We start from the raw sequence: 42603 nt of genomic DNA on the forward strand, positions 1-42603 counted from the left end.
GCTGCTACCGCTACAAGGCAAAGCTGGACGCGGAAAACGCCATCATTGCTGATTGGCTGGTTCGGCTAACGAACAACCAGCGCAACTGGGGCTGCTACGCGTGAGCGTGTGCGCCCACTGGGCGCGAAACGCAGGCCATTGAATGTTAGAGCTTTCTCAGTATCTCTTCGAGCTTGCCAACCGTAGTCTTGATATTGAAGTAATTTTGATAGGCAGCCTTAGCCGATTCAATCAAGCCCTTGTACGTCAGGACCTTAATATTGTACGCATTTAGGGCCTCCTGCTGCTTTTCCGAGATAGAAGGGGCAGTGGAAATCAACAGGAAGACCTGAATCCCTGGAACTCGGCCGCCCAGCTTTGTCAGGTAATCTGGATGCTCGCGATAGTACTGCTCCACCGCCTCAACGTACTTTCTCGCTTGAAGCTCGAGGTCAGTCATCTTTACCGTCAGTCCAGGGCGCTTGAGCTCGATGATGATGTGCGCACCGGCGGTCGTGCGATAGGCGATATCCAGGCGAGCGCCTACTTCAGCCTCCGGGCAGGCGCGCTTTAGCTCAGCGGTCATTGTCACCTCCATTGCCTCGGTGCCTTTGACGCGGTCCCACGATGGGTCGAGCAGCCACAAGTGATCGAACAAGTACTTTTGAGCTACCTTCTCCAGCTTCTTCGCGTCGACGATCTCCTCGTCGAACTTTCGAATGATCTCCAGTCGCTGCTTTGTAATGTCGAGATAGTAACTTTCTTCGATATCGTCGAGCGTCGAAAAGATCGCCTGAAACTCTGGGCTCAGGACGTCAGTTATTTTGTCCAGCTCTGCAAGACGGCTTCGCGCCCGCAGTTTCTCGAAGCCTACGATCGCACTGCGATACAGCAAGCGTTGCGCTTCGTCATTCATGATTGGATCGTTGGAGATCGAGACGTTACCGATTGACGTCATAATTCGATCCGCAGCCTTGCGGTCGCGCGAATCTTTAAAGCTATCGAGCCACTCAACGATGTGTGGATTGGGCGTAGCGGTTTTTGTGTAGCCAAGCTCTCGACGCCATTCGTCCCATTCGTCTCGGATCTGACGCATCACGGTAACTAGGTGCGCGCGCAACGCCTGGAAGTGAGCATCGTCATGCTTAATAGCTTCGCGGCTGGCTGTGGCACGATCCGTGTCGTCCGAATCCAAAAAATCCGCTTGAATCTCGCCGAAGATGTAGTTGTTGAAATAGCGGGCATCGCCTAGTTCAGACAGGATGTCCTCTTGGAAAAGACGACCGTTGGCGAAGATCGAAACCTTATTGAGACTCTCATCACCGCGCCCCAGTTTAGACGGAGTGTCAACGGTGCCAATAAAGCCCTTCACTTCCACGTCAACGCCACCAACCTTCAAAATAGCAGGAAGACTCGCTACAAAGTGCTCGACGTTACCATCAACGTCAGTCTTCGTCGCGATCGCCGGCGCAATCTTTAGAATTTCGTCTCGCGCAGCCTTATCGAAGAACCACAGGAACTGCAGATCTTTATAGAGCGACGCTTCGCCGCGGGTAAGCGCCTTACCGTTCAATTCTACTTTGAAGGTGTCAGTAAAAACACCAAATCGTCGCGCTAGGCGTGGACGGAGGTAATCCTCTGTTTTGTTAATTTTCGAGTTCAGATCGGTCAAGCGAATGCGAGTTCCGTTCGGCTTTGTGAAGTCGGTGGGGACATCTATTCGCTCGACCGGATAGTCAACCGCATCTTCCTTACTGCTGGTCATCGCCTTCAGCTTCTGAACGTCAATCTTGAAGGCGACCGTGTCTGCGCCCTCGGCCTTAGTGACGACTTCGATCGAATTGGCCAGCGAAAACATGGCGAGCTTACCAATCCCCTTCCTACCCATGACGCGACGCTTACCGCTCTGGCTAAACGATTTATTCGCTTCCCGTAAACGCCTCGTATATCCGACCTTTAAGAACTTATTGAGTACAGCGTCTTCAGTCATTCCATGGCCATCGTCGTCCACGACGATTTCGTCGTCGTCTGGACTCAGCTGGATTTTCACCTCGGACGCATCAGCGTCCCAGGCGTTAGAAATGACCTCGCTGACCACAGCAGGGGTCGAGCTGTATAAACCAATACCTAAGTGATTTAGAACGTTCAGTTCGATGCGAAACTTAAGGTCGGTCATCAGGATTTCTTTTCTAGTTGTTTGAGGTGGGCTTTAAAAATGTCACCGACAAGCTTGCCTAACGCTGGGGGAACCGCATTACCGATCATGCGGCCAACGGCCGCAAACGTCACCGGCACGTCAGGGCTGACAAATTTGTAGTCGTCAGGAAAAGACTGCAGGATTGCTGCTTCGCGCAAGGTTATCGCACGATCCTGTTCGGGATGACCAAACCTTCCTGTACCAAAGTTGTAACATTGCGTCGTGATGGTTGGTGACGGCAGACTCCATTTCATGCGGGCATATACACTCTTGAATGACTTTCCAGAATCTGCTTTGTGGCATTCCGACAGCAATTCCTCTGGCCAGTCGAGCCAAGTGCCGCCAGGCTTAGAGGCTTGAATACGCTTCAGATTGATTGGGGTCAACGATCGTGCTTTATGCAATGGATCGGAAGTGCACGTTTCTCCAGCGCCTAGTTTCGGCAGATGTCCGATTGCCTCGGCAACAGTGATCGGTTTTTTTGTAGTTGGGCTTGGAATCTTGATTTCGCCCAGCTTGGACGCGACTAAAACGAAGCGGCGCCTCTCTTGAGGAATGCCATAGTCGGCACACCGAACGCGTTTCCAATCAAAATAATAATTGTTGCGACGCAAAGTAGCTATGAAATTGTCAAACGGCGCATGATTCGTCACGCGCGGGACATTTTCCATGGAAACCAGCTCTGGCTGAGTCTCTTCGATTAAGCGTGCGAAATGCTCTAGTAATGACCATTTCGCATCTTCAGAACTGTCACGGCCCAAGGCGAGCGTGGAGAACGGTTGGCAAGGTGCGCAGCCCGCCAATAGGCGCACTGTACCCTTTGCCTTTGAGTAGTGCTTTGATATCACTTTGCCATTGACAAGCTCCACGTTTTTCTTATGAAACTTGGCCTGAACATTGGCTTCATAGGGGAATTCACAGTTAGCATCAATGTCATACCCTGCCTTAACCTTGATTCCCGCTGCCTTGAGACCATAGCTGAGGCCTCCCACGCCGCAAAATAGGTCAACTGCTTCAATACGCATATACTTCTCCAATGTTGCGCTGATTTTAACCGAAGAGCAACGTTACGCACATATCCAATATCAAGCGCATCGTCACACTGTGCTGTTGCTAGCTCTAGGACATCCGAGTCGCATGTGGGGGCGATTTGAGTCCGAGGACCGATGCCGAAGGCGAGGGAGCGAGGATGGCCCGGTTAGGGCCACCCCCACGTCTCGTGGGCGCATGTAGGAGCGCTTTGGCCGGTCGTCCCGGCCAGCGACGATGCGGGCCACTCACATGCCGCAACGTACCTGGTGCCGCTCGTCGAAGCTCAAGTCTTCCAAATGACGCTGCAGTCGACCCCATGTAGCAAGTAAATACGCCTGGTTTAGGGGCGCTAGAAATAGCGGATTTTCGACCCAAGACGTTACGCCGTCAGCATCCAATCCTGATTCAAATAGCCTGAAGTCCAAGTCGTCGCCGACGCCCTTTTCGTCCATTAGCTCGGTATATGAATCGAGGTTGTAGAAGGACACATCGTCTGGTGGGCAGCCGTATAGCGCTCCAATCAACCCGGAAACCTTGACTGAGGCACTTTGCTGATCGTTGGCCTCGACAAACACGACTGCTCCATACGGCCAGTCACAGTAAGCGCGGAAAAGCGAGGTCTTATTCATCTCGTTACCCCAGCTTAGCGACAAGGTTTTCGGGCTTAAGATGCGTATACCGCTTCAACATCTGCATGCTTTTATGCCCTGTAATACTGGCGACTTCGAACGGATGCAGTCCCTTCTCAAAGAGGCGCGATGCTGCCTCATGGCGGAGATCGTGCCAGCGTAGATTTTCGATACCCAGCAGGGGCAGAACTCGCTTCCAGATGCACCGGACGGCGTTTTGGGTAGTGTTCAGGATCGGCCCTGAAGGCTCCGCCTGCAGAGCTCCGACCTCATCAACAGGATGCAGCGACAGCAACACCGAATGCGCCTTGCTCGAGAGTGGAAGCGCGGCCGGGACCCCCTTGTTCTCGGCTCCGCGGGCGGAAAGGGGGATCCGGACTAATCGCTTGTCCAGGTTGACCCATTCCCATCGAAGTCCGAACAAGGTGCCCTGCCTAAGGCTGGTCTCGATCGCAAGGTCAAATGCCGGCGCAGCATATGGATTTCCACTCTCAACGAGCACAGCTTTGATCTTCTCGTATTCGCCCGGCTCAAGCCTTCGGTCGCGCGCGTTACTTACGCTAGGTTTCCTGATGTTCTTGAGCGGGTTCATCAGCCCCTCCATCCCCCACTCCTTGCGCGCGATCTCATACAGATGGCTCACTAGTTGCAACTCGAGCCGAACCGTGTTTTCCGCCTTCCCTTGGGCTCGACGCTGATCTCGGTATCGTGCGAAATCTGCCCCCTTCAGGTTGGCCAGTGTACGAAAGCACAGGTCATTTCGGTGCCAGCGGTCAATACGGCCATACTCTTGGGCAGGATGTCGCTTTTTCGCCGCAACGTCGCGCCGATACTGCTTTAGTGCCTCGCCAAGTGTCATTTTTTCAGCGGCGGAGTTGTCGACGTAAAAACCAGTGTCGATTTCTGCCTCAACCCGGCGAGCCCACTTCTGTGCTTCTAACTGCGTATCGAAAGTGCGGTAAGTGGGCTTGTGACCTTTGCGCCGGACCTCGGCGCGCCAGTACGCGCCGCGTTTTTTGATGTATGCCATTAGTGATTCTCCAATCGTCAAAAGGACGCTTGACTCGAATCATTCCATTCCGGCAGTTTTCCGGCAAAGGCCAGTTTTTGAGCTCCTTTGCGCTAGCGCTGCATAGAAAAAAAGCCCTCACGATTTCTCGTAAGAGCTTGATTTCAAAACTAAAAACTGTATTGGTAGGCCTCCCCGGAGTCGAACCGGGCACCAACGGATTATGAGTCCGCTGCTCTAACCAGGCATGAGCTAGAGGCCCGAAACTGGTACATCCGAAGACGCTAAAAACTCGCCACTCGCGGACGGCACCTGCGTGCCGGATTGTCCAAAGTGGCGAGAGGATATTGTTTTAGCGTGGGTCCGTCAAGCCTCAGCCGCTGTTGTTCTCGAGGAAGCTCTTCAGCTTGTCGGAACGCGACGGGTGGCGCAGCTTGCGCAGCGCCTTCGCTTCGATCTGGCGGATGCGCTCGCGGGTGACGTCGAATTGCTTGCCGACCTCCTCCAGCGTGTGGTCGGTCGACATTTCGATGCCGAAGCGCATGCGCAGCACCTTCGCTTCACGCGGCGTCAGCGAGTCGAGCACGTCCTTCACCACACCGCGCATCGAGGCATGCAGCGCGGCGTCAGAAGGCGCCAGCGTGTTGTTGTCCTCGATAAAGTCGCCCAGATGCGAATCGTCGTCGTCACCGATCGGCGTTTCCATCGAAATCGGCTCTTTCGCGATCTTCATGATCTTCCGGATCTTGTCTTCCGGCATTTCCATCTTGATCGCGAGGGTGGCCGGGTCCGGCTCGGCGCCCGTTTCTTGGAGGATCTGGCGCGAGATCCGGTTCATCTTGTTGATCGTTTCGATCATGTGCACCGGAATACGGATCGTGCGCGCCTGGTCCGCGATCGAACGGGTAATGGCCTGACGGATCCACCACGTGGCGTACGTCGAGAATTTATAACCGCGGCGGTATTCGAACTTGTCCACTGCCTTCATCAGGCCGATATTGCCTTCCTGGATCAGGTCGAGGAATTGCAGGCCGCGGTTCGTGTACTTTTTCGCGATCGAAATGACCAGACGCAAGTTTGCTTCCGTCATTTCGCGCTTGGCCTTGCGCGCCTTCATTTCACCGGCCGCCATCTGGCGGTTGATGTTGCGCAGGTCCGGCAGCGGCAGGACGACGCGGGCTTGCAGGTCGATCAGGCGTTGCTGCAGTTCCTTGATCGTCGGGATATTGCGGCCGAGGATGGCGCTGTAGGCGTGGCCGGCGTTCACTTCGCCGTCGACCCATTCGAGGTTCGTCTCGTTGCCCGGGAAGACCTTGATGAAGTGGGCGCGCGGCATGCCGCAGCGGTTCACGGCCACGTCCAGGATCTGCTTCTCGATGTGACGCACTTCGTCGACCTGGCCGCGCAGGGTATCGCACAGCTTTTCGACGACCTTGGCGGTGAAGCGGATGCCGAGCAGTTCGTTCGAGATCGATTCCTGGGCCTTGATATAGCCATCGGAGTTGTAGCCCTGCTTTTCGTAGGCCTTGCGCATCTTGTCGAACTGCTGTTCGATGATGCTGAATTTTTCGAGGGCCGAGTTCTTCAGCTGCTCGAGCTGTTCGGCGGAATAACCGGCGGCGCCGGAATTGGCGTTCGCCTCTTCTTCCTCTTCCTCTTCTTCCTCTTCGCCGTCGTCTTCCTCGTCGTCGTCGGCGTCGGTCGCGGCCGGGGCGACGGCGCTCGGCGACGTCGCTTCGTCTTCGTCCGGGTCGACCATGCCGTCGACGATTTCGTCGATCTTGATCTCGTCCTGCTCGATGCGGCGCGCCGCATCGATGATTTCGGCGATCGTCACCGGGCATGCGGAGATCGCCTGGATCATGTCGCGCAGGCCGTCCTCGATGCGTTTGGCAATCTCGATCTCGCCTTCGCGGGTCAGCAGCTCGACGGAGCCCATCTCGCGCATGTACATGCGGACGGGGTCGGTGGTGCGGCCGAAATCGGAATCGACGGTCGACAGCGCCGCTTCGGCGGCAGCCTCGGCTTCGTCGTCGCTCGTGACGGTGGCGACATTATCGGACAGCAGCAGCGTTTCGGCATCGGGGGCGTGCTCGTAGACGGCAATGCCCATGTCGTTGAACGTGCCGATGATGCCTTCGATTGCTTCCGGATCGACGATGTTGTCCGGCAGATGGTCGTTGATCTCGGAATACGTGAGGAAGCCGCGCTCCTTGCCCGATTTGATCAGGGCCTTGAGCTTCTGGCGGCGGATTTCCAGTTCCTCTTCGCTCGCTTCCGTGTCCGACGAGAACGCATCTTTCAGCAGCGCCTTTTCCTTGGCCTTGCGGTCCTTGGCCTTGGCCTTGTCGACGGCTTTCAGCTCGGCGCGCTCGACCGCGTTCAGGGCGGCAACTTCGTCATTCTCGGGGGTGAATTCCTTGGGCTTGCGGCCACGCCGGCCTGGCACCTTGACGGCCGGCAGCACGTAGCCCGACGTGTCGATCGCGGCGAGGGCTTCCGCGTCGGTCGTCTGGTTGACTGGGGCGACACCCGCAACGCGAGCTTCCGCCTTGTCTTGAGAATTGTCCACTTTAGCGGACATCCTGGTGGATTTGGTAGCCACTTTGGGTTCGGGTTTCTTGGTTGGCACAGGCGCTTTCGAAGTCACAACGACCACTTTACTATGGTTAAAGATAAAGTTTTGTTACCTTACATCACGCTGCAGGCACAAATCTGTTGCCCAGCTAACTGAAACACCCCGCACGGATTGATACGAAAAATCGTTTCAATGCTTGCAATAGTTAGCGTTTTATTATAGCACGCGCCCCTATACTTTCCAGTCGAGAACGCCGGCATGGCGACCGTCGTCCGTCAGGCGAATTTCGCAGGGGTGTCGTTTGCTGCGTCCCGGGCCAAGAGGTCCTGCTGAGCTGTGATTTCGCGATAGCGGGCACTCACCTGATCTGGGGTCAATCCAGAAGAAAACAACTGGTTCAACTCCTGTTTCAACACGTCCATCTTGACTTGCCTCACAGCACTTGTCAGCCATACGCGGTCGCTGTCGATATCCGATTCGGGTTCCACCGCGATCGACGCAATCAGGTTGTCGTACTCGCTGCTCGTTTCCTTCAACTGCTCGGACAACGCGGCGAACGTACCGTTCGCTCCCAATTCCTGCGCCATCGCCACGAGCTGGCGCAAGCGCTCGGCCTGCTCGACGCCGAAATGATCAAACGCGCGTAGCGCCGATTCATCCAGCCCCAATGCCAGCGCCGGATGCGCGACGAGGATGCGCGACATCTGCAATTCCAGGCCAACCGGTTCCGGCCGTCCCTGGCGCGGCGGTGCCTTGCGCGCAACCGCAACCGGCTTGGACAACTCGAACAACGCTTCGATCTCCGCCGGCGTTGACTCGGTGAGGTTCGCCAGGCCGCGCACGATCTGCAGGCGCAGCGCCGTCGGCGTCATCGACTGCAACAGCGGCTTCGCATCGAACTGGACGCGCGCCCGGCCTTCCGGCGTATCGAGATCGTGTTCCGTCGTCACCTCGCGCAGCAGGAATTGCGACAGCGGCATCGCTTCGTTGATTTCCTGGGCGAACGCGTCCGCGCCGAATTCGCGCACATAGCTGTCCGGATCGTGTTCTTGCGGCAAGAACAGGAACCTGATCGTCTTGTTGTCCGTTACCTGGGGCAAACAGGCCTCCAGCGCACGGCGGGCGGCGCGGCGGCCGGCCTTGTCGCCGTCGAAACTGAAGATGACATTGTCCGTCTGGCGCAGCAGCTTTTGCACGTGGGTACTGGTACAAGCCGTGCCGAGCGTTGCCACGGCTTGCGGGAAGCCGAGCTGGGCCAGGGCGACGACGTCCATATAACCTTCCGTCACCAGCACATAGCCGGCGTCGCGGATCGCCTGGCGCGCCTCGAACAGGCCGTATAACTCGTGACCTTTCTGGAACAGCGGCGTTTCCGGGGAGTTCAGGTACTTCGGTTCGCCGCCGTCGAGCACCCGGCCGCCGAAGCCGATCACCTGCCCTTTCGTGTTTCGGATCGGGAACATGATCCGTTCGCGGAAACGGTCGTACCGCTTCTTATTGCTGCCATCCTCGTCGACTTTATCGATGACGAGTCCGGATTCGACGAGCGCCAGCGCGTCGTAATCGCGGAAGACCGAGCGCAGGTTGTCCCAGCCGCCGGGCGCATAGCCGAGGCCGAAGCGGGCGGCCACTTCGCCCGTCAGGCCGCGGCCTTTTAGATAGGCAATGGCGTTCGGCGCGGCGCGCAACTGGGCGCGGTAGAAGTCGCAGGCCTGGTTCAACGCGTCCGACAGGGCCAGCGTCTGCGCCTGCTGGGCGGCGCGCTGGGCCGGCGGGATCTTGTCGTCGGCCTGGGGTACCACCATGCCGACGCTTTGCGCCAGGTCCTTGACGGCGTCGACGAAACCCATGCCCGAATATTCGATCATGAAGCCGATGGCGGTGCCATGGGCGCCGCAGCCGAAACAGTGATAAAACTGCTTGGTCGGGCTGACCGTAAAACTGGGGGATTTTTCGTTGTGAAACGGACAGAGCCCCATGTAATTGGCGCCGCCCTTTTTCAACTGCACGTAACGCCCCACCACGTCGACGATGTCAACGCGATTGAGCAAGTCGGTAATGAATGATTGCGGAATCACTTGATCTAACAGTATTTGTCTCAGGTCAGACTATACCGCAGGGCTCGTTACAAGTTGATTTGCAACAATGCAACATGGCGTTGCCGCTCCGGTGCATCAAAAACAGACACGGCCGTGGCAACGATGCCGCAGCCTTGTACAAGCATCAACCTGCGCAGGCATCAAGCGCCAGCGAGGGCTTTCTTGACCTGGGCCGAGACGGCCGTCATGTCGGCACGGCCGGCCAGTTTCGGTTTCAGGATGCCCATCACCTTGCCCATGTCCTGCGGACCGGCGGCGCCCGATACGGCGACCGCTGCAGCCACTTCGGCGGCGACTTCTTCATCCGACAGGCCGGCCGGCATATACGCCGCCAGCACGGTCAGTTCGGACTTTTCCTTGTCGGCCAGATCCTGGCGACCACCACCTTCGAACTGGCTGATCGAATCCTTGCGCTGCTTGATCATCTTCTCGACGATGGCCACCACCTGCGCGTCATCCAGCTCGATGCGCTCGTCCACTTCCTTGCGCTTGATCTCGGCGATCAAGAGACGGACGGTGGAAAGGCGCTCGCTGTCCTTGGCGCGCATCGCGGCTTTCATGTCGTCGGTGATTTGGTCTTTCAGGCTCATGGAAACTCCATTCGATAGGGGCAAAAGGCAAAACCCGCTGCGGCACAACCGGAGCGGGCTTCGTCGAATTCAGGCCTTGCAAAGCCGGGACTGGCAATCGGCCGTCACCGGGTCAGGCGTGAACGTAAATCAGTACAGCTTCTTCGGCAGTTGCTGGCTGCGGATGCGCTTGTAGTGACGCTTCACGGCAGCTGCCAGCTTGCGCTTGCGCTCTGCAGTCGGCTTCTCGTAGAACTCGCGAGCGCGCAGTTCCGTCAGCAGACCGGTTTTTTCGATAGTGCGCTTGAAGCGACGCATAGCGACTTCGAACGGCTCGTTTTCTTTAAGGCGGATAGTGGTCATGTAAAAATGAAACCGTTGGATTTAGGGAAGAACGAAATTCTAACAGCTTTTCAAGATCTGTGCGAAGTTTTTCATCAGTGTGTTTGTTGCCACATCGCAGCAGTTTCACTCGATCGCCCCACCCGCCGCGACGCCGGAAGCCCATGCCCACTGGAAATTATATCCGCCGAGCCAGCCCGTGACGTCGACCGTCTCGCCGATGAAATACAGGCCCGGAATATTGTTCGCCATCATGGTCTGCTGTGACAATTCGCGCGTGTCGACGCCGCCCAGCGTCACCTCGGCCTTCTTATAACCTTCCGATCCGGTCGGCACGATGGCCCAGCGGTTGATCGCATCGCCCAGCTTGCGCAATTTCGCATCTGCCATGTCGGGCAGGCGCGCATCCAGCGCGAAACCGTTGCCGAGCACCAGTCCCTCCGCCAGGCGGGTGGGCAGCCATTGCGACAAGACGTTACCCAGCTGCTTTTTCACTGTCGTCTTCATGCCGATCAGTTCTTCCGCCACATCCATTTCCGGCAGCAGGTTCAGCACGATGGGCGTGCCCGGCTGCCAGTAGCTGGAGATTTGCAGGATGGCCGGGCCGGACAGGCCGCGGTGCGTGAACAATAAATCTTCGCGGAAATAGCCGTACTTCGAATTTTTCCCTTTTTTCGAACCGGTGACGACGTCGACTTCCAGCGCGATGCCGGCCAGCGGCACGAACGGTTGCCAGCTGGGGCCGTCGAACGTCAGCGGCACGAGGCCGGGGCGCGTCTCGACGATCTTCAGGTCGAAGTGCTTCGCGATGCGGTAGCCCAGGTCGGTGGCGCCGATCTTCGGGATCGACAGGCCGCCCGTTGCGACCACGACATTGCTGGCGAGGATGGGTTCGCCATCCGTGTCGATGCGGAAGCCGTCAGCGCTCCGCGTGACGCCGGCCACCTTGCACGGCATGCGCCAGTGGACGCCGCCCGCGTCGCATTCGGCCTTGAGCATCGCGATGATCTGTTCGGACGAGTCGTCGCAGAACAGCTGGCCGCGGTGCTTCTCGTGGTACGCGATGCGGTGCTTCTTGACGAGCGCGAGGAAATCGTGGGGCGTGTAGCGCGACAGCGCGCTGCGGCAGAAATGCGGATTCTCGGACAGGAAATTCTGCGGGCCGGCGTTGATGTTGGTGAAGTTGCAGCGGCCGCCGCCCGAGATGCGGATTTTTTCGGCGAGCTTGCCGGCGTGGTCGACCAGCAGGACGCGCTTGCCGCGCCGGGCCGCGGTGGCGGCGCACATCATGCCGGCGGCGCCGGCGCCGATGATCGCCACGTCGTAGTGTTTTGCCATGCCTCTTCCGTAAATGCTGCGCGCAAAAGGCGTGATTGTACGTCACCGGCATGGAAAACCGTGCATAGGTTCATCGCCTATCCGGGGCAGTCGTGGGCACGTTCGCGTCACCGATGTGCTTGGTGGGCACAGGGTGCCCACCCTACGGCGTTTTCGACGAATTAGACGGTGCGTTCGGCGCGTGGACGGCAGAGCCGTTTACCTACCCGCGCAACCCGCTGGCGACTTTCACGCATTGCGCCACCTGCGCCGCGATCGGCGGCGGCACGGGCTGTTCGCCCCGCAGCGCGCGAGCGATCCAGTCGGCGGTGGCGGCCGCGTCGCGGCCTTCCGGGGCCGGCGCCAGCTCGTCGGTCGGGGCGTCGCGCTCGACCAGCAACGTCTTTTGGCCGGCGTGGAACCAGTTGATTTCCTGGGCGCGGTTGGCGTTCGCCACCGTCTCGCCTTCAGTGCCGCGCATGAGGAAGGCGTCGCCGCGCGGGTGCGGGGCGGCGGCCTGAAAATAGTCGGTCAGCATCGCCAGGTATTCCGGATGCGTGTACGACACGAGCCGCAGCGCCGGGCGCTCGAACGGTTGCAGGATCTTGACGAGGGTGTGCGTGGAATTGCGCACGCCGAGGATGCGGCGCAGCGACAGCTGGTGCGCCAGTTCCGGTGCCAGCCGTTCGATCGGCATGAAGCACGGTTTCTTGTCCGCGAAGGCGTCGAGCATGTCGGCCGTGGAACCGACGGGGCCGATGCCCATTTCGGCGAAGATCTCGGCCGTCGTCACCCGCCCCGGATCTTCCTGGACGCCATGCACGAGCACCGGCACGCCCTCGCGCGCCAGCAGCAGGGCCAGCAGCGGCGTCAGGTTGGCCAGCTTGCGCGCGCCGTTGTAGCTGGGGATCAGCACGGGCGCGAAGGCGCCGGGCGGCGCGGGCAACGGCGCGAACGAGGCTTCCGCCGCGTCCATGAAGCCGGCGATTTCTTCCACCGATTCGCCCTTGATGCGCATCGCGAGCAGGATGCCGCCCAGTTCCAGGTCGGACACCCGCCCGTCGAGTATCGCGCCGTAGAGCAGCTTCGCGTCCTCGCGCGTCATGCTGCGCGCGCCCTTCACGCCGCGGCCGATCTCCTTGATGAAGCGGGCGGCGGCAAACGATTCCGGGTTCCCGGGTGTGGTGGTCGTATCCATGGATGACAGCATACCATCCCGCGCCGGCCCTCACCGATGCGAGTTTTTTGGGCAAGAGGGTGCAGGATGGCCGAATTCAGGCTAGACTCATTGATCCCTCAGGAACAAACAAGACTTGCCATGCTGATCACGCCCGATATCGAAAATACCAACGTCACCTCGTTCGCGACCATGCCGACGCCCAGCGCGCTGCACAAGAAACTGCCGCTGACGGACAAGGCCTTCACCACCGTGATGAAGGGCCGCGAGACCCTGCGCAACATCCTCGACCGCAAGGACAAGCGCCTGTTCGTCGTCGTCGGTCCCTGCTCGATCCACGACCCGGTCGCGGGCCTCGACTATGCGCGCCGCCTCAAGGCGCTGCAGGCCGAGGTGCAGGATACGATGGTGCTCGTGATGCGCGTGTATTTCGAAAAGCCGCGCACGACGACCGGCTGGAAGGGTTATATCAACGACCCGTTCATGGACGACTCGTTCCGCGTCGACGTCGGCATGGAGCGCGCGCGCCAGTTCCTGCTCGACGTGTGCGAGCTGGGCCTGCCGACCGCCACCGAGGCGCTCGACCCGATTTCTCCGCAATACCTGGGCGACCTGATCGCCTGGACCGCGATCGGCGCGCGCACGACGGAATCGCAGACGCACCGCGAGATGTCGTCCGGCCTGTCGACGCCCGTCGGCTTCAAGAACGGCACCGACGGCGACGTCAGCATCGCCGTCAACGCCGTGTTGTCCTCGTCCAGCCCGCACTCCTTCCTGGGCATCAACGACCAGGGCAGCGTGTCGATCGTGCGCACCAGCGGCAATGCCTATGGCCACGTCGTGCTGCGCGGCGGCGGCGGGCGCCCGAACTACGACTCGGTATCCGTCGCGATTGCCGAACAGGCGCTCAAGAAGGCCGGCCTGCCCGCGAACCTCGTCGTCGACTGCTCGCACGCCAACAGCTATAAAAAGCCGGAACTGCAGCCGCTCGTCATGTCGGACGTCATCCAGCAGATCAAGCACGGCAACCAGTCGCTCGTCGGCGTGATGATCGAGTCGAACATCGTCGGCGGCAGCCAGCCGATCCCGGGCGACCTGACGCAGCTGAAGTACGGCTGCTCGGTCACGGACGGCTGCATCGCCTGGGACGACACGGAGGCCATGCTGCGCAGCGCGCACCAGGAATTGCTGCAGCGGGCGTGATGCCCTGGGGCCTTGCGCCCAAGTTCGGGATGCGCCGCGATCGCGCGCGCAACTTGGGTCCCCGCCTGCGCGGGGACGACGGGTTTCTACAAATGCATGAGGTAATTCGTCGTTCTACAACTGCATGATGTAAATTCGTCGCTCTACAAGTGAGCGACGTAATTCGTCGTTCCTGCGCAGGCAGGAACCCAATTTTTGACTTATGGCCGCAGAACTTGGGTCCCCGCCTGCGCGGGGACGACGTTAACGCTGCCGGCATTTACATCGGCCGCATCGGAGCCAGGTCCGCGAGCGCGCCGGCCACGTCCTGGATCACCTCACCCCACGCGCCGTCGCGGCGCTGGCGGAACAGGCGCATCACGTGCGGATACCAGGGCGTGTCCGCGCGGTCCGCGAGCCAGCGCCAGTCCGTCTGCCACGCCGGCAGCAGTACCCAGCACGGTTTGCCGAGCGCCCCGGCCAGGTGGGCGCAGGCCGTATCGACCGTGATCACGAGATCCAGGCCGGCGATCAGCGCGGCCGTGTCGGCGAAGTCCTCGATCGCCGGCGCCAGGTCGACCACACCTTCCTTTGCCTCGTCCTCGCCCGGCCCTTTCTGCAGGCTGAACCAGCGTACGCCGCGCACCCGCAGCAGCGGCGCCAGCGTCGCGAGACCGGGCAGCGAACGCGCGGCATCGTTCTCGAAGCGCGGATTGCCCTTCCACACGAGGCCTATCTTCATCTCGTCCGGCGCGGCCGCCAGCAGCGGCGCAAGGCGCGCGCTGCGTGCGCGGTCCGGCGCGAGGTACGGCAGCGCGGCCGGCACCGTATCGACCGTCGTGCGGAAATGCAGCGGGAGGCTGAGCGGCGCGGCCCATACGTCCCAATCGGCGCGCTCGAACGACCGGTCGAGCGGAATGATCTCGTCCGCGCCGCGCAGGCTGCCGAACAGGGCGACCAGCCCCGGGTGGCACAGCACGCCCACGCGCGCGGCGCCGGCGGCCTTCAGTTGGTCGCAGTAGCGGCAGAACTGGATCATGTCGCCATGGCCTGCTTCCACGCCGACGAGGATGCGCCGTCCCGCCGGCGGCCCGCCGTCCAAGCGCGGCAGGCGCAGGTAATCCTGCATCGGCGCCAGCCAGTCGCGCGCTTCCAGGCGCATCCAGCCTTCGTCCCAGCGGCCCTGGCGCAGCAGGACGTAGGCCAGGTTGAACGCGGCCTTGCGGTAATCCGGATCGAGCGCCAGCGCGCGGCGGTAGCAGGCTTCCGCGTCATCCTCGCGGCCGGCGGCGGCGAGCGCCATGCCGCGGTTCGACAGCAGCGCGGGCGACACCGGGAGGAACGCCGGCACGGCATCGTAGACGGCCAGCGCGGCGTCGGCGCGGTGCCGCGCCGTGAGCATGGCGCCGAGGTTCAGGTACGTCTGCAACGCGTGCGGCGCGAGCGCGATGGCACGGCGGTAGTGGGTCTCGGCGGCGTCGACGTCGCCGCCGGCGGCGAGCGCGAAGGCGAGGTTGGCGTGGACGGCCGCCGCATCCGGATCGAGCGCCAGCGCGGCGCGCAGGGCATCCCGGGCGGCGGCATGGTCGCCCGCGTCGAGGTGCGCGCGGGCCGCGTGGAACAGGGATTCGGCGGGCGTCATGCGGAGGGCTGTGCTTGGCGGTGCTCGATTTTAGCCGATGCGAGGTACAATGGCGGATTGCGCGCCGCGAAGGCAGCGGCCATCTTGTCTTCCTCATACTGTTCCTGCTTGCCCATGATTGTCCTCGGCGTCGAATCCTCCTGCGATGAAACCGGCCTGGCTCTGTACGACACGGAGCACGGCCTGCTGGCCCACGCACTGCACTCGCAGGTCGCGATGCATGAGGAGTACGGCGGCGTCGTGCCGGAACTGGCGTCGCGCGACCACATCCGGCGCGCCTTGCCGCTGCTGGAACAGGTGCTCGCGCAGGCCGACCTGCCGCTGGAGCGCATCGACGCCATCGCCTACACGCAGGGCCCGGGCCTGGCCGGCGCGCTGCTGGTCGGGTCGTCCGTCGCGTGCAGCCTCGCGCTCGCGCTGGACAAGCCGGTGCTGGGCGTGCACCACCTCGAAGGCCATCTGCTGTCGCCGCTCCTGGCCAGCGAGCGGCCGGAATTCCCGTTCGTCGCCCTGCTCGTCTCGGGCGGCCACACGCAGCTGATGCGCGTGGACGGCGTCGGCCGCTACACGCTGCTGGGCGAGACGCTGGACGACGCGGCCGGCGAGGCCTTCGACAAATCGGCCAAGCTGCTGGGGCTCGGCTATCCGGGCGGTCCGGCGATCTCGCGGCTGGCGGAATTCGGCGATCCGGAAGCATATAAACTGCCGCGCCCGATGCTGCACTCGAAGGACTTCAATTTCAGCTTCTCGGGCCTGAAAACGGCCGTGCTCACGGTCGTGAAGAACAGTGCTACCGACATCACCAACGTGTGCGAGCAGGACAAGGCCAACATCGCGCGCGGCTTCGTCGATGCCATCGTCGACGTGCTGACGGCGAAGTGCGTGTCCGCGCTCAAGCACACGGGCCTGAAGCGCCTCGTGATCGCCGGCGGCGTGGGCGCCAACCGCCAGCTGCGCGCGTCGCTGGATGCGGCGGCGGCCAAGAAACGGTTCAAGGTGTATTACCCGGAGCTGGAATTCTGCACCGACAACGGCGCGATGATCGCGTTCGCGGGCGCGCTGCGGCTGGAGCGCAATCCCGAGGCGGCGCAGCGCGATTACGCATTCAATGTGCGGCCGCGCTGGCCGCTGGACGAGATCGAACCCGCCTGATACGGAAAGAGGCGGCCGGACGCCGGCGCGGCGACGCGCGCCGCTTCTGCCAGGCGGCCGTTCCGGACACTGTTCCGGTGAACTTGTTAGCTTGACATCGATCCTACCGTGTGACCGTCATTCTCCAAAGAATGGCAAACTCTGGCAGTTGAGTGTTACGGAGGTATCGAATGCGTGTGGTTAGCTGGAATATTCACTGGGGCTGTGGGAGGGACGGACGCATCCGCATCCACGCAATCATTGATGTGCTGCGCAAGCTGAATCCCGATGTGATCTGCCTGCAGGAAGTGGCTTCCAACCATCCGGAACTGGAAGGCAGTGCCAGCGCCAGCCAGTTCAAGCAGCTCGCCGGCGCGTTCGGCGGGTATCACATGATCGAGCAGGCGCCGAGCGAAATCTATCGCAACAATCTGCCTCGCCAATTCGGCAATATCCTGTTGTCCAAATTCCGCATCACCCAGGCGCAGCGCCACGTGCTGCCGTGGCCCGTCGATCCGGAACACCCGTCCGGCATGCCGCGCGGGATGATCGAAACCGTGCTGGAAGCGCCCGGCGGCAAGCTGCGCCTGCTGACGACCCACCTCGAGTACTGTTCGCCCATGCAGCGCCGGGCGCAGGTGCGGCGCATCCGCGAACTGCACGAGGAAACGTGCGCCCGGGCTGCCGTCTACCAACCCGAGCCCGATCTCGAGCCGCCGTTCCAGCTCGGTTTCCGGCCCGGCACGGCCATCTACTGCGGCGATTTCAACTTCGGGCCCGACTCGGAAGACTATCGCGCCCTGCTGGCGCCCGCGCCGGCCGGCGCGCTCGGCCTGGTCGACGCGTGGCGGGTGCGCCACGGCGACATGGCGCGCGCGCCGACGGCCGGCCTGCACGGCTTCAAATGGCCCGAAAAGCCCGGCTGCTACGACTATTTTTTCGTCACCGAAGACCTGGCGGGACGCGTCGCCGACATGAGCGTGCAGTCCGAGACGTCGGCCTCGGACCACCAGCCCATCGTGCTGGATCTGAGCTGAACTGAGCTGAGCCGGGCGGGCGCTTACGCGGCCGGTTCCTCGTCCTGCTCGAGCTCCTCGTCCTGCTGCGCGATCTGGCGCAGCGCCTGCTCGAACACCTCGGGCGGCTGGCCGCCGGAAATCAGGTGGCGCTGGTTGATCACGATGGCGGGCACCGAGCGGATGCCGGCGCGCTGCCAGTAGTATTCGAGCTGGCGCACCTCGTCGGCATACGCGTTCGATTCCAGCACCTGGCGCGCGGCCTCCACGTCGAGGCCGACCTCGCCCGCCGCGCGCAGCAGCACGTCGTGCGCGCCCGGGTTCTCGCCTTGCGTGAAATACGCCTCGAACAGCTTTTCCTTGAGCGCCTGCTGGCGGCCCTGGCCTTCCGCCCAGTGCAGCAGCCGGTGCGCGTCGAAGGTGTTGTAGATGCGGCCGCGGCGGCTCATGTCGAAGGTGAAGCCGACGGCCTCGCCGCGCTGGCGGATCATCTCGCGCGACTGTTCCTGCTGGGCGGGCGTGGAACCGTATTTTTCGGCGATGTGTTCGAAGATGTCCTGGCCGTCGGGCCCCATGCCGGGATTGAGCTCGAAGGGCTGGAAGTGCATGTCGGCCGTAATCGCATCGGACACCCGCTCCAGTGCCTGCTCGAGCGATTTCAGCCCGATCACGCACCACGGGCACGACACATCCGACACGAAATCGATTCTCATCTGCTTGCTCACGTTTCACCGCCTTCCTGTTTTGTTTTCACTGACGCCACATCATGATTGCAGCGGATGGCATATGGTGACACATCGAACGAAAGGGAGCAGCGCGTCAAACAAATTCGTTAAATCGACAATCCGGGGTCAGAGCCCGGTTTTGGGCTATTTCTTTCGGGGAGTTGCCTTGGCCGCGGCGGCGGCCTTGGACTTGCTGCCGATGCGCGATTCCTTGCCGGCCAGCAGATTGCCGATGTTGCTGCCGTGACGGTACAGCAGCAGCAAGCTCATCGCGACGACGGCGAACAGTTTTTCGTCGGCGCCGAACAGGAGGCCGTAGTAGAACGGCGCGAAGATCGCCGCCACCAGCGCGGCCAGCGACGAGTAGCGGAACGCGTAGGCGACGACGAGCCACGTCACCAGCGTTGCCAGGCCGAGCCAGACGTTCAGGCCCAGCAGCACGCCCAGCGCCGTCGCCACGCCCTTGCCGCCGACGAAGCGGAAGAACACGGGCCACAGGTGGCCGAGGAAGACCGCGATGGCCACCAGGGCGACGCCGCCATCCTCGACGCCGAACCGGTCGCCGAAATGGATCGCAAGCCACACGGCCAGCCAGCCCTTGGCGCAATCGCCGGCGAGGGTCGCGATGGCCGCCTTCTTGCTGCCCGAACGCAGGACGTTGGTGGCGCCCGGGTTCTTCGAGCCGTAGGTACGCGGGTCGGCCAGGCCGAACAGGCGGCTCGCCACGACGGCGAAGGAAATCGAGCCGATCAGGTAGGCTGCGACGGTGAACAGAATTGTGTACATGAGTCTCTTTCTTATCCCAGGCCAGGCACCTGGCGCGCGTGAATATACACCATCGACCGAACCCGGCGATAGTCGGGCAACGCCCCGGCGCGCGCCGTCAATCCGCCAGTGCGCAATGCACGGGCCGGGCTTTCAGGACGTCGACGAGCACGGCCGGATCGATTCCGACGAGGAAGCCGCGCCGTCCTCCATTGATATAGATCTTGTCCAGCTGCAGGATGCTGTCCTCGACATACACCGGCATCGCCTTGCGCACGCCGAACGGCGACGTGCCGCCGACCAGATAGCCGGAATGGCGCTGGGCGACGTCCGGCTTGCACGGTTCGACGGACTTGCACGGGATGGCGCGCGCCAGGTTCTTCGTCGAGACTTTACAGTCGCCATGCATGAGCACGATGAGGGGCCGCGCCGCCTCGTCCTGCATCACGAGGGTCTTGACGACGGCGTGTTCGACGACGCCCAGCTCGCGCGACGACACCGCCGTGCCGCCGTGTTCCTCATACTCGTAAGGGTGCTCCGAGAACGCAACGCCGTGCTTGCGCAGGAACTGGGTCGCCGGGGTTTCGGAGATATGCTCTTTCTTGGCCATGCGTGTTACGCTAAATGCAAACGGAGGAGTTGCTTATTATGCAGCAAGAGATTCGCTTTGCCACCTTCAACGTGTGTAACCTCGCTCCGCCGGGCGCCAGGCTGTACGACAACCTGGAACCGAGCACCTCCGAGGAGTACGAAGCGAAGATCGCCTGGACCGCGCACCAGATCGACATGCTCGGCGCCGATGTCATCGGTTTCCAGGAAGTGTTCTCCCAGGCCGCGCTGGCCGAGGCGCTGTCGCGCACGCGGCGCTTCCGCGATGCCCTGCACGTCGGGTTCGATCCCGATCCGGACGCCGACAAGCTGACGCCCAGCGTCGCCCTCGCCTCGCGCCTGCCGCTGGCGGACGCGCCCCGGCAGATGCCTTATTTCCCGCCCGGGATTGCGATGCCGCCCGGCAATCGCGATCCCGAACGCTTCACGCGCGCCCCGCTGCACACGGCGATCCAGCTGGCGCCCGATCTCGTCGCCGACGTGGTGGTCGTGCACCTCAAGTCGCGCCGTCCCGACTACCGCGCGGGCGACACGGGCGACGACCCGCAACTGTACGCGCTGGCGTCGCTGCGCTCGCTGATCCGGCGCGGCACGGAGGCCGCCGCGCTGCGCGTGCTGCTGACTCAGCTCGCGCACGAGCACCACCGGCCGCGCATCGTGCTGGGCGACTTCAACGACGTGGCCGACGCGGTCACGACCGGCATCGTGCTGGGCATCGGCGCGCCCAGCGGCGACCGTTTATATGACGCGTGCCAGTTGCAGGGCCGCCAGGACCTGCTGCGCCACGTCGGCTTTTCCAATGTGCATGATGGCTACCACACGACCATCGACCATATTCTCGTGTCGGCGGAATTCAATCGCGCCTTGCCGGGCGCGCTGGGCGAGGTCGTCGATGTCGTCTACCTGAACGACCATCTCGACCTCGGCTTGCCGGAGGCGTCGGATCATGGGCAGGTGCTGGCGCGGCTGCGCCTGTTCGAGCAGCCGGGAACGCCGACCGGCGACGGTTGAATGTTCGTGGGCTCGGGGAGCCCACCCTACAGCCGTAGGGACATCGTAGGGTGGGCACCCCGTGCCCACCATGCGCAGCCATCCGCGCGTCCGTCCCGGATTTTGCGCAGTTCAGCGTCCCTTTTGCACCGCTCGTCGCATTCCGATAGCGATTCGTCATCGCCAAACCTACCATGCTTTCATGCGCCGGGAGCTCCATCCTGCCCCGCAGGACGGAGCACTTGCGCTCTCCTTTCCGCTCGCGCTCACCACCACACGAAGAATAACCATGAAGATCGAGTCCCTGCCCCTGTCTGCCGAACAGCCCACCCCGCATGTCGCGCCGCGCCGTCGCACCAAGGTCATCGCGCTCACGCTGCTCGCCGTCGCGCTGGCAGGCGCCGGCGCCTACGCGCTGACGCATCGCGCCGCGCCGCCCGCGCAGGCGGCCGCGCCGGCGTCAAAGGCAGCCCCGGCGCCGGTGCAAGAGCTGTCGGCGCGCGACATCGCGCGCGTCGAGGCGCGCTCGCTGGCCGTCACGCTGCCGGTCACGGGCTCGTTGACGCCGCTGTCGCAGGCCACCGTCAAGTCGAAGGTGTCGGGCATCGTGCTGTCGACCGCGGTGCAGGAAGGCATGGAGGTCAAGGCCGGCCAGGTGATCGCGCAACTCGATCCCGCCGAGGCGCGCGCCCGCGTGGCCCAGCAGCAGGCCGTGCTGGCCGAGGCGCAGGCGCGCCTGGCGCTGGCGAAGAAAAACATGAGCAACAGCGCGTCGCTGCTCAAGCAGAATTTCATCGCGCAGAACGCGTACGACACGTCCGCGAACGCCGTCGACCTGGCGCAGGCCGCCGTCGATTCCGCGCGCGCCCAGCTGGACCTCGCACGCATCGCGCTGGCCGACACCACGATCCACGCACCGCTGTCGGGCGTCGTCAGCAGGCGGCTCGCGCAGGCCGGCGAAAAGCTGGCGCCGGACAGCCCCGTGTTCGCGATCGTCGACCTGAAACACCTGACGCTCGACGCCCAGGTGCCGGCCTCCGACATCCCGCGCATCCACGTGGGCCAGGACGTGCAGTTCAGCGTCGACGGCTTCGACGGCCGCAACTTCGCGGGGAAGGTCGCGCGCATCAACCCGGCCACGGAAACGGGCTCGCGCGCCATGATCGTGTACGTGGACGTGGCGAATCCGGACGGCCTGCTGCGCGCCGGCATGTTCGCCAAGGGCACCATCGTCACCGAGAAGTCGGCCCCGCATCCGTTGCTGCCGATCGGCGCCATCCGCCAGGACAACGGCCGCGACGTCGTCTACCGCATCGACGACGGCAAGGTCGTCGTGCAGCCCGTGAAACTCGGCCTGCGCAACCAGGACGCGGGCCTCGTCGAAGCGCTCGACGGCGCCGCGGCCGGCATGACGGTGCTGGCCGTGCCGCTCGATGGCGTCAAGCCGGGCAACAGGGTCAAGCTGCCCGATGCCGCGACCGCAACCACCGACTCGACCGCCCCGGCACGGAAAGGCTGAAGCCATGTGGATCACCCGTACCAGTATCAAATACCCGGTCTTCGCCACGATGGTGATGGTCGGCCTGATGGTGCTCGGCCTGTTCGCGTATCGCGGCCTGGGCGTCGAGAGCATGCCGAACATCGAGATCCCGGCCGTCTTCATCGAGACGCAGTATCCGGGCGCCTCGCCGGAGCAGGTCGAGAATGACGTCACGCGTCCGATCGAGGAAGCGGCGAACACCGTCGGCGGCATCAAGACCATCCGCAGCACGTCGTGGGAAGGCCGGTCCGGCGTCGGCATCGAATTCCAGCTGACCGTCGACATGAACCGCGCGGTGCAGGACCTGCGCGACCGCATCGGCACCGTGCGCGGCGGGTTCCCGCGCGAAGTGAAGGAACCGGTCGTGTTCCGCGAGGAAGGCGAGAACACGCAGCCCGTGATCCTGCTGTCGCTGACGTCGAAGGAGCGCAGCCTGCGCGACCTGTCGATGCTGACCGACCAGGTGATCGTCAAGCGCATCCAGGCCGTCGCCGGCGTGGGCCAGGTCCGCGTCAACGGCAAGCAGGACCGCCAGGTGCTGGTCGACATCCGCCCGGACCAGCTGCGCAGCCTGAACGTCGGCATCGACGAGGTGATGACCGCCATCACGGCGACCAATGCCAACCTGCCCGCCGGCCGCATCAGCCGCGGCGCGCGCGAGAACCTGGTGCGCATCGAAGGCAAGATGAAGGAAGCGGCCGACTTCAAGCGCATCGTCGTCGCCAACCGCACGGGCGGCCCGATCTACCTGGGCCAGGTGGCCGACATTTCGGACGGCGCCGCCGAGGAACAGTCGATCTCGCGCGTGAACGGCGAGCGTGCCGTCACGCTGGAGATCGCGAAGATCCAGGACGCCAACACGGTCCAGGTGGGCACGGGCGTGAAGGCCGCCATCGCCGCGATGAAGGACAGCCTGCCGAAGGACATCCAGTTCCGCATCCTGGACGACAAGGCGAAGAACGTACAGGGCCAGCTCGACAACGTCAAGGAAACCATCGCCGAAGGCGCGATGCTGACGATGGTGATCGTGTTCCTGTTCCTGCACTCGTGGCGCAGCACCATCATCACCGGCCTGACGCTGCCGATCTCGGTGCTGGCCAGCTTCATCGCCATGAAGTACTTCGGCTTCACGCTGAACTTCCTCACGCTGATGGCGCTGTCGCTGTGCATCGGCCTGCTGATCGACGACGCCATCGTCGTGCGCGAAAACATCGTGCGCCACCTCGGCATGGGCAAGAACCACGTGCGCGCCGCGGAAGACGGCACCAACGAGATCGGCCTGGCCGTGATGGCGACGACGTTCGCCATCGTCGCCGTGTTCGTGCCGATCGCGTTCATGCAGGGCATCATCGGCCGCTTCTTCCTGCAGTTCGGGATCACCGTCGCCGTGGCCGTGCTGGTGTCGCTGTTCGTCAGCTTCACGCTCGACCCGATGCTGTCGTCCGTGTGGCCCGATCCGGTCAAGGACCGCTTCAAGTACGTGCCGTGGCTGGGCCGCCTGATGGCGCGCATCGAGCTCGGCATCGAGTGGCTGCACGGCGTGTACGCGAAGGTGCTGGCGCTCGCGCTCTCGTGGCGCAAATCGACCCTGCTGCTGGCCGTCGCGCTGTTCGCGGGCAGCCTGATGCTGGTGCCGAGGATCGGCGGCGAATTCGTGCCGCAGGTCGACGACGGCTTCATCCAGCTGCGCCTGAAGACGCCGATCGGCTCCAGCCTGGAATACTCGGACGCCAAGCTGCGCCAGGCCGAGGCCGCGCTGGCCGAGTTCAAGGAAATCGACAGCGTCTCGACGATCATCGGCTCGTGGGAAGGCCGCAACTACTCGCAGGTGAACGTCAAGCTGACGGACGTGCACAAGACGCACCGCCGCTCGCAGCAGGACATGGAAAAAGTCATCCGCGAGCGCCTGGAAAAAATCGCCGGCGTGTCGCTGACGGTCGGCCAGCGTCCCATCTTCATCGCCATCCTCGGCACCGACGAGGCCAAGCTGGACGCGGTCGCGCACACGCTGATGGACAAGATGCGCAAGATCCGCGGCGTGGCCGACATCGAGTACAGCCAGGAAGGCGCGAACCCGGCCACCATCGTGAAAATCAACCACGAGCTGGCGTCCGACCTGGGCCTCACCGTGCAGCAGATCGGCACGGCGCTGCGGCCGTTCGTCGCCGGCGACCAGACCAACCGCTGGCTCGCGCCGGACGGCCAGAACTACGAAGTCAACGTGCAGCTGCCGAAGTCGGGCCGCGAGAAGGTGGCCGACCTGGCCGACCTGTCGGTGGCGTCCTCCAAGCTGGATGCGATGGGCAATCCGATCATGGTGCCGCTGCGCCAGGTCGTGCAATTCATCCCGTCGACGAGCCCGCAGATGCTCAAGCGCCAGGCCCTGCAGCGCCGCGTGGCCGTCTACGCGGGCCTCAACGGCCGTCCGCTCGGCGACGTGATGGGCGAAGTGAACAAGGCGATGAAGGCCATGCAGCTGCCGGACGGCGTGCGCTTCGACGTCGGCGGCGACGCCCAGCAGATGGACGAGACGATGGCAGGCTTCGGCGTGGCGCTGGGCATCGCCGTGATCTTCATCTACCTCGTGCTGGCATCGCAGTTCGGCAGCTTCCTGCAGCCGATCGCGATCATGGTGTCGCTGCCGCTGTCGCTGATCGGCGTGCTCGTCGCGCTGCTCGTCACGAAGACGACGCTGAACATCTTTTCCGTCATCGGCGTCGTGATGCTGATGGGGCTCGTGACGAAGAACGCGATCCTGCTGGTGGACTTCGCCAACCACGGCCAGCGCGCCGGCCGCAACCAGTTCGACGCGCTGATGGAAGCGGGCCAGGTGCGCCTGCGCCCGATCCTGATGACGACGCTCGCGATGATCTTCGGCATGCTGCCGATGGCGATCGGCATGGGCGAAGGCGGCGAAACGCAGGCGCCGATGGGCCGCGCCGTGATCGGCGGCGTGATCACGTCGACCCTGCTCACGCTCGTCGTGGTGCCGGTGGCTTATACCTATCTCGACAGCCTGGGCAAGCGGGTGGCCGCGTGGTTCAAGAAAGGGCACGAGGAAGAAGCGGTCGCGACGCCGTAGGGTGGGCGCACCGTGCCCACGCGTGACGTGTGCGGTTTGTTGGCGTTGCGCGTGGGCGGAGGACCGCCCACCCTACAAAAGCCCGGTCAAATGCTCACGCGCACTTCGGCGAATCGCGTCCGTTAGCGCGTAACAGCTACGTCGTCGTTCCCGCGCAGGCGGGAATCCAGGTGATGTGCCCGCGCGCGAACGCATCGGTCATGCGCCGGAAATTGGATCCCCGCCTCCGCGGGGACGACGCTCAGGCGCTCGAGCCCTCAAGCCGGATCGTGCTCCTGCTGCGCCGACGGCCCGGAGTCCTCGTCCAGCGCCGGCGACTCCTCCCCGCCGTCGCCCTTGTGCTGCTTGGATTCCTGCTTCTTGCGCGCTTTTTCGTCCGCCTTGCGCTTCTTTTCCAACTCCCGTTGCCGCTTTTCGTACTGGAAATTCGTCTTGGCCATGCTCACCTCGTGCTATCGGTATAAGGAACGTACGGCCCATTATGGACCAGTCATCCCACATAGTCTTGAGAATTAACCACGCGGGTGGTGCTGTGCGTGCAGGCCCTTCAGGCGCTCGCGCGCGACGTGGGTGTAGATTTGAGTCGTGGAAATGTCCGAATGGCCGAGAAGCAACTGCACCACGCGGAGGTCGGCACCGTGGTTCAGCAGGTGCGTGGCGAAGGCGTGGCGCAGGGTGTGCGGCGACAGCGGCGCCGTGATGCCGGCCCTGGCCGCGTGCTTCTTGATGACGACCCAGAACATCTGGCGCGTCATCGGGCCGCCGCGGTGCGTCACGAACAGGGCGTCGTCGACCTGGCCGTCGAGGATGATGCCGCGCGCCTCCTTCAGGTAACGTTCCAGCCAGTAGCGCGCCTGTTCGCCGAAGGGCACGAGGCGCGTCTTGCTGCCCTTGCCCGTGATGCGCAGCACGCCATCATTCAGGCTCAGTTCGACCAGCTTCAAGGCGACCAGTTCCGACACGCGCAGGCCACTGGCATACATCAGTTCGAGCATCGTGCGCTCGCGCAGGCCGAGCGGGGTCGCCACGTCCGGCGCGCCCAGGAGCGCGTCGACCTGGGCCTCCGTCAGCGTGTGCACGAAGCGCTGCGGCTGCTTCGCCGACGGCATGTTCAGGCACGGATCGGCGTCGATGCGGCGCTCCCGCAACGCCAGCTGATAAAAGCGTTTCAGCACGGAGAGCCGGCGGTTGGCCGAACTGGGCTTCGTGTCTTCATGGCGCTCGGCGAAATACGCGGCGATATCCTGCCCTTCGACGGCGTACAGGTCGCGCCGCTCGGGCCGCTTGACGTCGAGCCAGCGCGCGAACAGGCGCAGGTCGCGCCGGTAGGCGTCGAGGGAATTCTTCGCCAGGCCGTGCTCGAGCCAGAGCGTGTCGCAGAACGCGTCGATCAGGGAAAGATTGACTGCTGCTGCCATGGCATCTCGAGCGCCAGCGCGCCTTCGTGGCGCAGCAGCCAGCGCTTGATCCCGAGCTGGAATCCGTGTTCGTCGTCGCTGCTGGAAAAACCGCCCAGGCCGCCGGATGCCGTCACCCGGTGGCACGGAATCACGAGGGGAAACCAGTTGGCGCCGCACGCCTGGCCGACGGCGCGGGGCGCGGACTCGAGCAGCTTGGCGATCTGGCCGTACGTGCGCACGTTGCCGCGCGGGATCGCGCAAATCGTGTCCCAGACGCGGCGCTGGAAGGCGCTGCCGGCCTCCTTGAGGGGCAGGTCGAAATGGAAATCGGGATCGTCGAAATAGCGCGCCACCTGGATGGCGGCCTGCTCGGCGACGGCGTCCTGCGCCGATTTTTCCTGGTAATGCGGCGGCAGGTAGACCAGTTCGCGCAGCCGGCCGTCCTCGGTGCGGATGCCCATCGCTCCAAACGGCGCCGCGATGATGGCGCTGAAGATCTCGCTGCCTTGTTGTATGTTCATCGATGCAGTGTAAGACCCTGCAGGCGCGATCGCAAGTCCCGCGCCGGGCAAAAAAAAACGCACCCGTGGGTGCGTTTTCAATTTGGTCACGTTTTCGGCTGCCTGGTCAATGCCGGCTGCATCATATAAAACGTGTGTCTCCTCCTAACTGTTTTCCGGTAATTTGTGTTACCGCTTTCTTTTCCCTCTCCCAAATCGTATTCGGTCGCTTTTTCGCACCACGTTGGTGCCAAAAGGTGCACCATCATAACGCTACCGCATAAGAAAAGTGTAGTTTTTTATATACATTCACGAAATTTATTTCGGTCATAAGCCCACAAGACATGTCATAAAACAGGCTACGGCGATGTCTCATTGATTCCAGACAACTAACGTTGGCATGGGGCTCACCACGCCTTGGCCGTCATCGGCGTGGCGGTCCGGGACGTCGTCTGATTGATCGCATCGATGAGATCCTTGCCGATCCGCCCTTCCACCTGTTTCTGCACGGGCAGCAGGGCCTGGCGCCACTCGGCCTGTTCCTGCGGCGTCAGCGTATAGACTTTCGTCTTGCCCGTCTTGCGGATCGCCTCCAGCGCCGCGTCGTTGTCGCGCTGGGCGATGGTCTTCTCGAAGGCGGTGGCTTCGCGCATCGCCTGCTCCAGCTCCTCGCGGATGTCGCGCGGCAGGCCGTCCCAGAACTTCTTGTTGACGATGACGGCGTAGCCGAGATAGCCGTGATTCGACACCGTCACGTACTTCTGCACCTCGTTCATCCTTTGCGTGAGCATGTTCGACGGCGGGTTCTCGGTCCCGTCCACGACGTGCGCCCGCAACGCGGGATAGACTTCGGAAAATGCCAGCACCTGGGGAATCGCGCCGAGCGCGCGCATCTGCACGTCGAGCACCTTGGAGCCCTGGATGCGCATCCGGAGGCCGTGGAAATCCGCCGGGGTGTGCAGGGGACGGTTGGCCGACATCACCTTGAAACCGTTGTCCCAGTAGGCCAGGCCCGTGATGCCCTTGGATTCCAGTTTCTGCAGCAGGTTCCTGCCGATCGGGCCTTCCGTCACGGCATACAGCGCCGCCTTGGTCGGGAAGATATACGGCAGGTCGAAGGCTTCGAATTCCTTCACGCCGAGCGGGCCGAACTTGGCCAGCGACGGCGCCAGCATCTGCACGGCGCCCAGTTGCAGGGCTTCCAGCTCTTCCTTGTCCTTGTACAGCTGGCTGTTGGGATAGACTTCGACCCGGACCCGGCCGTGCGTCAGCTGTTCCGCCAGCACGCGAAAGCGTTCCGCCGCCTGGCCCTTGGGCGCGTCCGGCGCCACGACGTGACTGAATTTGATGACGATGGGCGCCTGGGCCCGGACGCCGCCGGCGGCGCCGGGTCCCATCAGGACGGCGAGCGCGGCCAGCATGGCTTTGATGCGCATAAATTTCCTCTTCCCGCGGTGTATATTCGATACCGACTGCCAGTGTGCCGCGTACGGCACGGCGCCGCTATCGTGGAAAACCACGACTGTACGGGGGCTGGCAAAAGATGAAACGTTATCACATGAAAACTTCTTTTACCTTGCCCCGGCCGGTTCCGGAAGGCCCGTGGCGCTGGCTGGTGCCGGTGCTGCTCGTGCTGCTGTTCCTGCTCGTCCTGCTGTGGCTGCCCTGGCAGGCACGCCAGATGGAGAGCAACGAGCGCCAGGAACAGCTGATCGCCGACACGCTGTGGGTCGAGCAGACCCTGCGCTTCGAACTGGCCCGCAGCGAGGAAGCGCTGGCCGCGCTGGGCGCCGACCTGGCCATCGAGACGCCGCCGCCGGCCGCCCTGCAGGCGCGCCTGGCGCAGATGTTCAAGAACGGCCACGAACTCCAGCGCCTCATCTGGTACGACGCGCACGGCGACGTCAAGGCCAGCCGCGGGCTGGAGCCGCCGCAGCAGGGCCTCACGCAATCGTCGCGCGACGCCGCCACGATGGCGCGCAGCACCCGCATCGGCCGCTACAGCGACCCGTACGGCGCGCAGGGCCTCGTGCACGGCCTGATCGACTTCCACCTGCCGCTGTACCACGCGGGCAAATACATGGGCAGCCTCGTCGCCACGTACAACCTGCAGACGCTGCTGGACGAGAACGTGCCGTGGTGGTTCGCCCAGGACAACGCCCTGTCGCTGCTCGACCGCGACGACCACGTCGTGGCGCAGCGCGCCGCCGGCGGCCCGGGACGCGGCGTCTACACGCACAAGCGCGCGCTGGACCTGCCCGGCGCGCAGATCGTGCTCGCCACCGACAGCGTCAAGGGCGCGCCCAAGCTGCTGCCGAACCTGCTGGTGGGTTCCGTCGTCGTGCTGGCGCTGGGCCTCGTGATCTCGCTCGTCGCGCTGTGGCGCCACATCGCGCGCACGATCGCGGCGGAGAACGCGCTGCGCCAGCAGATGGCCTTCCGCACGGCGATGGAGGATTCGCTGCTCACGGGCCTGCGCGCGCGCGACCTCGAAGGCCGCGTCACGTACGTCAACCCCGCGTTCTGCCGCATCGTCGGCCTGCCGCCCGAAGACCTGCTGGGCAAGATGCCGCCGATGCCCTACTGGGCGCCGGAAGCGATGTCCGAGTACGAAACGCGCTTCCGCAAGGTGCTGTCCGGCCAGGTCACGCCGCAGTTCGAGACCGTGTTCCAGCGCTCGGACGGCGTGCGCGTGCCCGTGCTCGTGTTCGAGGCGCCCCTCGTCGACGCCAACGGCCGGCACACCGGCTGGATGAGTTCCATCCTCGACATCACGGACCGCAAGCGCGCCGAAGAACTCAACCGCCAGCAGCAGGAAAAGCTGGAAACGAGCGCGCGCCTGGCCACGATGGGCGAGATCTCGTCGATGCTGGCGCATGAACTGAACCAGCCGCTGGCCGCCATTTCCAGCTACACGGCGGGCGCGCTCAACGTGCTCACGCGCGCCGGCGACGCCGACGGCAACGGCGCGCCGCTCGACGTCGGCACGCTCAAGCGCGCGCTGGAACAGGCGAACACGCAGGCGCGCCGGGCCGGCCAGATCATCCGCAGCGTGCACGAATTCGTCAAGAAGCGCGAGCCGCGCCGCGAGACCGTCGCCATCCAGCACGTCGTCGACGGCATCCGCGCCCTCGTCGAACTGCAGGCGCGCCAGAGCTACGTCAGCCTGCAGGTCGACGTCCCGCCCGAACTGCCGCCGGTGCTGGCCGACCGCGTGCTGATCGAGCAGGTGCTGCTGAACCTGACGCGCAATGCGATCGAGGCGATGCAGGCCATCGACCCGGAGCGGCGCGTGCTGCGCATTGCGGCGTACCGTGCGGCGCAATCCGGTTCGCAGGGACAAGTGGCGGTGTCCGTGATCGACAACGGCCACGGCATCGCACCGGAAGTGGCCGAGCGCCTGTTCTCGCCGTTCTTTTCGACGAAGGCGGAAGGCATGGGCATGGGCCTGTCGATCTGCCGCACGGCCATCGAATTCCACGGCGGCACGCTCGCCCACGCGGCCAATCCGGGCGGCGGCACCGTCTTTACCTTCATGCTGCAGCAGGCGCAGGAAGCGGCCGTCACCTGAGCGGTGATTTACAATACGCCGAAAAAGGAGACCTGTATGCTGCACATCGTCGACGACGAAGACGTCATCCGCGACGCCCTCGAATGGCTGGCGCAATCGCGCGGGCTGCCCGCGCGCGGCTACGCGGGCGGCCAGGCTTTCCTCGACGCCGTGGGCGACCGGTTCGCGGCCGATGCCGTCCACGGGGACTGCGTGCTGCTCGACGTGCGCATGCCGGGCATGAACGGCGTCGCCGTGTTCGACCAGCTGGTGGCGCGCGGCCTGCTGGCGCGCCTGCCCGTGATCTTCCTGACCGGCCACGGCGACGTGCCGATGGCCGTCGATTCCCTCAAGCGCGGCGCCTTCGATTTCTTCGAAAAACCGTTCAACGACAACCAGCTGATGGACCGCGTGGAGGAAGCGCTGGCCGCGTCGCGCAAGGCCGCATCGAGCGACGCCATCCGCGCGCGCCTGGCCACGCTGTCGGCGCGCGAACGCGAGGTGCTCGACCTCATCCTGGCCGGCAACATGAACAAGGTCGTCGCCGACAAGCTCGGCATCAGCATGCGCACGGTCGAGGTCCACCGCGCGCACATCTTCGACAAGATGCAGGTCAAGACTGCGGTGGAGCTGGCCGGATTGTTGAAGTAACACCCGCGCACGACTGCCCGCGCGTCCTGTGCTGCGCGGGGTTCGCTTGTAAAATCAACCTGAACATGGAGTGGTCGAACTCACCACGTCGAAAAATTCTTTAGGGAACGCAGATGAGCGAGAAGACGATAGCCGACAAAATGTTCTTGAGGACAGCGAAATCGATGCTGATCCTGAACGGGAACGTCCACCCCGGCATGGTGTCGCAGATGCCGCCCGACCTGATCAGGAACGATCAGGACAAGGTGGACGTCGTGTTGCTGTTCGCGATGAACCGCAAGGAACTCGAACAATTCTTCCCCATCGCCAAGGAGCGCCTTGGCGACAAGGGCTCGCTGTGGGTCGCCTACCTCAAGCAGACCGCCTCCAAGGCCACCGACATCAACCGCGATTCGATCAATGCCTATGCCAAGGAAAACGGCATCACGGGTGTCGCCATGATCTCGATCGACGGCGACTGGTCGTGCCTGCGCATGAAGCGCATCGAACCGTAAGATTCAGGCCGCCGCGCCGTGGCGCGCCAGCGCCCACGCGACATGCTCGCGCACGAGCGCCGACGGGTGGTCCGCGCGGGCGCGCAGCGCGGCGACGATCCCGGCATCCCCTGACCGCGCATTGCCGAGGCCCACGGCCAGGTTGCGCAGCCAGCGCTCGTGCCCGATGCGGCGGATCGGGCTGCCCTCCAGGCGACGGTTGAATTCGTCTTCGCTCCAGCCGAACAGCTCGACCAGTCCCGCCGCGCCCAGGCCATTGCGTTCATCGAAATCCGGCACGGTCGAGCGCTGGGCGAACTTGTTCCACGGGCAGGCCAGCTGGCAATCGTCGCAGCCGTAGATGCGGTTGCCGATCATGGCACGCAACTCCTCGGGGATGGCACCCTTCAGTTCGATCGTCAGATACGATATGCAGCGCCGCGCGTCCAGCCGGCCCGGACCGAGGATGGCGCCCGTCGGGCACACGTCGATGCAGGCGCTGCACTGGCCGCAGTGGGCGCCGGTCGCCTCGTCGACGGGCAGCGGCAGGTCGACGAGGATCTCGCCGATGAAGAATGTCGAACCCGCCTCGCGGCTGAGCAGCAACGTGTGCTTGCCGCGCCAGCCGAGGCCGGCCTTCTGCGCCAGCGGCAGTTCCATCACGGGCGCGGAATCCGTGAACACGCGGTAGCCGTAGTCGCCGACGGCGCCCCGGATGCGCTCCGCGAGCTGCTGCAGCCGGTTGCGCAACACCTTGTGGTAATCGCGGCCGCGCGCATAGATCGACACGACGGCCGCCTGCGGATCGTCCTGGCGCAGGCGTTCGCGCGCGCGCCAGTCGGCCTTCGTCTCCATCGGCAGGTAGTCCATGCGCGCGCTGATCACGCGCACCGTGCCGGGCACCAGCTCGGCCGGACGGGCGCGCTTCATGCCGTGGCTTGCCATATAATCCATGTCGCCGTGATGGCCGGCGTCCAGCCAGGCCTGCAGGCCCGCTTCCTGGTCGGCGAGATCGATGTCGGCGATGCGCACGTCGGCAAAGCCGAGTTCCGCGCCCCACGCCTTGATGGCCTGGGCGAGTGCGGGAAGATCGGGCTGGACGGGGGGCTGGGCGGACATGGCGGGCATACAAACTCATATTCTATTCGATGCGGCAGCACGTGAAGCAACAACCGATGCAACAACCGATGCAACAACTGAGCGCTTATCTTCCAGACGAAGCGGCCACGCAGGCACTGGGCGCGGCCCTCGCGCGCGCGCTGCGCCCGGGCCTCGTCATCTATCTCCACGGCGACCTCGGCGCCGGCAAGACGGCGCTCACGCGCGCGCTGCTGCACGCGGCCGGGCACAAGGGCGCCGTCAAGAGTCCGACCTACACGCTGTCGGAACCGTACCGCATCGAACTGGATGGTCAAACGATCAACCTGATCCACTACGACCTGTACCGCATGTCCAGCCCGGAGGAATTCCTCGACGCGGGCTTCCGCGAAGATTTCGACGGCAACAACATTTGCATCGTCGAATGGCCGGAAAAAGGCGAGCCGGTGTTGCCGCCACCCGACGTTAAAGTGTTGCTTAAGGTCAGCGGTCTTGGCCGTGAGGTAGAATTGAAGGCGTTGTCCGACTTGGGCCTGCTATGCCTCGAACGCCTGCACTACCCCCCGACTCCCTGATCCCAGGTTCCCTGACGCGACGTACGATCCTGAAGGCCGGCGGCACGCTGCTGCTGTCCGTCATCGCGCCGCTGTCCGCATCCGCCGCCCAGATCATGGCCGTGCGCGTCTGGCCGGCCGACGACTACACCCGCGTCACGCTGGAAAACGACGGCGAGCTCAAGACGACGCACTTCATGGTGCCGGACCCGCCGCGGCTCGTCGTCGACATCGACGGCCTCGCGCTGAACGATACGCTGAAAAGCCTCGTCGCCAAGATCGAGTCGAACGACCCGTACATCAAGCAGGTGCGCGTGGGCCAGAACCGGCCGAACGTCGTGCGCCTCGTGTTCGACCTCAAGGAAGAGGTCAAGCCGCAGGTGTTCAACCTGGAGCCCGTCGCCGGCTACCATCACCGCCTGATCTTCGACCTGTATCCCGTGAAGCCCGTCGATCCCCTCGCGAGCATGATCGCCAAGGAAAACTGGACCACGGAAGCGCCCCCCGCCACGCCGACCCCGGCCGTGCAGCCGGGCGAGCCGACGGTCGGCCAGGCCGGCCCGGATGCCATCGCCAAGCTGGAAGCCGATGCGGCCCGCGCCGGATCGACGCCCGCGCAGCCGCAGCCGACGACGCCGCAGCCGGCGCCCGCGAAGGCGGCGCCGGGCCAGAAGGTCGTGCGCATGGTGACCATCGCCCTCGACCCCGGCCACGGCGGCGAGGACCCGGGCGCGACCGGCACCACGGGCGTGCACGAGAAGGACATCGTACTGTCGGTGGCGAAACGCCTGAAGGCCAAGCTGGAAGAATTGCCGAACACGCGCGTGATGCTGACGCGCGACGCCGACTTCTTCGTGCCGCTCGGCCAGCGCGTGGAAAAAGCGCGCAAGGTGCAGGCCGACCTGTTCGTGTCGATCCACGCGGATGCCTTCGTGGAGCGGACCGCGCGCGGCTCGTCCGTATTCGTGCTGTCGGAAAAAGGCGCCAGCTCGAGCGCAGCGCGCTGGCTGGCGGCCGACCAGAACAAGGCCGACATGATCGGCGGTGTCAATCTCGGCAGCCACGACCGCGAACTGGCGAGCGTGCTGATCGACCTGTCGCAGACGGCCCAGATCAACGACAGCATGAAGCTCGGCAAGGCCGTGCTGACGGAGATCGGCGGCATCAACCGCCTGCACCGCGGCGTCGTCGAACAGGCCGGCTTTGCCGTGCTGAAGGCGCCGGACATTCCCTCGATCCTCGTCGAGACCGCGTTCATCTCCAACCCGGACGAGGAAGCGCGGCTGAAGGACGACGGCTACCAGAATCAGCTGGCCGACGCGATCACGAAAGGCATCAAGCGCTACTTCGCGTACAATCCGCCGCTGGCGAAGAGCCGCATGACTTGACGGGCGCCCACGGGCGTCCCCTAAGGAGATTCTCGTGAGCGCAACGAACATTCAATTCGGGCAATTGCCCGCTCTGCAACTTCGCGCGCCGGACGGTGCCGAGGCCACCATCACGTTGTACGGCGCCCACCTCGTGTCGTGGAAGGCCGTCACCACGGCCGGCGCGCCGGGCCAGGAACGCCTGTTCGTCAGCAGCCTGTCGGCGCTGGACGGCCGGAAGGCGATCCGCGGCGGCGTCCCCGTCATCTTTCCCCAGTTCGCCGAACGCGGCACCGGCATGCGCCACGGCTTCGCGCGCGTCGCGACCTGGCGCGTCGTCGAGCAGGGCGAGCAGGACGGCACCGCGTTCGCGGTCCTGGCGCTGAACCAGGCGGACCTGCCGCAGCCAATGGCCGCGGCCTGGCCGTACGCCTTCGAACTGCTGCTGCGCGTGGCCGTGCACGGCGCCCAGCTCGACCTGTCGCTCGACGTGCGCAACACCGGCACGCAAGCCTTCCCGTTCGCCGCCGCGCTGCACACCTATCACCTCGTCGACGACGTGGACGCCGTCCGGATCGACGGTATCCAGACCGACACGCTCGCGCTCACCGACAAGCTCGACCAGGTATTCGAAGGCATCCCCGGCGCGATCACGTTCGACTCGGGCGCCGACAAGGTGACGCTGGAACAGACGGGTTTTACGGATGCCGTCGTGTGGAACCCGGGCGCGGCCGACGCGGCGGCGCTGTCCGACATGGAAGACGAGGAATACCGCCGCTTCGTCTGCATCGAACCGGCCCTGCTGGGGCCGCAACAACTGGAGCCGGGCGGGGTCTGGCACGGGACGTACCGGGCGACGGTACAGGCGGGATAAAGATCGACGCCGGCGCTTGCCGGCGTTTCATTTTGTAGCAAAAAAGAACGGCAAACCTCGCCGGGCGACCTAGACTACAGACAGGAAAGCTCACGAGGTGACGCGATGAATACCCACAAATCCGGCTGGATGAAACGCCTGGCGGCGGTACTGGCGGCAGGCGGCGCCTTGTCGGGCTGCGCCGTCTATGCGCCGCCTTACGCGGGCTACGACGCGCCCTACTCGCCTTATTACGGCTATGGCCCGGCCTATGTCGGGCCGCCCGTCTCGCTCGACTTCAGCTACCACGACTACGGTTATCGCGGCGGGCATGGACGCGGACGGGGCCACCGCGGCTGGCGTTGAACCTCAGTTCGATTCCTTGATCATGCGGCCCGCGGTCGACTGCACCGGCCGCGCATTCAGCGGATACAGGCGCGAGAACAGCGCCATCTGCGCCGGCGACGCCTGCATCGGCTGCTTGAACACCATCCACAACACGCCTTCCGTGCAGGGCGGTTCGGTCAGCGACCCCATGTAGGTGAAATAGTCGCGGCGTTCCGGCAGCGCGTCGGTGGGATCGATCACGATGGACGGCGACACGACGTCCTGCTTTTCCAGCGGCAAGTTATCCCAGATGGTTTGCATCAGGCGGTGCGGCTGGCCGCGCTCCAGCAGCACGGCGATGATCGCGATCTTGCCTTCGGCGCTCCGGTGCACGAGGTGGATCACCATTTCCGTGCCCTTGCCATTGATCTTTTCCTCGGACGGACGGTGGAAGTGGAATTCCTGCAACTCGTAGACCGTGTTGCCGATCGTGATGAAATTGCCGCCACCCACCATCACCTGGATCGTGTGGCCGTTGTTGACTTCGCTGAACGACGACGGGTGATAGTCGAAGCTGATCTGCTCCAGGTTGACCTTGATGCCGTCGCGCAAGTCGATGGGCGACTGGCGCTTGCCGGTGCCGCATTTGGCCCAGTCGACATTGATCTTCGACCAGTTGGCCGGGCCCGACTCGCCTTCATACGACCACACGGTGCCGTGCTTGGGTGCGGCCGCGACAGCAGCGGCGGCAAGCGCGGCCTGCTCTTCCTGCCGGCGCTTCGCGTCGGCAAGTTTTTTCGCGTGCGCGGCGGCCGCGGCGCGGGCCTGCTGGCGCTCGCGCAGGGCGGCCAGGCGCTGGGCGATCTTGGCCGACAGTTCGACCTCGGCATCTTCCTCGCTGGGCGCCGGGACGCTGGCGGCCGGTTCGGCTTTCTTGACCACCGGCTCGGCCTTCTTCGCCACCGTGGGCGGCGGCACCATGGCCGATGCCGGTTTGGAAACGGAAGCCGCCAGCTTGGCTGCCGCGGCGGCTGCGGGATCGTTCGCGGCGCTTGCGCTCAGGACGACGCAGCTGCAAGCGAACAAGGCGATCAGGTTACGCATGGGAATCCAGTAGTGTTGCTCTCCCCTGCCTTATCGGCGCCACCAACAGTAAACTTGAGCCTCGGGAACAATTCCGTCCGTCAAGATACCCGTAAACGCACGGCGCGCCGTCCAGCGGCGCGCCATATGTGTTGCAGAAGATGCGTTTAACGGCTCATCATGCGCCGGCCCACCTTGTACAGGCCGCCCAGCGCCAGCGGCACGACCGCCGCGCCGACGCCGACCAGTACGATGACCGTCAGGTGATCGCGGATCACGGGGATATTGCCGAAGAAGTAACCGCCGGTCACCAGGCTGGCGACCCACAGCACGGCGCCGGTGACGTTGTACATCTGGAAGCGGGCATGGGTCATGTCGGAGACACCCGCCACGAACGGCGCGAACGTCCGCACGACGGGCACGAAGCGGGCGAGGATGATGGTCTTGCCGCCGTGGTGTTCGAAGAAATCGTGGGTGCGCCGCAGGGCATCCTTGTTCAGCCAGCGGTAGTCGTGCGTGAAGACGCGATGGCCGAGCGCGCCGCCAATGTAATAGTTGAGGGTATTGCCCGTCACCGCGGCCAGCACCAGCAGGGTCATCAGCAACGGATAGCTCATCTGGCCGCTGGCGCAGGCGGCGCCGGCGATGAACAGCAAGGTATCGCCCGGGAAGAAGAACAGAACCACGAGGCCGGTTTCGCAAAACACGATGGCGAACAGCACGGCATACACATACACCCCGTATTGCGCCAGCAGCGTGTCCAGGGTTCTGTCGACATGGAGGATCATGTCGACGAATTGCATCAGATCCATAATTTTCCTAAATGGTAGCGCCGAATCATACCATCAGTCCGGCACCGGAAATGGCTCCCGGCTCATCCTGACCGCGAATTTTCTTCGTCGGCAAATGGTTTCATTTCCGTCATTTTCCATATTACAATCGTCATCACACCCCCAACGACCAGGCACGCCACAAGCGGGCCAAGGAGACGACTTGAAGGCTTATCCAATCCTCCGGCACGCGATCCTCGCCGCCGCCTGCGCCCTGCTCGCGGCAAGTGCCGCCGCCGCGAAAGAACTTCCGCCCAAGCCCAGCGTCGCCGATATCGTCAAGGCGTCGAAACCGTCCGACTGGCGCGCACTCGATCCGGACAACACGCTGTACATGGAACTGCCGTTCGGCCGCGTCGTCATCGAACTGGCGCAGGCCTTCGCGCCGAACCACGTCAAGAACATCAAGGCCCTCGTGCGGGCGCATTATTTCGACGGCCTGGCCATCGTCCGGGTGCAGGACAACTGGGTCGTGCAATGGGGCGACCCGAACGAGGACAACGACAAGGCCCGCGCCGTCACGGGCGCGCAGAAGACGTTGAAGGCCGAGTTCACCGTGCCCATCAAGAACGACACGCATTTCACCCGCCTGCCGGACGCCGACGGCTACGCGCCCCAGGTCGGCCACTCGAACGGCTTTCCCGTCGGCCGCGATCCGAAGACGGGCGAGACCTGGCTGGCGCACTGCTACGGCATGGTCGGCGTCGGCCGCGACAACGATGCCGACAGCGGCGGCGGCACGTCGCTGTACGCCGTGATCGGCCCGGCGCGCCACCTCGACCGCAACATCACGGTGGTCGGCCGCGTGATCTCCGGCATGCCGCAACTCGCGGCCCTGCCGCGCGGCCCGGCACCGATGGGTTTCTATGACAAGCAGGAAATGAACGTGCCGATCAGCGCCGTCAAGGTGGCGGCCGACGTCCCGCCAGACCAGCGCAGCCGCTTCGAAGTGATGCGCACCGACAGCGCCACGTACCAGGCCGTCCTCGACGCCCAGCGCAACCGCGGCGGCCCGTGGACCAAGGTCGCGGCCGGCCACCTCGACCTGTGCGCGGCACCGATCCCGGTGCGGGAACAATAACACCGGGGTCAGAGCCCTTGTTTTGGCAAAAACCTTCGAGCCACTTTTGTCAAGAAATTGCCTCAAACCGGGCTCTGACCCCGGTTTGGCAAAAATCAAACACCGGCGTTCCCGCGGCCGGTCGCGAGCTATAATCACCGGATGAACGCCCCGGCCCCTACCCACCGCCCCATCCAGCAGCTTCCCGACCAGCTCATCTCGCAGATCGCCGCCGGCGAAGTCGTCGAGCGGCCGTCGGCCGTGGTGAAGGAATTGCTGGAAAACGCGCTCGACGCCGGCGCCACGCAGATCACGGTCCGGCTCGAGGAAGGCGGCGTCAAGCGCATCGCCATCACCGACAACGGCCGCGGCATCCCGCCCGAGGAATTGCCGCTCGCGCTGGCGCGCCACGCGACGTCGAAGATCGCGTCGCTGACCGACCTCGAGAACGTGAACACGCTCGGCTTCCGCGGCGAGGCGCTGGCGTCGATCGCGTCCGTCGCGGCCGTGTGCATCACGTCGCGCACGCCGGGCGCGCCGCACGCGTGGGAGATCGTCGGCTCGCACCAGGGCACGGTGGCGCCGTCGTCCGGGCAGTTCGGCACGACGATCGACGTGCAGGACCTGTATTTCAATACGCCCGCGCGCCGCAAGTTCCTGAAATCCGAGCAGACGGAATACGGCCACTGCGCCGAGGTCGTGCGCCGCATCGCGCTGGCGCGGCCGGACGTGTCGTTCAGCCTGACGCACAACGGCCGCACGATCGACCACTGGAACACGAGCGAGGCCGCCAAGCGCAGCGCGCAGATCCTCGGCGGCGACTTCGCCGAAGCGCGCCTGCACCTGGATGAAAGCGCCGGCCCGCTGCGCCTGCACGGCTACGTCGGCCTGCCGACGGCATCGAAGGCGCGCGCCGACAGCCAGTATTTCTATGTCAACGGCCGCTTCGTGCGCGACAAGCTGCTCGTCCACGCGGTGAAGGCCGCGTACGAGGACGTGCTGCACGGCGACCGCTTCCCGTCGTACGTGCTGGCGCTCGAACTCGATCCGGCGATGGTCGACGTGAACGTGCATCCGTCGAAGGTCGAAGTGCGCTTCCGCGACAGCCGCGCCGTGCACCAGTTCGTATTCCACGCGGTGCAGCGCGCGCTCGCGCAGACGTCGGCGACGGCGCACGGCAACGCGCCCGCACCCGTGAGCGCGGCCGAGATCACGCCGTCGTCCACGTCGCTGGGCGACGGGGCGGCCTGGCGCCGCCCGCACGAGCAGACGTCGTTCGGATCGCAGCTGGCGTCGCCCGCGTGGGCGTCCGGCGGGTCGTCGTCGTCCGGCACCGGCGGTGGCGGCGGCGCGCGCGCCTCGTCGACGTTCTCGCCGTCCCCGTTCGCGCCCGGCAGCCGCTGGGACGCGCCGGCGGGCGCCGGCATCCCGCAGCGCACCGACAGCTATGGCGCGCTGTTCACCGGCGCAGCGAAGACCACGCCGCCGGGCGTGGAGGAAGCGCCGCTGCCGGAACCGGGCAAGCCCGCCTCCGACGACGACTTCCCGCTCGGCTTCGCACTGGCCCAGCTGCACGGCATCTACGTGCTGGCGCAAAACCGCAAGGGCCTCGTCCTCGTCGACATGCACGCCGCGCACGAACGCATCCTGTACGAGCAACTGAAGAACGCGCTCGACGCCCAGGCCGGCGGCGAGCAGATGCAGGTGCAGCAGATGCTGATCCCCGTGACCTTCTTCGCCGACGCCATCGAAGTGGGCACCGCGCAGGAAGAACAGGAGACGCTCAAGGCCCTCGGCTTCGACATCGCGGCCGTGTCGCCGACGACGCTCGCCGTGCGCGCCGTGCCCACGCTGCTGAAGAACGCCGACGCCCAGACGCTCGCGCGCGACGTGCTGCGCGACGTGCGCGAATTCGGCGGCTCGCGCGTGCTGATCGAGCGCCGCAACGAACTGCTCGGCACCCTCGCCTGCCACACGGCCGTGCGCGCGAACCGCATCCTCACGCAGCCCGAAATGAACGCCCTGCTGCGCCAGATGGAAGCGACGGAACGCGCCGACCAGTGCAACCACGGCCGCCCGACCTGGGTGCAGCTGGAAATCGCCGCCCTCGACAAGCTGTTCCTGCGCGGCCAGTAAAGAAACGAATGACTTCGCATCGAAAACCGCTGGCCGTGGCCATCATGGGCCCGACCGCGTCCGGCAAGACGGCGGCCGCACTCGCCATCGCACGTGAACTTCCCGTCGAGATCATCTCGGTCGATTCCGCCCTCGTCTACCGCGGCATGGACATCGGCACGGCCAAGCCTTCGCCTGCGGAACTGGCGAGCGCGCCGCACCACCTCATCGACATCATCGACCCGCTCGACGCCTATTCCGTCGCCCAGTTCCGCGACGACGCGATCCGCCTCGTGGCCGAGATCCAGGCGCGCGGCCGGCTGCCGCTGCTCGTCGGCGGCACGATGATGTACTTCAAGGGCCTGAACGACGGCCTGGACGACCTGCCCACGGCCGATGCCGCCGTACGCGCCCGCATCGACGCCGAAGCGGCGCGCATCGGCTGGCCCGGCATGCATGCGAAGCTGCGCGACGTCGACCCCGTCACGGCCGACCGCCTGGCGCCGAACGACGCCCAGCGCATCAACCGCGCGCTGGAGATTCATGCACTGTCGGGCAAGCCGATGTCCGCGCTGCTCGCGCGGCGCGAAAAAACCGAGCTGCCGTTCGAGCTGGTGCCGTTCGCGCTGGAGCCGTCCGACCGCGCCGTGCTGCACGCGCGCATCGCGCTGCGTTTCGACCAGATGCTGGGCAAGCGCGACGACACCGGCATCGTGGCCGAGGTCGCGGGCCTGCGCGCGCGCGGCGACCTGCATCCGAACCTGCCGTCGATGCGCTGCGTCGGCTACCGCCAGGCCTGGGAATACCTCGACGGCAGCATCGACCGCGCACAGCTGCGCGAAACGGGCATCGTCGCCACGCGCCAGCTGGCCAAGCGCCAGCTGACCTGGCTGCGTTCGATGCCGGAGCGGATCGTGATCGATTGCCTGGGCACGGATCCGGCGCGCAAGATGCTCGATCATCTTGCCACGTTGCGGGCTTGAGACGATTCGAACGGGTCTGGACAGGGTGATCCGGAGCGGGTAGCCTTGACACTTCCGGGGCCGATCGGCATAATGCACCCCGTTCCGGTGATATAGCTCAGTTGGTTAGAGCATAGCATTCATAATGCTAGGGTCGGTGGTTCAAGTCC

Annotated in this window: 37 protein-coding genes and 1 tRNA gene; 16 read left to right on the plus strand and 22 right to left on the minus strand. The window is 64.2% G+C overall.

The genetic code is table 11. The features are described from left to right. Window positions 1-145 precede the first annotated feature (145 nt). From ASC93_RS11030 to ybiB, 11 genes are all read right to left on the minus strand, one after another. On the minus strand, window positions 146-2155 hold the full coding sequence (locus ASC93_RS11030) for an ATP-binding protein (protein ID WP_056441184.1): 2010 nt from the start codon (window positions 2153-2155) through the stop codon (window positions 146-148). Beyond that, window positions 2155-3201: a DNA cytosine methyltransferase gene (locus ASC93_RS29690; RefSeq protein WP_082547946.1), complete on the minus strand. Its 1047-nt coding sequence runs from the start codon at window positions 3199-3201 to the stop codon at window positions 2155-2157. The genes ASC93_RS11030 and ASC93_RS29690 overlap by 1 nt, the downstream gene beginning before the upstream one ends. A 252-nt stretch (window positions 3202-3453) precedes the next feature. Next, complete coding sequence (locus ASC93_RS11035; RefSeq protein WP_056441189.1) at window positions 3454-3837, minus strand: hypothetical protein; 384 nt, start codon at window positions 3835-3837, stop codon at window positions 3454-3456. 4 nt (window positions 3838-3841) lie between these two features. Continuing rightward, entirely contained in the window at window positions 3842-4867 is a 1026-nt protein-coding gene (locus tag ASC93_RS11040) for a site-specific integrase (RefSeq protein ID WP_056441191.1), read from the minus strand. A gap of 162 nt (window positions 4868-5029) precedes the next feature. Continuing rightward, window positions 5030-5108, minus strand: a tRNA-Ile gene (locus tag ASC93_RS11045). A gap of 111 nt (window positions 5109-5219) precedes the next feature. Beyond that, complete coding sequence (rpoD, locus tag ASC93_RS11050) at window positions 5220-7430, minus strand: RNA polymerase sigma factor RpoD (protein WP_056441195.1); 2211 nt, start codon at window positions 7428-7430, stop codon at window positions 5220-5222. 269 nt (window positions 7431-7699) lie between these two features. After that, window positions 7700-9502 carry a DNA primase gene (gene dnaG, locus ASC93_RS11055; RefSeq protein WP_056441198.1) on the minus strand — a complete coding sequence of 601 codons (1803 nt, stop codon included), beginning with the start codon at window positions 9500-9502 and terminating at the stop codon, window positions 7700-7702. 161 nt (window positions 9503-9663) lie between these two features. After that, window positions 9664-10113 (minus strand): GatB/YqeY domain-containing protein, encoded by a 450-nt coding sequence (locus tag ASC93_RS11060; RefSeq protein WP_056441201.1) that lies wholly within the window; start codon window positions 10111-10113, stop codon window positions 9664-9666. A 129-nt stretch (window positions 10114-10242) separates the two neighbouring features. After that, window positions 10243-10455, minus strand: coding sequence for a 30S ribosomal protein S21 (rpsU, locus tag ASC93_RS11065; RefSeq protein WP_005665410.1), 213 nt, complete (start codon window positions 10453-10455; stop codon window positions 10243-10245). Window positions 10456-10560: 105 nt separating this feature from the next. Then, entirely contained in the window at window positions 10561-11772 is a 1212-nt protein-coding gene (locus tag ASC93_RS11070) for an NAD(P)/FAD-dependent oxidoreductase (RefSeq protein ID WP_056441204.1), read from the minus strand. A gap of 202 nt (window positions 11773-11974) precedes the next feature. Beyond that, window positions 11975-12949: a DNA-binding protein YbiB gene (gene ybiB / locus ASC93_RS11075; RefSeq protein WP_056441208.1), complete on the minus strand. Its 975-nt coding sequence runs from the start codon at window positions 12947-12949 to the stop codon at window positions 11975-11977. A gap of 123 nt (window positions 12950-13072) precedes the next feature. On the opposite strand from ybiB, the gene ASC93_RS11080 reads away from it, so the two are divergent. Beyond that, complete coding sequence (locus tag ASC93_RS11080; RefSeq protein WP_056441524.1) at window positions 13073-14131, plus strand: 3-deoxy-7-phosphoheptulonate synthase; 1059 nt, start codon at window positions 13073-13075, stop codon at window positions 14129-14131. 259 nt (window positions 14132-14390) lie between these two features. Here the strand turns inward: ASC93_RS11080 and ASC93_RS11085 are convergent, their stop codons facing one another. Further along, window positions 14391-15752 (minus strand): tetratricopeptide repeat protein, encoded by a 1362-nt coding sequence (locus tag ASC93_RS11085; protein WP_056441212.1) that lies wholly within the window; start codon window positions 15750-15752, stop codon window positions 14391-14393. Between the two features lie 114 nt (window positions 15753-15866). Here ASC93_RS11085 and tsaD point away from each other — a divergent pair, with 114 nt between their 5' ends. Together tsaD and ASC93_RS11095 are read left to right on the plus strand one after the other, a co-directional pair. Beyond that, window positions 15867-16904, plus strand: a complete 1038-nt coding sequence (gene tsaD / locus ASC93_RS11090) for a tRNA (adenosine(37)-N6)-threonylcarbamoyltransferase complex transferase subunit TsaD (RefSeq protein WP_056441215.1) — start codon at window positions 15867-15869, stop codon at window positions 16902-16904. 170 nt (window positions 16905-17074) lie between these two features. Further along, window positions 17075-17920 carry an endonuclease/exonuclease/phosphatase family protein gene (locus ASC93_RS11095; protein WP_056441217.1) on the plus strand — a complete coding sequence of 282 codons (846 nt, stop codon included), beginning with the start codon at window positions 17075-17077 and terminating at the stop codon, window positions 17918-17920. Between the two features lie 23 nt (window positions 17921-17943). Here the strand turns inward: ASC93_RS11095 and ASC93_RS11100 are convergent, their stop codons facing one another. From ASC93_RS11100 to ybaK, 3 genes are all read right to left on the minus strand, one after another. After that, window positions 17944-18624: a DsbA family oxidoreductase gene (locus tag ASC93_RS11100; protein ID WP_056441220.1), complete on the minus strand. Its 681-nt coding sequence runs from the start codon at window positions 18622-18624 to the stop codon at window positions 17944-17946. Between the two features lie 144 nt (window positions 18625-18768). Next, window positions 18769-19410, minus strand: a complete 642-nt coding sequence (gene plsY, locus ASC93_RS11105) for a glycerol-3-phosphate 1-O-acyltransferase PlsY (RefSeq protein WP_056441221.1) — start codon at window positions 19408-19410, stop codon at window positions 18769-18771. 97 nt (window positions 19411-19507) lie between these two features. After that, window positions 19508-19999, minus strand: coding sequence for a Cys-tRNA(Pro) deacylase (gene ybaK, locus ASC93_RS11110; RefSeq protein ID WP_056441225.1), 492 nt, complete (start codon window positions 19997-19999; stop codon window positions 19508-19510). 38 nt (window positions 20000-20037) lie between these two features. Here ybaK and ASC93_RS11115 point away from each other — a divergent pair, with 38 nt between their 5' ends. From ASC93_RS11115 to ASC93_RS11125, 3 genes are all read left to right on the plus strand, one after another. Then, the gene (locus ASC93_RS11115; protein ID WP_056441228.1) at window positions 20038-21009 is read left to right on the plus strand and encodes an endonuclease/exonuclease/phosphatase family protein; all 972 of its coding nucleotides are present in this window, start codon (window positions 20038-20040) and stop codon (window positions 21007-21009) included. 268 nt (window positions 21010-21277) lie between these two features. Next, entirely contained in the window at window positions 21278-22507 is a 1230-nt protein-coding gene (locus ASC93_RS11120; RefSeq protein WP_056441231.1) for an efflux RND transporter periplasmic adaptor subunit, read from the plus strand. 4 nt (window positions 22508-22511) lie between these two features. Continuing rightward, complete coding sequence (locus tag ASC93_RS11125) at window positions 22512-25610, plus strand: efflux RND transporter permease subunit (protein ID WP_056441234.1); 3099 nt, start codon at window positions 22512-22514, stop codon at window positions 25608-25610. Between the two features lie 257 nt (window positions 25611-25867). Here ASC93_RS11125 and ASC93_RS11130 read toward each other — a convergent pair whose 3' ends face one another. The 4 genes from ASC93_RS11130 to ASC93_RS11145 all read right to left on the minus strand — a co-directional run bounded on the left by ASC93_RS11130 (window position 25868) and on the right by ASC93_RS11145 (window position 28946). Beyond that, window positions 25868-26050, minus strand: a complete 183-nt coding sequence (locus tag ASC93_RS11130) for a hypothetical protein (protein ID WP_056441236.1) — start codon at window positions 26048-26050, stop codon at window positions 25868-25870. Window positions 26051-26122: 72 nt separating this feature from the next. Beyond that, window positions 26123-27028 (minus strand): site-specific tyrosine recombinase XerD, encoded by a 906-nt coding sequence (xerD, locus tag ASC93_RS11135; RefSeq protein ID WP_056441239.1) that lies wholly within the window; start codon window positions 27026-27028, stop codon window positions 26123-26125. Next, the gene (locus ASC93_RS11140) at window positions 27001-27531 is read right to left on the minus strand and encodes a methylated-DNA--[protein]-cysteine S-methyltransferase (RefSeq protein WP_056441242.1); all 531 of its coding nucleotides are present in this window, start codon (window positions 27529-27531) and stop codon (window positions 27001-27003) included. Before ASC93_RS11140 ends, xerD begins: the two co-directional genes overlap by 28 nt. Window positions 27532-27917: 386 nt before the next feature. After that, complete coding sequence (locus ASC93_RS11145) at window positions 27918-28946, minus strand: TRAP transporter substrate-binding protein (RefSeq protein ID WP_056441245.1); 1029 nt, start codon at window positions 28944-28946, stop codon at window positions 27918-27920. A gap of 122 nt (window positions 28947-29068) precedes the next feature. Here ASC93_RS11145 and ASC93_RS11150 point away from each other — a divergent pair, with 122 nt between their 5' ends. From ASC93_RS11150 to ASC93_RS11160, 3 genes are all read left to right on the plus strand, one after another. After that, on the plus strand, window positions 29069-31081 hold the full coding sequence (locus tag ASC93_RS11150; RefSeq protein WP_056441247.1) for a nitrogen regulation protein NR(II): 2013 nt from the start codon (window positions 29069-29071) through the stop codon (window positions 31079-31081). Window positions 31082-31117: 36 nt separating this feature from the next. Further along, window positions 31118-31711 carry a response regulator transcription factor gene (locus tag ASC93_RS11155; protein WP_056441251.1) on the plus strand — a complete coding sequence of 198 codons (594 nt, stop codon included), beginning with the start codon at window positions 31118-31120 and terminating at the stop codon, window positions 31709-31711. Between the two features lie 164 nt (window positions 31712-31875). Continuing rightward, window positions 31876-32205, plus strand: a complete 330-nt coding sequence (locus tag ASC93_RS11160; protein ID WP_229412681.1) for a DUF3052 family protein — start codon at window positions 31876-31878, stop codon at window positions 32203-32205. A gap of 3 nt (window positions 32206-32208) precedes the next feature. On the opposite strand, the gene queG is transcribed toward ASC93_RS11160, so the two are convergent. Beyond that, window positions 32209-33312 (minus strand): tRNA epoxyqueuosine(34) reductase QueG, encoded by a 1104-nt coding sequence (queG, locus tag ASC93_RS11165; RefSeq protein WP_229412682.1) that lies wholly within the window; start codon window positions 33310-33312, stop codon window positions 32209-32211. Window positions 33313-33371: 59 nt separating this feature from the next. Here queG and tsaE point away from each other — a divergent pair, with 59 nt between their 5' ends. The 4 genes from tsaE to ASC93_RS11185 all read left to right on the plus strand — a co-directional run bounded on the left by tsaE (window position 33372) and on the right by ASC93_RS11185 (window position 36422). Beyond that, window positions 33372-33857 carry a tRNA (adenosine(37)-N6)-threonylcarbamoyltransferase complex ATPase subunit type 1 TsaE gene (gene tsaE, locus ASC93_RS11170; protein WP_056441529.1) on the plus strand — a complete coding sequence of 162 codons (486 nt, stop codon included), beginning with the start codon at window positions 33372-33374 and terminating at the stop codon, window positions 33855-33857. Next, complete coding sequence (locus tag ASC93_RS11175) at window positions 33821-35224, plus strand: N-acetylmuramoyl-L-alanine amidase (RefSeq protein ID WP_056441258.1); 1404 nt, start codon at window positions 33821-33823, stop codon at window positions 35222-35224. Before tsaE ends, ASC93_RS11175 begins: the two co-directional genes overlap by 37 nt. A 34-nt stretch (window positions 35225-35258) precedes the next feature. Then, a complete protein-coding gene (locus ASC93_RS11180) occupies window positions 35259-36077 on the plus strand; it encodes a D-hexose-6-phosphate mutarotase (RefSeq protein WP_056441260.1) in 819 nt (272 codons plus the stop codon). Between the two features lie 105 nt (window positions 36078-36182). Continuing rightward, a complete protein-coding gene (locus ASC93_RS11185; protein WP_229412683.1) occupies window positions 36183-36422 on the plus strand; it encodes a hypothetical protein in 240 nt (79 codons plus the stop codon). 3 nt (window positions 36423-36425) lie between these two features. Here the strand turns inward: ASC93_RS11185 and ASC93_RS11190 are convergent, their stop codons facing one another. Both ASC93_RS11190 and ASC93_RS11195 read right to left on the minus strand, forming a co-directional pair. Then, entirely contained in the window at window positions 36426-37487 is a 1062-nt protein-coding gene (locus tag ASC93_RS11190; RefSeq protein ID WP_056441262.1) for a carbonic anhydrase, read from the minus strand. Between the two features lie 146 nt (window positions 37488-37633). Beyond that, window positions 37634-38278, minus strand: a complete 645-nt coding sequence (locus ASC93_RS11195; protein ID WP_056441265.1) for a VTT domain-containing protein — start codon at window positions 38276-38278, stop codon at window positions 37634-37636. Between the two features lie 181 nt (window positions 38279-38459). Between ASC93_RS11195 and ASC93_RS11200 the strand changes: the two genes are divergently transcribed. The 3 genes from ASC93_RS11200 (at window position 38460) to miaA (ending at window position 42454) form a co-directional block, all read left to right on the plus strand. Beyond that, window positions 38460-39377, plus strand: coding sequence for a peptidylprolyl isomerase (locus tag ASC93_RS11200; protein ID WP_056441267.1), 918 nt, complete (start codon window positions 38460-38462; stop codon window positions 39375-39377). Window positions 39378-39518: 141 nt separating this feature from the next. Next, a complete protein-coding gene (gene mutL / locus ASC93_RS11205; RefSeq protein ID WP_056441269.1) occupies window positions 39519-41492 on the plus strand; it encodes a DNA mismatch repair endonuclease MutL in 1974 nt (657 codons plus the stop codon). A gap of 8 nt (window positions 41493-41500) precedes the next feature. Then, on the plus strand, window positions 41501-42454 hold the full coding sequence (miaA, locus tag ASC93_RS11210; protein ID WP_056441272.1) for a tRNA (adenosine(37)-N6)-dimethylallyltransferase MiaA: 954 nt from the start codon (window positions 41501-41503) through the stop codon (window positions 42452-42454). Window positions 42455-42603: the final 149 nt, after the last annotated feature.

Source organism: Massilia sp. Root335 (genome assembly GCF_001425685.1).
In the GTDB taxonomy this organism is placed as follows: Bacteria; Pseudomonadota; Gammaproteobacteria; order Burkholderiales; family Burkholderiaceae_D; genus Telluria; species Telluria luteola.

Excerpts from the sequence above, each read along its gene's own strand:
- ASC93_RS11040 (WP_056441191.1), bottom strand. The coding sequence starts at position 4,867 with ATGGCATACATCAAAAAACGCGGCGCGTACTGGCGCGCCGAGGTCCGG.
- ASC93_RS11125 (WP_056441234.1), top strand. The coding sequence starts at position 22,512 with ATGTGGATCACCCGTACCAGTATCAAATACCCGGTCTTCGCCACGATG.
- ASC93_RS11155 (WP_056441251.1), top strand. The coding sequence starts at position 31,118 with ATGCTGCACATCGTCGACGACGAAGACGTCATCCGCGACGCCCTCGAA.
- ASC93_RS11195 (WP_056441265.1), bottom strand. The coding sequence starts at position 38,278 with ATGGATCTGATGCAATTCGTCGACATGATCCTCCATGTCGACAGAACC.
- tsaE (WP_056441529.1), top strand. The coding sequence starts at position 33,372 with ATGCAACAACTGAGCGCTTATCTTCCAGACGAAGCGGCCACGCAGGCA.
- ASC93_RS11190 (WP_056441262.1), bottom strand. The coding sequence starts at position 37,487 with ATGCGTAACCTGATCGCCTTGTTCGCTTGCAGCTGCGTCGTCCTGAGC.
- ASC93_RS11085 (WP_056441212.1), bottom strand. The coding sequence starts at position 15,752 with ATGACGCCCGCCGAATCCCTGTTCCACGCGGCCCGCGCGCACCTCGAC.
- rpoD (WP_056441195.1), bottom strand. The coding sequence starts at position 7,430 with ATGTCCGCTAAAGTGGACAATTCTCAAGACAAGGCGGAAGCTCGCGTT.
- queG (WP_229412682.1), bottom strand. The coding sequence starts at position 33,312 with ATGCCCGCCATGTCCGCCCAGCCCCCCGTCCAGCCCGATCTTCCCGCA.
- tsaD (WP_056441215.1), top strand. The coding sequence starts at position 15,867 with ATGATTGTCCTCGGCGTCGAATCCTCCTGCGATGAAACCGGCCTGGCT.
- ASC93_RS11185 (WP_229412683.1), top strand. The coding sequence starts at position 36,183 with ATGAATACCCACAAATCCGGCTGGATGAAACGCCTGGCGGCGGTACTG.
- ASC93_RS11030 (WP_056441184.1), bottom strand. The coding sequence starts at position 2,155 with ATGACCGACCTTAAGTTTCGCATCGAACTGAACGTTCTAAATCACTTA.
- miaA (WP_056441272.1), top strand. The coding sequence starts at position 41,501 with ATGACTTCGCATCGAAAACCGCTGGCCGTGGCCATCATGGGCCCGACC.
- ASC93_RS11150 (WP_056441247.1), top strand. The coding sequence starts at position 29,069 with ATGAAAACTTCTTTTACCTTGCCCCGGCCGGTTCCGGAAGGCCCGTGG.
- ASC93_RS11035 (WP_056441189.1), bottom strand. The coding sequence starts at position 3,837 with ATGAATAAGACCTCGCTTTTCCGCGCTTACTGTGACTGGCCGTATGGA.
- ybiB (WP_056441208.1), bottom strand. The coding sequence starts at position 12,949 with ATGGATACGACCACCACACCCGGGAACCCGGAATCGTTTGCCGCCGCC.
- ASC93_RS11130 (WP_056441236.1), bottom strand. The coding sequence starts at position 26,050 with ATGGCCAAGACGAATTTCCAGTACGAAAAGCGGCAACGGGAGTTGGAA.
- ASC93_RS11095 (WP_056441217.1), top strand. The coding sequence starts at position 17,075 with ATGCGTGTGGTTAGCTGGAATATTCACTGGGGCTGTGGGAGGGACGGA.
- plsY (WP_056441221.1), bottom strand. The coding sequence starts at position 19,410 with ATGTACACAATTCTGTTCACCGTCGCAGCCTACCTGATCGGCTCGATT.
- ASC93_RS11160 (WP_229412681.1), top strand. The coding sequence starts at position 31,876 with ATGCTGATCCTGAACGGGAACGTCCACCCCGGCATGGTGTCGCAGATG.
- xerD (WP_056441239.1), bottom strand. The coding sequence starts at position 27,028 with ATGGCAGCAGCAGTCAATCTTTCCCTGATCGACGCGTTCTGCGACACG.
- ASC93_RS11120 (WP_056441231.1), top strand. The coding sequence starts at position 21,278 with ATGAAGATCGAGTCCCTGCCCCTGTCTGCCGAACAGCCCACCCCGCAT.
- rpsU (WP_005665410.1), bottom strand. The coding sequence starts at position 10,455 with ATGACCACTATCCGCCTTAAAGAAAACGAGCCGTTCGAAGTCGCTATG.
- ybaK (WP_056441225.1), bottom strand. The coding sequence starts at position 19,999 with ATGGCCAAGAAAGAGCATATCTCCGAAACCCCGGCGACCCAGTTCCTG.
- ASC93_RS11060 (WP_056441201.1), bottom strand. The coding sequence starts at position 10,113 with ATGAGCCTGAAAGACCAAATCACCGACGACATGAAAGCCGCGATGCGC.
- ASC93_RS11140 (WP_056441242.1), bottom strand. The coding sequence starts at position 27,531 with ATGAACATACAACAAGGCAGCGAGATCTTCAGCGCCATCATCGCGGCG.
- ASC93_RS11115 (WP_056441228.1), top strand. The coding sequence starts at position 20,038 with ATGCAGCAAGAGATTCGCTTTGCCACCTTCAACGTGTGTAACCTCGCT.
- ASC93_RS11145 (WP_056441245.1), bottom strand. The coding sequence starts at position 28,946 with ATGCGCATCAAAGCCATGCTGGCCGCGCTCGCCGTCCTGATGGGACCC.
- mutL (WP_056441269.1), top strand. The coding sequence starts at position 39,519 with ATGAACGCCCCGGCCCCTACCCACCGCCCCATCCAGCAGCTTCCCGAC.
- ASC93_RS11070 (WP_056441204.1), bottom strand. The coding sequence starts at position 11,772 with ATGGCAAAACACTACGACGTGGCGATCATCGGCGCCGGCGCCGCCGGC.
- ASC93_RS11175 (WP_056441258.1), top strand. The coding sequence starts at position 33,821 with ATGCCTCGAACGCCTGCACTACCCCCCGACTCCCTGATCCCAGGTTCC.
- ASC93_RS29690 (WP_082547946.1), bottom strand. The coding sequence starts at position 3,201 with ATGCGTATTGAAGCAGTTGACCTATTTTGCGGCGTGGGAGGCCTCAGC.